This window comes from Micromonospora sp. PLK6-60 (genome assembly GCF_019890675.1).
In the GTDB taxonomy this organism is placed as follows: Bacteria; Actinomycetota; Actinomycetes; order Mycobacteriales; family Micromonosporaceae; genus Micromonospora.
Map to the genome: position 1 here is coordinate 1 of NZ_JAIOAA010000027.1, position 49,655 is coordinate 49,655.

General features: G+C 74.3%; 55 protein-coding genes and 2 pseudogenes. 27 read left to right on the forward strand and 30 right to left on the reverse strand.

The window, feature by feature from the left end; genetic code table 11:
• Together K7640_RS28440 and K7640_RS28445 are read right to left on the reverse strand one after the other, a co-directional pair.
• Positions 1 to 520 (reverse strand): annotated as a pseudogene (locus K7640_RS28440) (hypothetical protein); the annotation flags it as partial.
• A gap of 12 nt (positions 521 to 532) precedes the next feature.
• Positions 533 to 1,882 (reverse strand): MFS transporter, encoded by a 1,350-nt coding sequence (locus tag K7640_RS28445; RefSeq protein ID WP_222958019.1) that lies wholly within the window; start codon positions 1,880 to 1,882, stop codon positions 533 to 535.
• Positions 1,883 to 1,961: 79 nt separating this feature from the next.
• Between K7640_RS28445 and K7640_RS28450 the strand changes: the two genes are divergently transcribed.
• The 4 genes from K7640_RS28450 to K7640_RS28465 all read left to right on the forward strand — a co-directional run bounded on the left by K7640_RS28450 (position 1,962) and on the right by K7640_RS28465 (position 5,355).
• On the forward strand, positions 1,962 to 2,606 hold the full coding sequence (locus tag K7640_RS28450) for a TetR/AcrR family transcriptional regulator (protein ID WP_222958071.1): 645 nt from the start codon (positions 1,962 to 1,964) through the stop codon (positions 2,604 to 2,606).
• 62 nt (positions 2,607 to 2,668) lie between these two features.
• Positions 2,669 to 4,006 (forward strand): NAD(P)/FAD-dependent oxidoreductase, encoded by a 1,338-nt coding sequence (locus K7640_RS28455; protein WP_222958020.1) that lies wholly within the window; start codon positions 2,669 to 2,671, stop codon positions 4,004 to 4,006.
• A complete protein-coding gene (locus K7640_RS28460) occupies positions 4,003 to 4,836 on the forward strand; it encodes an SDR family oxidoreductase (RefSeq protein WP_222958022.1) in 834 nt (277 codons plus the stop codon). Before K7640_RS28455 ends, K7640_RS28460 begins: the two co-directional genes overlap by 4 nt.
• A gap of 9 nt (positions 4,837 to 4,845) precedes the next feature.
• A complete protein-coding gene (locus tag K7640_RS28465) occupies positions 4,846 to 5,355 on the forward strand; it encodes an NUDIX domain-containing protein (RefSeq protein WP_222958023.1) in 510 nt (169 codons plus the stop codon).
• Positions 5,356 to 5,428: 73 nt separating this feature from the next.
• On the opposite strand, the gene K7640_RS28470 is transcribed toward K7640_RS28465, so the two are convergent.
• Together K7640_RS28470 and K7640_RS28475 are read right to left on the reverse strand one after the other, a co-directional pair.
• On the reverse strand, positions 5,429 to 6,370 hold the full coding sequence (locus tag K7640_RS28470) for a hypothetical protein (protein WP_222958024.1): 942 nt from the start codon (positions 6,368 to 6,370) through the stop codon (positions 5,429 to 5,431).
• A gap of 148 nt (positions 6,371 to 6,518) precedes the next feature.
• Positions 6,519 to 7,169, reverse strand: coding sequence for a LysE family translocator (locus K7640_RS28475; protein WP_222958025.1), 651 nt, complete (start codon positions 7,167 to 7,169; stop codon positions 6,519 to 6,521).
• A 131-nt stretch (positions 7,170 to 7,300) separates the two neighbouring features.
• Here K7640_RS28475 and K7640_RS28480 point away from each other — a divergent pair, with 131 nt between their 5' ends.
• A complete protein-coding gene (locus K7640_RS28480; protein ID WP_222958026.1) occupies positions 7,301 to 7,849 on the forward strand; it encodes a GNAT family N-acetyltransferase in 549 nt (182 codons plus the stop codon).
• A 15-nt stretch (positions 7,850 to 7,864) separates the two neighbouring features.
• Here K7640_RS28480 and K7640_RS28485 read toward each other — a convergent pair whose 3' ends face one another.
• A complete protein-coding gene (locus K7640_RS28485) occupies positions 7,865 to 8,275 on the reverse strand; it encodes a DUF1232 domain-containing protein (protein WP_222958027.1) in 411 nt (136 codons plus the stop codon).
• A gap of 117 nt (positions 8,276 to 8,392) precedes the next feature.
• On the opposite strand from K7640_RS28485, the gene K7640_RS28490 reads away from it, so the two are divergent.
• Entirely contained in the window at positions 8,393 to 8,869 is a 477-nt protein-coding gene (locus K7640_RS28490) for a DUF1992 domain-containing protein (RefSeq protein WP_308042821.1), read from the forward strand.
• A 17-nt stretch (positions 8,870 to 8,886) separates the two neighbouring features.
• On the opposite strand, the gene K7640_RS28495 is transcribed toward K7640_RS28490, so the two are convergent.
• The 3 genes from K7640_RS28495 to K7640_RS28505 form a co-directional block, all read right to left on the reverse strand.
• Positions 8,887 to 9,549 carry a hypothetical protein gene (locus tag K7640_RS28495; RefSeq protein WP_222958030.1) on the reverse strand — a complete coding sequence of 221 codons (663 nt, stop codon included), beginning with the start codon at positions 9,547 to 9,549 and terminating at the stop codon, positions 8,887 to 8,889.
• A complete protein-coding gene (locus tag K7640_RS28500; RefSeq protein ID WP_222958031.1) occupies positions 9,524 to 9,922 on the reverse strand; it encodes a PadR family transcriptional regulator in 399 nt (132 codons plus the stop codon). Before K7640_RS28500 ends, K7640_RS28495 begins: the two co-directional genes overlap by 26 nt.
• 255 nt (positions 9,923 to 10,177) lie before the next feature.
• Positions 10,178 to 10,957: a class I SAM-dependent methyltransferase gene (locus tag K7640_RS28505; protein ID WP_222958032.1), complete on the reverse strand. Its 780-nt coding sequence runs from the start codon at positions 10,955 to 10,957 to the stop codon at positions 10,178 to 10,180.
• A gap of 361 nt (positions 10,958 to 11,318) precedes the next feature.
• Between K7640_RS28505 and K7640_RS28510 the strand changes: the two genes are divergently transcribed.
• The gene (locus K7640_RS28510) at positions 11,319 to 11,861 is read left to right on the forward strand and encodes a DUF1062 domain-containing protein (protein WP_308042822.1); all 543 of its coding nucleotides are present in this window, start codon (positions 11,319 to 11,321) and stop codon (positions 11,859 to 11,861) included.
• 77 nt (positions 11,862 to 11,938) lie between these two features.
• Positions 11,939 to 13,840, forward strand: coding sequence for a prolyl oligopeptidase family serine peptidase (locus K7640_RS28515; protein WP_222958035.1), 1,902 nt, complete (start codon positions 11,939 to 11,941; stop codon positions 13,838 to 13,840).
• Between the two features lie 38 nt (positions 13,841 to 13,878).
• Here the strand turns inward: K7640_RS28515 and K7640_RS28520 are convergent, their stop codons facing one another.
• Positions 13,879 to 14,850, reverse strand: a complete 972-nt coding sequence (locus tag K7640_RS28520; RefSeq protein ID WP_222958036.1) for a YafY family protein — start codon at positions 14,848 to 14,850, stop codon at positions 13,879 to 13,881.
• Positions 14,851 to 14,929: 79 nt separating this feature from the next.
• Between K7640_RS28520 and K7640_RS28525 the strand changes: the two genes are divergently transcribed.
• Positions 14,930 to 15,664, forward strand: coding sequence for an alpha/beta fold hydrolase (locus K7640_RS28525; protein WP_222958037.1), 735 nt, complete (start codon positions 14,930 to 14,932; stop codon positions 15,662 to 15,664).
• Between the two features lie 234 nt (positions 15,665 to 15,898).
• On the opposite strand, the gene K7640_RS28530 is transcribed toward K7640_RS28525, so the two are convergent.
• Positions 15,899 to 16,369 (reverse strand): HNH endonuclease, encoded by a 471-nt coding sequence (locus K7640_RS28530; RefSeq protein ID WP_222958038.1) that lies wholly within the window; start codon positions 16,367 to 16,369, stop codon positions 15,899 to 15,901.
• Positions 16,370 to 16,378: 9 nt separating this feature from the next.
• On the reverse strand, positions 16,379 to 17,371 hold the full coding sequence (locus tag K7640_RS28535) for a helix-turn-helix transcriptional regulator (RefSeq protein WP_222958039.1): 993 nt from the start codon (positions 17,369 to 17,371) through the stop codon (positions 16,379 to 16,381).
• 74 nt (positions 17,372 to 17,445) lie between these two features.
• Here K7640_RS28535 and K7640_RS28540 point away from each other — a divergent pair, with 74 nt between their 5' ends.
• Complete coding sequence (locus tag K7640_RS28540; RefSeq protein WP_222958040.1) at positions 17,446 to 18,213, forward strand: SDR family NAD(P)-dependent oxidoreductase; 768 nt, start codon at positions 17,446 to 17,448, stop codon at positions 18,211 to 18,213.
• A gap of 33 nt (positions 18,214 to 18,246) precedes the next feature.
• Positions 18,247 to 19,461 carry an MFS transporter gene (locus K7640_RS28545; RefSeq protein WP_222958041.1) on the forward strand — a complete coding sequence of 405 codons (1,215 nt, stop codon included), beginning with the start codon at positions 18,247 to 18,249 and terminating at the stop codon, positions 19,459 to 19,461.
• A 234-nt stretch (positions 19,462 to 19,695) separates the two neighbouring features.
• Here K7640_RS28545 and K7640_RS28550 read toward each other — a convergent pair.
• Positions 19,696 to 19,965: pseudogene (locus K7640_RS28550) on the reverse strand (hypothetical protein); the annotation flags it as partial.
• Positions 19,966 to 20,132: 167 nt separating this feature from the next.
• Positions 20,133 to 21,596, reverse strand: a complete 1,464-nt coding sequence (locus K7640_RS28555) for a hypothetical protein (RefSeq protein ID WP_308042825.1) — start codon at positions 21,594 to 21,596, stop codon at positions 20,133 to 20,135.
• A gap of 146 nt (positions 21,597 to 21,742) precedes the next feature.
• On the opposite strand from K7640_RS28555, the gene K7640_RS28560 reads away from it, so the two are divergent.
• Complete coding sequence (locus K7640_RS28560) at positions 21,743 to 22,771, forward strand: aldo/keto reductase (protein ID WP_255610127.1); 1,029 nt, start codon at positions 21,743 to 21,745, stop codon at positions 22,769 to 22,771.
• A 10-nt stretch (positions 22,772 to 22,781) separates the two neighbouring features.
• Here K7640_RS28560 and K7640_RS28565 read toward each other — a convergent pair whose 3' ends face one another.
• Together K7640_RS28565 and K7640_RS28570 are read right to left on the reverse strand one after the other, a co-directional pair.
• Positions 22,782 to 23,600, reverse strand: a complete 819-nt coding sequence (locus tag K7640_RS28565) for a TIGR04222 domain-containing membrane protein (protein WP_222958042.1) — start codon at positions 23,598 to 23,600, stop codon at positions 22,782 to 22,784.
• 36 nt (positions 23,601 to 23,636) lie between these two features.
• Positions 23,637 to 25,181, reverse strand: a complete 1,545-nt coding sequence (locus K7640_RS28570; protein WP_222958043.1) for a glycosyltransferase family 39 protein — start codon at positions 25,179 to 25,181, stop codon at positions 23,637 to 23,639.
• Positions 25,182 to 25,265: 84 nt separating this feature from the next.
• Here K7640_RS28570 and K7640_RS28575 point away from each other — a divergent pair, with 84 nt between their 5' ends.
• The gene (locus K7640_RS28575; protein WP_222958044.1) at positions 25,266 to 25,751 is read left to right on the forward strand and encodes a GNAT family N-acetyltransferase; all 486 of its coding nucleotides are present in this window, start codon (positions 25,266 to 25,268) and stop codon (positions 25,749 to 25,751) included.
• A gap of 21 nt (positions 25,752 to 25,772) precedes the next feature.
• Complete coding sequence (locus K7640_RS28580) at positions 25,773 to 26,168, forward strand: cupin domain-containing protein (RefSeq protein WP_222958045.1); 396 nt, start codon at positions 25,773 to 25,775, stop codon at positions 26,166 to 26,168.
• A gap of 1 nt (position 26,169) precedes the next feature.
• On the opposite strand, the gene K7640_RS28585 is transcribed toward K7640_RS28580, so the two are convergent.
• Positions 26,170 to 27,405 carry an MFS transporter gene (locus K7640_RS28585; protein ID WP_222958046.1) on the reverse strand — a complete coding sequence of 412 codons (1,236 nt, stop codon included), beginning with the start codon at positions 27,403 to 27,405 and terminating at the stop codon, positions 26,170 to 26,172.
• Positions 27,406 to 27,473: 68 nt separating this feature from the next.
• On the opposite strand from K7640_RS28585, the gene K7640_RS28590 reads away from it, so the two are divergent.
• The 5 genes from K7640_RS28590 (at position 27,474) to K7640_RS28610 (ending at position 31,379) form a co-directional block, all read left to right on the forward strand.
• A complete protein-coding gene (locus tag K7640_RS28590; protein WP_222958047.1) occupies positions 27,474 to 27,971 on the forward strand; it encodes a MarR family winged helix-turn-helix transcriptional regulator in 498 nt (165 codons plus the stop codon).
• A 147-nt stretch (positions 27,972 to 28,118) separates the two neighbouring features.
• Positions 28,119 to 28,547 (forward strand): Hsp20/alpha crystallin family protein, encoded by a 429-nt coding sequence (locus K7640_RS28595; protein WP_222958048.1) that lies wholly within the window; start codon positions 28,119 to 28,121, stop codon positions 28,545 to 28,547.
• Positions 28,548 to 28,662: 115 nt separating this feature from the next.
• On the forward strand, positions 28,663 to 29,409 hold the full coding sequence (locus K7640_RS28600) for a hypothetical protein (RefSeq protein ID WP_222958049.1): 747 nt from the start codon (positions 28,663 to 28,665) through the stop codon (positions 29,407 to 29,409).
• A 75-nt stretch (positions 29,410 to 29,484) separates the two neighbouring features.
• Positions 29,485 to 30,483, forward strand: a complete 999-nt coding sequence (locus K7640_RS28605) for a tyrosine-type recombinase/integrase (RefSeq protein ID WP_222958050.1) — start codon at positions 29,485 to 29,487, stop codon at positions 30,481 to 30,483.
• A gap of 50 nt (positions 30,484 to 30,533) precedes the next feature.
• Positions 30,534 to 31,379 (forward strand): LLM class flavin-dependent oxidoreductase, encoded by an 846-nt coding sequence (locus tag K7640_RS28610; RefSeq protein WP_222958051.1) that lies wholly within the window; start codon positions 30,534 to 30,536, stop codon positions 31,377 to 31,379.
• 229 nt (positions 31,380 to 31,608) lie between these two features.
• On the opposite strand, the gene K7640_RS28615 is transcribed toward K7640_RS28610, so the two are convergent.
• Together K7640_RS28615 and K7640_RS28620 are read right to left on the reverse strand one after the other, a co-directional pair.
• The gene (locus K7640_RS28615; protein WP_222958052.1) at positions 31,609 to 31,980 is read right to left on the reverse strand and encodes a VOC family protein; all 372 of its coding nucleotides are present in this window, start codon (positions 31,978 to 31,980) and stop codon (positions 31,609 to 31,611) included.
• A gap of 50 nt (positions 31,981 to 32,030) precedes the next feature.
• A complete protein-coding gene (locus K7640_RS28620; protein WP_222958053.1) occupies positions 32,031 to 33,737 on the reverse strand; it encodes an acyl-CoA dehydrogenase family protein in 1,707 nt (568 codons plus the stop codon).
• 112 nt (positions 33,738 to 33,849) lie between these two features.
• On the opposite strand from K7640_RS28620, the gene K7640_RS28625 reads away from it, so the two are divergent.
• The gene (locus tag K7640_RS28625; RefSeq protein ID WP_222958074.1) at positions 33,850 to 34,308 is read left to right on the forward strand and encodes a hypothetical protein; all 459 of its coding nucleotides are present in this window, start codon (positions 33,850 to 33,852) and stop codon (positions 34,306 to 34,308) included.
• 9 nt (positions 34,309 to 34,317) lie between these two features.
• On the opposite strand, the gene K7640_RS28630 is transcribed toward K7640_RS28625, so the two are convergent.
• The 3 genes from K7640_RS28630 to K7640_RS28640 are packed head-to-tail and all read right to left on the reverse strand — an operon-like array spanning position 34,318 to position 37,255.
• The gene (locus tag K7640_RS28630) at positions 34,318 to 35,034 is read right to left on the reverse strand and encodes a thymidine kinase (RefSeq protein ID WP_222958054.1); all 717 of its coding nucleotides are present in this window, start codon (positions 35,032 to 35,034) and stop codon (positions 34,318 to 34,320) included.
• Between the two features lie 45 nt (positions 35,035 to 35,079).
• Complete coding sequence (locus K7640_RS28635) at positions 35,080 to 36,471, reverse strand: MFS transporter (RefSeq protein ID WP_222958055.1); 1,392 nt, start codon at positions 36,469 to 36,471, stop codon at positions 35,080 to 35,082.
• 16 nt (positions 36,472 to 36,487) lie between these two features.
• Complete coding sequence (locus tag K7640_RS28640) at positions 36,488 to 37,255, reverse strand: glycerophosphodiester phosphodiesterase (RefSeq protein WP_222958056.1); 768 nt, start codon at positions 37,253 to 37,255, stop codon at positions 36,488 to 36,490.
• Positions 37,256 to 37,370: 115 nt separating this feature from the next.
• On the opposite strand from K7640_RS28640, the gene K7640_RS28645 reads away from it, so the two are divergent.
• Together K7640_RS28645 and K7640_RS28650 are read left to right on the forward strand one after the other, a co-directional pair.
• Positions 37,371 to 37,820, forward strand: a complete 450-nt coding sequence (locus tag K7640_RS28645) for a helix-turn-helix domain-containing protein (protein ID WP_222958057.1) — start codon at positions 37,371 to 37,373, stop codon at positions 37,818 to 37,820.
• Positions 37,813 to 38,187 (forward strand): DUF4180 domain-containing protein, encoded by a 375-nt coding sequence (locus K7640_RS28650; protein ID WP_222958058.1) that lies wholly within the window; start codon positions 37,813 to 37,815, stop codon positions 38,185 to 38,187. Before K7640_RS28645 ends, K7640_RS28650 begins: the two co-directional genes overlap by 8 nt.
• Before the next feature lie 9 nt (positions 38,188 to 38,196).
• Here K7640_RS28650 and K7640_RS28655 read toward each other — a convergent pair whose 3' ends face one another.
• A complete protein-coding gene (locus K7640_RS28655; RefSeq protein ID WP_222958059.1) occupies positions 38,197 to 38,967 on the reverse strand; it encodes a 1-acyl-sn-glycerol-3-phosphate acyltransferase in 771 nt (256 codons plus the stop codon).
• A gap of 177 nt (positions 38,968 to 39,144) precedes the next feature.
• Between K7640_RS28655 and K7640_RS28660 the strand changes: the two genes are divergently transcribed.
• Positions 39,145 to 40,560: a cytochrome ubiquinol oxidase subunit I gene (locus K7640_RS28660; protein WP_222958075.1), complete on the forward strand. Its 1,416-nt coding sequence runs from the start codon at positions 39,145 to 39,147 to the stop codon at positions 40,558 to 40,560.
• Positions 40,561 to 40,575: 15 nt separating this feature from the next.
• The gene (gene cydB / locus K7640_RS28665) at positions 40,576 to 41,574 is read left to right on the forward strand and encodes a cytochrome d ubiquinol oxidase subunit II (protein WP_222958060.1); all 999 of its coding nucleotides are present in this window, start codon (positions 40,576 to 40,578) and stop codon (positions 41,572 to 41,574) included.
• A gap of 42 nt (positions 41,575 to 41,616) precedes the next feature.
• Here the strand turns inward: cydB and K7640_RS28670 are convergent, their stop codons facing one another.
• Positions 41,617 to 42,048 carry a hypothetical protein gene (locus K7640_RS28670; protein ID WP_222958061.1) on the reverse strand — a complete coding sequence of 144 codons (432 nt, stop codon included), beginning with the start codon at positions 42,046 to 42,048 and terminating at the stop codon, positions 41,617 to 41,619.
• Positions 42,049 to 42,143: 95 nt separating this feature from the next.
• Here K7640_RS28670 and K7640_RS28675 point away from each other — a divergent pair, with 95 nt between their 5' ends.
• Positions 42,144 to 42,596: a MarR family winged helix-turn-helix transcriptional regulator gene (locus K7640_RS28675; protein ID WP_222958062.1), complete on the forward strand. Its 453-nt coding sequence runs from the start codon at positions 42,144 to 42,146 to the stop codon at positions 42,594 to 42,596.
• A 6-nt stretch (positions 42,597 to 42,602) separates the two neighbouring features.
• On the opposite strand, the gene K7640_RS28680 is transcribed toward K7640_RS28675, so the two are convergent.
• From K7640_RS28680 to K7640_RS28690, 3 genes are all read right to left on the reverse strand, one after another.
• Complete coding sequence (locus tag K7640_RS28680) at positions 42,603 to 43,292, reverse strand: hypothetical protein (RefSeq protein WP_222958063.1); 690 nt, start codon at positions 43,290 to 43,292, stop codon at positions 42,603 to 42,605.
• Positions 43,293 to 43,359: 67 nt separating this feature from the next.
• Positions 43,360 to 43,812, reverse strand: coding sequence for a peroxiredoxin (locus tag K7640_RS28685; RefSeq protein ID WP_222958064.1), 453 nt, complete (start codon positions 43,810 to 43,812; stop codon positions 43,360 to 43,362).
• Positions 43,813 to 44,031: 219 nt separating this feature from the next.
• Positions 44,032 to 44,868: a patatin-like phospholipase family protein gene (locus tag K7640_RS28690; protein ID WP_222958065.1), complete on the reverse strand. Its 837-nt coding sequence runs from the start codon at positions 44,866 to 44,868 to the stop codon at positions 44,032 to 44,034.
• A 78-nt stretch (positions 44,869 to 44,946) separates the two neighbouring features.
• Between K7640_RS28690 and K7640_RS28695 the strand changes: the two genes are divergently transcribed.
• Positions 44,947 to 45,675, forward strand: coding sequence for an SDR family oxidoreductase (locus K7640_RS28695; protein ID WP_222958066.1), 729 nt, complete (start codon positions 44,947 to 44,949; stop codon positions 45,673 to 45,675).
• A gap of 52 nt (positions 45,676 to 45,727) precedes the next feature.
• On the opposite strand, the gene K7640_RS30500 is transcribed toward K7640_RS28695, so the two are convergent.
• The 4 genes from K7640_RS30500 to K7640_RS28710 all read right to left on the reverse strand — a co-directional run bounded on the left by K7640_RS30500 (position 45,728) and on the right by K7640_RS28710 (position 48,727).
• Positions 45,728 to 45,856, reverse strand: coding sequence for a hypothetical protein (locus tag K7640_RS30500; RefSeq protein ID WP_255610129.1), 129 nt, complete (start codon positions 45,854 to 45,856; stop codon positions 45,728 to 45,730).
• On the reverse strand, positions 45,853 to 47,274 hold the full coding sequence (locus tag K7640_RS28700; protein ID WP_222958067.1) for an OFA family MFS transporter: 1,422 nt from the start codon (positions 47,272 to 47,274) through the stop codon (positions 45,853 to 45,855). The genes K7640_RS30500 and K7640_RS28700 overlap by 4 nt, the downstream gene beginning before the upstream one ends.
• 181 nt (positions 47,275 to 47,455) lie before the next feature.
• Positions 47,456 to 48,145, reverse strand: coding sequence for a hypothetical protein (locus tag K7640_RS28705; RefSeq protein WP_222958068.1), 690 nt, complete (start codon positions 48,143 to 48,145; stop codon positions 47,456 to 47,458).
• Between the two features lie 120 nt (positions 48,146 to 48,265).
• On the reverse strand, positions 48,266 to 48,727 hold the full coding sequence (locus K7640_RS28710; RefSeq protein WP_222958069.1) for a hypothetical protein: 462 nt from the start codon (positions 48,725 to 48,727) through the stop codon (positions 48,266 to 48,268).
• 127 nt (positions 48,728 to 48,854) lie between these two features.
• Here K7640_RS28710 and K7640_RS28715 point away from each other — a divergent pair.
• On the forward strand, positions 48,855 to 49,655 hold an 801-nt coding region (locus K7640_RS28715; RefSeq protein WP_222958070.1), incomplete at its 3' end, for a tyrosine-type recombinase/integrase.

The window sequence follows — 49,655 nt, forward strand, 5'->3', positions numbered from 1 at the left end:
GGGCCGCGTCCCGGTCGGCGACCGCCTGCTCGGCCTGCCGCCGCGCCTCGGCGGCCCCGGTCTCGGCCGCCGCGGCCCGGGCGAGCGCCGCGTCCCGCTGCGCCGCCGCGTCCCGGGCCTGCTGCCGGGCCTGGGCCGCCTGCGCGGTGGCCGTCTCGGCGTCGCCGCGGGCCTCGTCGCGGTCGGTGTGCGCCTGCGCCACCTGCGCGGCCGCCTCCGCGCGCAGCTGGGCGAGCTGCCGCTCCACCCCGACCGGGGACAGCTCGGCGTGCAGCGCCTCGGTCAGGCTCGCCACCACCTGGTCGAGCCGGTCCACCGCCTCCCAGGTGCGGGCCACCTGCCCGGGCAGGCCCGGCGCGTTGCGGTGGCGCATCCGGGTGTTGCGCGAGGCGCGCTGGCACGCCCCGTCGTTGTCCCGGCAGTAGCGGAACGGCCGGCCCGCGCCGGCCCGCTGCGGCACCGGCGCTCCACAGTGCGCGCAGGGGCGGGTCTCGGCGTCGGGGGCGGTGTCGGCGTCCATCGAGGCGAGAGTTTAGTGCCGGGCCGGGTCCCCGGCGGCGGCCGGGCGGGCCGTCGCGTCCAGCGTGTAGCGGCGTTGCAGCAGCGCCAGCAGCATCGCCGCCGCCGGCAGCAGCCCGAAACCCCATCGGATGGCGGCCAGCGCCGAGTCGGGCTGCGCGACGTCCTGGCCGGCGGTGGAGGCGACGAAGCCGCCGGCGGCGAGGCAGAGCGAGTACGCCCACGGGCCCAGTGCCGCCCCGGTGGCCTCGGTGGCCGTCCACACCCCGGTGTAGGTGCCGGCGGCGCCGGTGCCCGCGCGGATCACGTCCGGCACCATCGCGAACGGCAGCAGTTGCATGCCGGCGAACGCGACGCCGAGCACCGCCACGGCCGCCACCAGCACCGGCAGCCCGGCCGGGCGGCCCACCGCCAGCACCAGCGAGCCGGCCGCGAAGGCGCCCTGCGCGGTCAGCAGCGCCCGCTGCTTGCCGACCCGCCGGGCGACCGCCAGCCAGCCGGGGGTGACCAGCAGCGCCGGGGCGACGAAGGCGGCCACCAGCACCGTGGTCAGTGCCGGGCGGCCCAACTCGTAGCGGGCGTAGTAGGGCACCCCGGCCAGCACCAGGTGGGTGGTGGTGGACATGGCCAGGTAGGCGGCGACCAGCGGGCGGAACTGCCGGTCGCGCAGGGTCGCGGCGAGGGCCCGCCAGCCGCCGCCGTGCCCGGCCGCCGGTGCGGCCGCGGCCCGCCGCAGCCGGCCGATCCCGGCGACCCCGACCAGCATGGTGACCAGCATCCCGGCGGCGAGCAGGACGCCCATCCGCCGGTAGCCGTCCCGGTCGGCCGCGTCCCCGCCGGCCAGCAGCGGCGCCAGCAGCCCGGAGGCGAGGATGCCCAGGGTCAGCACCACCATCCGGAAGGCCATCAGCCGGGTCCGCTCGTGGTAGCCGATCCGCAGGTCGGCCGGGGTGGCCAGGTACGGCACCTGGTAGGCGGCGAAGAGCAGGTTGCCGGCGACGAAGGCCAGCGCCACCCAGCCGGCCGCGCCCGCGCCGGTGAGCCCGCCCGGCACGGCGAACAGCGTGACGAAGGCGACCGGCAGCGCGCAGCCGATCAGCAGCAGCCGCCGCCGGTCGCCCCGGCGGGTCTGCTCCACGTCGCAGCGGTGCCCGATCCACGGGTGCAGCAGCACGTCGGCGACCTTGGGCAGCAGCAGCGCCAGCCCGGCCAGCCAGGGGGTCACGGCCAGCACGTCGGTGAGGAAGTAGAGCAGCAGCAGGCCGGGCACGGTCACCCAGACGCCCATGCCGAGCGACCCGGTGGCGAAGCCGAGCAGCGGCCCCCGGGGCAGGGTATGCGGCCGTGCGTCGGACCCGGTCATCGCCGCCTCCTCTTTCCGGGCACGCCGCCCAGCAATCCAACGGTTGCTGGATTGTAGGGGCAGAATGGCGGCCATGACCATGCCCCGCCGGCGCCCCGGCCGGCCCCGCCGCGACGAGAGCCGACCCACCCGGGAGGTGGTGCTGGCCGCGGCGACCGCGCTGTTCGCCCGGCACGGCTTCGACGCCGTCTCGCTGCGCGAGGTCGCCGCCGCCGCCGGGGTGGACGTGGCCACGGTCTCGCACCACACGGGTACGAAGGCGCAGCTCTACGACGCCTGTTTCGCCCGGGTGTTCGCCGCCGAGCGGGCCGCCCTGGAGGCGGCGGCCGGTCGGGCCCGGGCCGCCCTCGAAGCTGGGCCGGCCGCCGCCCGCGCCGCCCTGCACGACCTGGTCGACGTGTTCGTGGACTTCCTGGAGGACCGGCCGGAGACCACCGCGTTGTGGCTGCGCCGCTGGCTGGAGCCGCAGCGGCACGCCGAGCTGGACCAGCGGTACGCCGCCCCGCTGTACCGGCTGGTCGCCGACCTGCTCGACGCCGCCGCGGCGGCCGGCGCGCTGGTCGAGCCGACGCCGTACGTGACGGTGCGCAGCCTGGTCTGGGCGGTGCACGGGCACGTGGTGGCCCTCGCCGCGGGAGTCGGGTCGCCGGCCCGCCAGCGCCGGGAGTTCCGGGCCTTCCTGCACCGCCTGCTCGACGGGCTGTACGGGCCGGCCGGCCCTTGACGCGGCGCCGGCCACCGGCAATTATCCGACGAGCGTTGGATTAACCCGGGGGAGTGGTGACGATGGCACGGCCGACGGCGGCGGTGATCGGGGCGGGCGCGGCCGGGCTGGCCACCTGCAAGGCCCTCGCCGACGCGGGCGTCGACGCGGTCTGCTTCGAGTCCGGCGACACCGTCGGTGGGCTGTGGGTCTACGGTTCGGCCGGGTCGCCGGCGTACCGGACGCTGCACCTGAACACCAGCAAGGGCCGCACCGAGTTCGCCGACCACCCGATGCCGGCGCACTGGCCCGACTACCCCGACCACGAACGGGTCGCCGGGTGGCTCGCCGACTACGCCGACCGGTTCGGGCTGCGCGCGGCGGTGCGACTGCGGCACACCGTCGAGCACGTCGCCCCGACCGGCGACGGCCGGTGGACGGTGCGCGCCACCGGGCCCGACGGGCCGGTCGAGGTCGCCACCGACGCGGTGGTGGTGGCCAACGGCCACAACCGGGTGCCGAAACCACCGGCCGACGTGCCCGGCCGGTGCGCCGCCGAGCAGCTGCACAGCCACGCCTACCGGGGGCCGGAGCAACTCGCCGGGCGCCGGGTGCTGGTCGTCGGCGGCGGCAACTCCGCGATGGACATCGCCGTCGACTCCTCGTACGCGGCCAGCCGGACCCTGCTGTCGCTGCGCCGCGGCGTCTGGATCGTGCCCAAGTACCTGCTCGGCCGGCCGTCGGACACCCTCAACGGGGCCCTCGCCCGCCGGCTGCCCTGGCGGCTGCGCCAGCGGATCAGCCAGCGGATGCTCACCGCCACCGTCGGCCCGCCCACCCGCTACGGGCTACCCGCCCCGGCGCACGGCTTCCTCCAGGACCACCCGACCCTCTCCGACGGGCTGCTGACCCGGCTCACCCACGGCGAGATCGAGGCCCGCCCCGCCGTCGCCGGCTTCGACGGTCACCGGGTCACCTTCACCGACGGGCGCGCCGACGACGTCGACCTGGTGATCTGGTGCACCGGATACCGGGTCGAGCTGCCGTTCCTCGACCCGGCGCTGCTCGGCGGCGACCCGGAGGCCCTGCCGCTGTACCGGCACGTCTTCCACCCCGACCTGCCCGGGCTGGCCCTGGTCGGGCTGATGCAGTCCACCGGCGCGGCGTTCCCGCTGCTGGAGGCGCAGGCCCGGCTGGTCGCCGCACACCTCGCCGGCCGGTACGCGCTGCCCGACCCGGCCGCCCAGCACGCCGACATCCGCGCCGAGCTGCGCGCCGCCACCGCCCGCTGGGGGCAGCGGCGCCCGGCCATGCGGGTCGACTTCGACGCGTACCTCGCCCAACTGGCCCGGGAGGTGACCGCCGGCGCCCGGCGGGCCGCCCGGGGGCGGGGCGTGACCTTCCCGGCGGTGCGGCCGTGACCGCGTCGCCGCGCCTGGCCGGCCGGCGGGTGCTGGTCACCGGCGCCCGGGGCACCTTCGGCCGGGAGCTGTGCGCCGCGCTGCGGGCCGCCGACGCGCGGGTCGTCGGGCTGGACCGGCACCCGGGCACCGCCGCCGGCGCGCCGGTGGTCGGCGCCGACCTGACCGACCCCGCCGCCGTCGGCCCCGCCATACGGGCGGCGGTGGACCGCCTCGGCGGGCTCGACCTGCTGGTGAACAACGCCGGCGTGGGCGGTCCCGCCCCGGCCGAGCTGCCGCCCGACGAGGTGGTCCGCCAACAGCTCGAGGTGAACCTGCTCGGCGCCTGGCGGGTCACCGCCGCGGCCCTGCCCGACCTGGTGCCCGCCCGTGGCCGGGTGGTCTTCGTGGCCAGCCGGATGGCCCTGCTGCCGCTGCCGCTGGCCGCCGCGTACGGGGTGAGCAAGCGGGCGCTGGTCGCCTACGCCGACGCGCTGCGCCACGAGGTCGGCAGCCACGTCGGGGTCAGCGTCGTCTACCCGAGCATGGTCGCCTCGCCCATCCACGACAGCACCGCCGACGCCGGGCTGTCCCTGCAGGGGGTGTCCCGGCTGGAGCCGGTGGCCGGCGTGGTGGCGGCCATCCTGCGCGCCGCCACCGCCCGGCGGGCACCCCGGGACGTGGCCACCACCCGGCGGGGACGGCTGGAGATGGCGCTGGCCCGACACGCCCCGGCGCTGGCCGACCGGCTCGTACGGCGTACCGTCGCCGCCCGGATCGCCGCCGGTGACCTCGACGCGGCCCCGCTGGCCGCGGGCATGGTGCGCCGGCACCGCGACATGATCGGATAGCATCCGTCGATGCCTGTCCCCCCGTACGTCGCCACGCTGCGCGCCCACGTCGGACACGACCTGATCCTGCTGCCCGGGGTCAGCGGGGTGGTCCGCGACGCGGCCGGGCGGGTGCTGCTGGTGCGCCGCGGTGACAACGGCCGCTGGTCGGTGCCGGCGGGCACGATCGAGCCGGGGGAGCAGCCGGCCGACGCCCTGCTGCGCGAGGTGTTCGAGGAGACCGGCGTCCGGGTGCAGATCGAGCGGCTCGGTGGGGTGGCCACCCACCCCGTCGTCTATCCCAACGGGGACGTCTGCGAATACCTCAACGTGTGGTTCCGCTGCCGCCCGGTCGGTGGCAGCCCGACCGCCGACGGCGACGAGTCACTGGAGGTCGGCTGGTTCGCCCCGGACGCGCTGCCCGAGCTGGACGACTGGTCGCGGCTGCGGCTGGACACCACCGCCGCCGAGGACGCCCGCGCCTGGCACGCCGCGCCCGGTGAGAAGCACCCGGCGCTGCGGCAGCCCGACGCGCTCTGACCGCGGACAGCGGCGGGCGGGGGGCGCGCGGTGGCGCGATCGCCGGGCCACCGCGCGCCCTCCGCTGCGCGCGTCAGGACGCGACGTAACCGTCGAACACGTGGACCCCGTCGGAGGTCCCGCTGGCGCTCTGCCGGTTGGTGTTGAAGTACAGCTTGCCGTCGCTGAGCCCCACGCCTTCGATCTCGAACTTGACGGGATACGCCGAGGACGTGATGCGGAAGGAGAGGTCGGTGGCGGCGGGCGCGGTCCCTGTCGTCGCCGGCGACACGTCCCGGTAGACGAGCACGATGCTGCGGTTGTCCTTGGTCAGCGGGTTGTAGAGGACCCGCCGGTTCTCGTCGTAGAAGAACCCCTGGTTGGTGAAGTCCGCCAGGTCCGGCACCACGGCGCCGTTGACGAGGGCGCCCTCGACCTGCAGGGTGAACGCCTTGGTCAGGTTGATGGTCCCGGAGTTGGCGCGCAGCGGCAGGCTGCCGTTGTAGATCGTCCTGCCCTTCTTGAACATGAACGTGATCGTGGTGCCGGTGACCGAGACCCGGTTGATGCCGGACACCGTCAACGGGGCCCCGTCGAGGTGCACCTGGTATGACCCGACGTAGTAGTAGGTGGTGCCCTCGTAGCGAAGCTTCACCAGCTGCGCGCCGGTCTCGTTCATCGTGACGATGAACATGTGGTGCTGTCCGTCGATGTCGACGATCGTGATGTCGTTGCCGTGGCCGAGCCAGGTGTTGGTCGACGTGTTGTTGGTGCCGTTGGTCATCTGCACCCGCGCGCCGGTGGTCTTGTGGACGCGATAGATGACGGAGAGGTCGTTGGCCGTCCGGGCCTTGACCGAGTAGAGGTAGGTGGCCCCGGCGGCGAAGCCCTGCACCCCGGTGGCACCGCTCGTGTCGGGCAGGGTGGCCAGAGTGGTGTACGTGTTGAAGTAGGCCGCCTGGGCCGGCTGTCCGGACAGGACCAGGACGCCGACGATGGCCGCACCCACCACGGACAGCCGCCTGCTGAATCCCATGTCGCCTCCTCGACGACCTGAGGCCGGATGCCGCAAAGATCGTCGAGCGCAGGCTATGGGGCGACCGCAGGGCGGTCAAGGCGCGAACGAACTCCCGGATTCGCCTACTGGGAAAGGGGATCCGCCCGCCGGCCTCCGCAGTGGACGGTCAGCCGGTCGCCACCGCCGCGCGGGAACGGTCGGCCGCGATGCGTACGGCCAGACCGGCGAGCACGCTGCCCATCACGTACCGCTGGACCCGGGCCCAGGCCGGCCGCCGGGTCAGGAACGCCGACACCGAACCGGCGGTCAGCACGATCAACGTGTTCAGGGTCAGCGCCACGCCGATCTGGGTCAACCCCAGCAGCAGGCTCTGCGTCGCCACGTGCCCGCGCGCCGGGTCGACGAACTGCGGCAGCAGCGACACGTACAGGATGGCGATCTTCGGGTTGAGCAGGTTGGTCACCAGGCCCATGGTGAACAGCCGCCGCGGCCGGTCCGGCGGCAACGGCGCCGGGGTGAACGCCGACTGCCCGCCCGGGCGCAGCGTGCGCCAGGCCAGCCACAGCAGATACGCCGCCCCGGCCAGCTTCACCGCCGTGTACAGCGGCGGGACCAGCACGAACACCGTGGCGATCCCGGCGGTCGCCGCGGCCAGGTAGACCAGGAAACCGGCGGCCACCCCGAGCAGTGACACCAGCCCGGCCCGCCGGCCCTGGGTGACCGACCGGGACACCAGGTACACCATGTTCGGGCCGGGCGTCAGCACCAGCCCCAACGCCACCAGTGCGATCCCCACCACCGCCGCGAGCGTGACCATCCGACCTCCCCGTGCCGTCCTGGACCGGACCCTACGCCCCGCCGCCCGCCACGGCGGTGACGGCGCTCACGTCGGTGTGCTTCGGCGGGGCGGGGTCGCCACGAGCGGCCCGCACGGGTGACACTGACGCCGTGCCGATCGTGTTGCGGGCCGCGCCGACCTCGACCGCGCCGGGGCTGCTGCTGCGACCCTGGCGCGACGGCGACCGGGACGCGCTGTTGGACGCCTACCGGGACCCGGTGCTGCGCAGCTGGACCCGGTACCCGGTGACCACACCCGCGCAGGCCCGGGCGTTCCTGCGGCGCAGCCGGCAGGGCTGGGCCGCCGGCCGCCGGTTCAGCTTCGCCGTGCTGGAGGCGACCGCCGACGGGGAGCGGCTGGTGGCGAACGTGGTCCTCAAGGACGTCCTGCCCGGCCGGCCGTACGCCGAGGTGGGTTACTGGACGGCCGCCGCCGCCCGGGGTCGGGCGGTGGCGCCGCGCGCGGTCGACGCGGTCAGCGCCTGGGCCTTCACCCGCTTCGCCGCCGGTGGCCTCGCCCGGTTGGAGCTGCTGCACCAGATCGACAACCCGGCGTCGTGCCGGGTGGCCGAGAAGAGCGGGTACGCCTTCGCGGAGGTGCTGCCCGCCCGGCCGCCGTTTCCCCGCGACGGGCACCGGCACGTCCGCCGCGGCGGCTGATCCCGGGCCGCCCGGCTATCGGGCGACCGGACCGCCGGGCGGCGCGCCCAGCAGGCGCAGCAGCAGCCGGGGCTCGCCGGGCCAGGCGGCGAGCAGCACCTCGCGGGGCACCTGCCGGCCCGCGTAGCGCAGCGCGAGGGCCACCACCACGATGTCGTCGAGCGGGCCGATCACCGGCAGGAACTCGGGGATCAGGTCGATCGGGCTGGCCAGCCAGAGCCCGGCGAACACGATCGCCACCTTCGCCCGGCGCGGCACCCGCGGGTCGCGGCGCAGCCGGCGGACGGTGGTCAGACAGTCGGGGATGAACGCGGCGAGATCGCGCAGCACGCCGGGCGGCAGCCGGCGGGCCAGCAGCACCAGCAGCGCCCAGCTCGCGAGCAGGCAGGCCACCGCCACCGCCAGGCCGATCAGCCAGTCGCGCACCGCTGCCTCCTCGCCGGGTCCTGCGGGCAATGTACGCCCCGGGGAATGCCGGCCGCCGGGCGGACGCTGCACCGTCGCGGGCCGGGGCGGATACGGTGGATCGCGGGAGGTGACGGGGTGACCAGCAGCTGGGAGGCCGCCGTCGAGGCGCAGATCCGCTCGGCGCAGGAGCGCGGCGAGTTCGACAACCTGCCCGGCATGGGCAAGCCGATCCCGGGCGGCAACGAGCCGTACGACGAGGCGTGGTGGATCAAGAGCTTCCTGGAGCGGGAGAAGCTCCCCACCGACCTGCTGCTGCCCACTCCGCTGCAACTGCGCCGCAAGATCGAGCAGCTCCCCGACGAGGTGCGGGACCTGCCCACCGAGGAGTCGGTACGGGCGTTCGTCGCGGACCTGAACCGGCAGATCGTCGACTGGCTGCGCACCCCGACGGGGCCTCGGGTGGTGGTCCGCCCGGTCAACGTCGAGGCGGTGGTGCGGCAGTGGCACGCGCGGCGGTCGGCGCCGGTGGCCCCGGCGACCGCCAGCGCCCCCAGCCCGCCGGCCCGGCCGCGCCGGCGGTGGCGGCTGCCGTGGCGGCGAGCCGACCGGTGACGCGGCCCGGCCGCTGTTCAGCCGGTCGGTGCCGTCACCGACCAGTGGCGGGCCAGCGCCACCGCGGCCAGGAACGCGGCGAGGACGATGGCGGCCTCGGCGCCGATCGCCAGCGGGGTGAACGGGTCGTCGAGCACCGCGTTGACCCCCACCGCGGCAGCCGTCCCGGCGACCAGCGCGGGCGGCACCAGCAGCGCCGCCCGGTTCGCGGTGTGCCGGACGCGGGGCAGACCGCGCAGGGCGACGCGCAGGGCGAGGACCACGCCGGCCACGATGAACGCCGCGACGCCGCCGTAGAAGACGCCGGCGGCGAGCAACACCGGCACGCGTACGCCCCGGGGCAGGTCGAACGCCGCCACGAACAGCTCGTGCAGGCCGTTGGCGACGACGAGGCCCACGATGAGGGCGACCAGCGCGCCTGCCGTGGCCACGCCGAGCACCTGACCGTAGCGGGCCGGGACCCGGTCGACGCCGGTCTCCTCGGCGATCCGCTTGGCGAACTGGGCGGGGTCGGCGTCGAGGAGTTCGGCCGGGTCGAGCCCGTCCGCGGCGGCGGCCTCGAGTTCGGCGCGCAGGTCGGCGGCGAGGCCCGCCCGGTCGCGGCGGTGGATGCCGAGCGCGCGCCATTCCCGGTCTGCGGCGGCGAGGAGGCCGTCAACGGCCGACGTCGACGTGCTCATGTTCGTCTCCTGGGTTCGGTGGGCGGGTGGCGAGGGTCGCGTTCACCACGTCGGCGAACTGGGTCCACTGGTCGCGCCAGGCGTGCAGCCGGGCCTGGCCGGCGTCGGTGAGGCGGTAGACCTTGCGGGGTGGGCCGCTGGGACTGGGGTGCAGCGCGTTGGCCACCAGCCCGGAGCGGTGCAGCCGGGTGATCAACGGATAGACCGTGCCGTAGCTGACCGTGCCGAAGCCGGCGCTGTCGAGCCGGCGTACGAGTTCGTAGCCGTGCGCCGGCTCGACAGCGAGCAGCGCCAACAGGCACATGTCCAGGCAGCCGCGCAGCAGTTGGGCCTGCCGCTCGCCCCCGTCGTCCGAACCGCCGGCCACTATCATGCGTCACATAATACGGCCGGTACTATGCGCCGTCTAGTAGCGGGACGCCGTCCGGGAATTCGCGGGATGCGGCACCCGGGACGGCCAGGAGCGTCCACCGTGGACGGCGCCGTGCCAGGGTCCGCCAACCATCGATCGGCTTCGGCGACATGGGGGTGGGCATGGCCGGCGTTCTACCGCCGCTGCCGAGCGCACTGCTCGCCGGTGCGCTCGGCAGCGGCCACGCCACGTCACGTGTGGCGTGACGCCCGTTGCTCAGCGTCGCCGGACGCGTAACACGCAGGTCGCCATCGGCAGGGTGAACTCGCCGTCCGTGGTCTCCGGCCGGCTGGCCAGGAAGGCGCGGATCCGGGCGAACGTGGCCTGGCGGTCCTGTTCCGGCATGACCAGCATCCCCGCCCTGGTGGCGAGCGTCGCCACCAGGGAGTCGGCGGTGCGGCGCTGCCCGTGCGGGAACTCGGCCTGCTCGGGCGAGCCGAACCGTGGCGCTGCGCCGGTCCTGGGCAGGTGCAGGTCGGCCGTCTCGGCGCGCCAGCTGGCCGGGGTGTCCCGTGGGCCGACGGCCGCGCTCCCGCTGATCCGGGCCAGCGCGGCGACCCAGTCGACCCGGTCGTCCAGGACGTTCCACAGGCCGGCCAGGATGCCACCGGGCGCGAGGACCCGGGCGATCTCCGGGCCGGCGACGGCCATGTCGAACCAGTGCATGGCGTTGCCGGCCAGCACGGCGTCGACGGACCCGTCCGGCAGCGGGATGCGCTCGGCGCTGCCCGGCAGGGCACGGACGTCCGGCAGGGCACGGCGCAGCTCGGCCAGCATCGCCGGGTCCGGCTCGACCGCGGTGACGTCCGCGCCCGCCGCGACCAGCGTGGCGGTGAGTTTGCCGGTGCCCGCGCCGAGATCGAGCACGCGCGGGCCGGGCGCGGGCGTCAGCGCCCAGCGCACCGCGGTCCGCGCGTAGTCGGGGCGGTGTTCGGCGTACGCGGTCGCGGCCGGGCCGAACGACGAGGAGTGCCGGAGTCGTTCGTCCTCTCCCATCTGGTCACCCTATCGACGGCGAGCGAATCCTGGTGTCTCCCGCCAGCCGCCTCGGTCGGGCGCGTCCGGCCGGGGCCGGCAGCACTGACGTGCCGGTCGGAAAGCGGTTGAACCGGCCTTCCGCGTTCCCGTAGGTTGCCGGCAGCCCGTCGCCGTGAGGACAGAGGACTGACCACGTGACCCCGCCTGCTCTCTAGACCTGACACCTTCTTCCGCGCATCGGTAACCGACGCTGCCGTCGGTTCTGCCGGGCTGCCCTGGGGCGCCCGGTCATGCGGCGTCCGAGGTCGCGCGTAATCGGCCTCGTGTCAGGTCTAGAGAGATCAGGTCTCGAGAACTCATGTCTTCATCACCTCATATCGTGCTGCCCTGGGTCGTTCGTCGGACGAGGTTGCCGCTGCTGTCGTTGCGGTGCGCGGACTGCGGGGCGGCGTCGGCCACCACCGGCGACGGCAGATTCCGCGTCAACGCCAACGGCAAGCTGCTGGACGTGTGGCTGTTGGTCCGCTGCGTGTCCTGCGATCGGACGATCAAGCTCACCGTGCACGAGCGGATGCCGGTCGGCTCCTTCGACCCGGCCGCGCTGCACGGCTATCACACCAACGACCCGGACCTGGTGGCGTCCCGGTTGATGGATCCACTGCTCGCCCGCCGCAACCGTTTCGCGTTGGACTGGACGGGGGCGTGGCGGCTGGACGCCCCGCCGCCGCCACCGCTCGACGAGGCCTGGCCGCTGCAGGTGGAGGTCGCCTTCGAGGAGCCGGTGCCGGTGCGCCCGGGACGACTCATCGCGCACGGGCTCGGCCTGAGCAGGAGCGAGGTACTGCGCCGGATCAAGTGCGACATCTCGTTGCGCCGTCCGACGATCGCCGGATTCACCTTCACGGTGACGGCCGGGAACTAGCGCCGGGGTGGCCGGGTGTCCCGAACGGGCCGCCCGGCCACCCCGGCGACGGGCCGGGGCTGTTGCAGACTGATCGCATGACAGTTCTGACCGCCGAGTCCGTGGTCGATGGTCGTGACCCGCGGACCCCGGTGCTCGCCCGCAACGGGCGTCTGCTCTGCTACGTGCTCGCCCCCAGCAGCCGGATCGGTGACCACCTCGACACCGAGATCTGGCTCGCCGACATCGAGGCCGCCGGCGCGTCGCGCCGGGCGACCGGCGACACCGCGACGGAGTCCCGGCCGCGCTGGTCGGCGGACTCGGCGACGCTGTTCTTCCTGTCCGACCGCGCCCACCGCGGCACCCCGCAGGTGCACAGGCTCACCGTCGCCGACGCCACGGTGACCGCGTTGACCAGCTGGCGCGCCGGCATCATCGACCACCTGCCACTGGCCGACCCGCATCTGGTCGCGCTGCTCGCCGAGGATGAACCCACCGAGCGGGACACCCGCCGGACCCGGGACCGCGACGACGCCATCGTCGTCGGCGAGCGCGAGCCGCGTGCCCGGGTGCGCCTGCTCGACCTGCGCACCGGCCGGATCACCACGCCGGCGGTGTTCGGCGACCGGCACGTGGTGGAACTGCGGCAGCGGCCCGACGGCGGCCCGCTCGCCGTGCTCACCCAGGCCAGCGCCGACAGCGACTACGGCCCCCGCACCAGCCGGCTGCACCTGTTCGACGCCGCGACCGGCATCGCCGAGGACCTCGGGCCGGTCGAGGTCGACGCCCGCGCGCTGACCTGGTGGCCGGCCGAGGACGGTTGGCATCTCGGCTATCTCGCGCTCACCCCGCCGCTGCTGCAGGCCGGCACCGCCGTGTTCGACCTGGCCCTGGGCAGCCGCGTCCGGCGCAACCGCACCGCTGGTCTCCCGATGTGCCCCACCGAGCTGTGCCAGACCGACGCCGCCCCCCTTGTCGTCTTCGCCGACGGCCTGCACACGGCGGTGGCCCGGCTCGATCCCGCCGGCCCCACGATTCTGTCGCGGCGTCCAGGACGCCTCGACGACCTCACCACGACCTCGACCGGCGCGGTCGTCGCGGCCCTGACCGGCACCCGGTACCAACCCACGAACGTGTACGTCGGTCCGCCGACCGGGCCGCTGCGAAGGCTCACCGACACCCGCCCGGAACTGCACGGCATCGCCCTCGGCACGCAACAACCGTTGGCCTACTCCGCCGCCGACGGCCTCGACCTGGCCGGCCTGTTCGTGCTGCCGGTCGGACGAACCGCGTCCGAGGGCCCGTTCCCCCTGGTCACCATCGTGCACGGCGGTCCGTACGAGCGCCACGCCGACCGCTGCCAGCTGTTCTGGTTTCCCAGCGCGCAGTGGCTGGCCGCCGCCGGCTACGCGGTGTTCCTGCCCAACCCGCGCGGTGGTCAGGGCCACGGCCACGAGTTCGCCGCCAGCGTCGCCGGCCGGGTCGGTCAGGAGGAGTGGACCGACATCCAGACCGGCATCGACCTGCTCATCGCCCAGGGCATCGCCGATCCCCACCGGCTGGGCATCGCCGGCTGGAGCCACGGCGGCTTCATGTCCGCCTGGGCCATCGGTCAGACCGGCCGGTTCCGCGCCGCGCTGGTCGGCGCCGGCGTCACCGACTGGGGCATGCTCGCCGCGGTCGGGGAGAACGGCCAGTTTGAGGCCGCGCTCGGCGGCAGCACCGGCTGGTCCGGCGTCGGCCCGCACCCACATGACGCGGTCAGCCCGATCTCCTTCGCCTGCCGCATCCGCACTCCGGTGCTCATCCTGCACGGCGCCGAGGACAGCAACGTCCCCGTCGGACAGGCCGTGTACCTGCACCGGGCGCTGCGCCACTTCGACGTCGAGCACGAGTTCGTGATCTACCCGAGGGAGGGCCACTCGATCCGGGAACGCGCCCACCAACTCGACGTCATGCACCGGACCCGCGCGTGGTTCGATCGCTGGCTCCGGCCCTGACCGGGGCGCGTCCGTGGTTTCCAGACCAGGAACAACGCCTACGACGGTTGTCCCGGTGCTCGCGCTGCGGCTGCGGTGAGCTGCTCTGCCAGGTTCTTCAGGGCTTGCCGTAGTTCGTCGGGTCGGTGGATGGTGAAGGGCCATTCCAGGGAGGCGAGCAGGTGGGCCATTCCGTCCAGGCGCTCAGCCCTTGCGCGCATCAGGACACCGGCGGTGTCTGCGGTGAGTGTCACGGCGGAGCGGGGCAGTCGGCGGGCGATGTCGTCCAGCGGGCCCTGGATGAGAACCTCGACGTCCCACTGGTAGGGCACATGGGCCAGTGCCGAGGTCAGGTGGGTGACCGGGTCGAAGTCGTCGGGGGCGGTGAAGGTCTGCGTGCGGGTCGTGACTGATGCGATGCGGTCGATGCGGAAGGTCCGTAGGCCGTCGTGCCGGTGGTCGCGGCCGACGGCGTACCAGCGGCCACGATGGAAGACGACGCCGTAGGGATCGAGGTCACGTTCGGTCTGGTCCTGGTGCCAGGACAGGTAGCTGATGCCGACGGTGGTGCGGGCACGCGACGCCTGGGCCAGGGCCAGCAGCACACCCGTCTCGGGTGCCTGGGCGGTCACCGCGTTCGTCGTGAAGGACAAGGTCTCTCGCATGGCGGCCAGCGGCTCCCGCAGGCTGTCCGGTAGGACGCGTTCGATCTTGGCCAGTGCGCCCGAATTCGCGGGGGTGGCCATGCTCATGCCCAGCCGCTCAGCGGCAAGCAGGCCCACGACGACGGCGAGGGCCTCGTCGTTGGTGAGCACCAAGGGTGGCATCCGGTAGCCGCGGGCCAGCCGGTAGCCGCCGTGGCGTCCTCGTTCGGCCTCTACCGGGATGCCAAGTTCGCGCAGCTGCGCGGCGTACCGGCGCACGGTGCGGACGTCGGTGCCGAGCCGATCGGCCAGCTCGGAGCCGGGAAGCCGCCGGTGCGACTGGAGGAGTTCCAGCAGGGTCAGGACACGGGTGAGGGGATGCGACATGGATCACTCGACATTTCAGGGCGGAAGTTGTCCTGTATTGATCCTACGCTTGCCCGGCACCTCACTTCAGGGAGATCACATGGCTACCTTCGTACTTGTTCCCGGCGCCTGGCTCGGCGCGTGGGCCTGGGAAGACACCGCGCAGGCGCTGCGTGAGCGCGGGCATACGGCGCTGCCGCTGACGCTGACCGGTCTCGCCGAGTACGCCGACCGGGGCACCCCGGAGACGGACCTGGAAACCCATATCGCGGACATCACCGACTTCGTCGAGCGACACGGTCTGCGCCAGGTCACTCTGGTTGCGCACAGCTACGCGGCTGCTCCCGTCACCGGTGCCGCCGGGCGCCTTGGCGAACGGCTGGAGCGGGTGATCTACGTGGACAGCGCCCCGTTCGCCGCGGGCATGTGCATGCTCGACCTCATGCCGGCCGAGGCTGTCGACCAGCTGCGCCGGCAGGTGGCAGAGTTCGGCGACGGGTGGCGGCTGCCGATGCCGCCCCTTGCTGTCCTGGGCTTGTCCAGCAGCCTCGACGGACTCGACGAGAACAAGCGGGAGCTGCTGCGCGCAGGTGCCACCTGCCAGCCGTTCGGCACCTTCGCGCAGCGGCTCGCCGTCGCGGCCGAACCCGGCCCGGACGTCGACCGCGTCCTGGTCGCTTGCCACGACTTCGCGAACCTGCTGGACGCCGGGGTGCCGATGTTGGCGTTCCTCAACCAGCCGCCGTGGCGGCGTTTCGACCTGTCGACGGGGCATTGGCCGATGTTGTCGGCCCCAGCCGAACTCGCCCACATTCTCGCCTCGACCGCCTCCTGACGGTGCAGCCGCTGCTGCATCCGCGCGACACCACCTTCCGACTCCGGCGTCCGCGTGTAGGCACATTAACGAATTATCGACAATGCCAATACAGAAAATCTGAGGGACAAAGGGGGCAAAGCTCCGCTACATCATAATGACCGTTATTGCGCGTAAGCCCTTAGGCTGGTGTAACTCCTGCTTCTGTGGATGGTGTCGGGTCAGGCGCGCACCACACCGGGCGACCGTGAGCGCTCAGCCGGAAACCGTGCGGCCGTAGCCGGCACGGGCCTGGGCGACCTGCGCCGCCTGGCGTTCCCGCCAGCGCTGCTGCGCCTGCCGGCCGCACTCCCGGCACACCTTGCGGTACCGGCCGCTGTCCGGGTCGATCTCCCGCTCGTGCCCGTTGCGGCACCGGGGCCGCTGGGTCCGGCCGCGGCAGTTCTCCGCCCGGCTGACCTGCCGCAGGTGGGTCGGCTCGATGCAGTCCGCCGCGCCGCACACGTGGTCGACGTCCAGGTCGGGGTCGTAGCCGCCGACGAGGACGACGTACGCGGCGATGTGCGCCCATGCCCGACCGGCGACCTTCTGGTGGACGCCGCGGCGGCTGCCGTACCCGCGCACGAGGAGGCAGCCGTCGTCCTGCCGCGTCGAGCGGTCGAGCAGGTAGCCGCGGAGGGTCTCCTCGGTGAAGTGGCGGGACAGGCCCTGGATCTGCGACAGCACGCTGTGAGCCTACGGACGCGACACGGCGGTACCGGCCAGCTGGTCGCCGAGCGGGCTGCGGCGGTACAGCACGTGCCGTCCGTCCCGGGTGCGGGTGACCAGACCCGTCGCGTGCAGCACCCGCAGGTGTTGGGAAACGGCGCTGGGCGTCACGGTGAGCCGGCGGGCGATCTCCACGGTCGGCAGCGGCTCGGCGAGGAGGCCGAGCAGGCGCGCTCGGGGCGGGCCGAGCAGCGCCGTGAGGGCGGTGGGGTCGGGGGTCGGCGCCGGAGCCCACAGTGTCGCCACGCCACGGCACGGGTAGGCCAGCACCGGTGGTTCGACCCGGCTGACCGGTGGGGCGGGTTTGTGCGCGAACACGGACGGCACCAGCAGCAGCCCCCGGCCCGACGCCAGGATGTGGTGCTGGCCGATCATCTTGTCGATGTGCAGCACGCCGTCGTGCCAGCGCAGGTTGGGGTGCATGTCGGCGAAGAGCAGGCGCGCGCCGCCCACGGCCAGTTGCCGGGCGCGGTAGGTCATGTCGGCTTCCAGCACGAGGCGAATCTGTGGCCAGGTCGGCCTGATGGCCGCGTCCCAGTAGCGGTGCAGGTGTTCGCAGACGGCGTCGCGGAGGGCGACGACCGGTTCGTCGTCGGCCGCGGTGAGCACCCGCAGGACGTCCGGCAGCCGGCCCCGGGCGTACACCGCCAGGATGTCACGGCGTACGACGTCGGCCGGTACCGCGCGCGCGAGGGCGAGTTCCTCGGTCAGCGTGGGGGCGAAGCTGGTCGGGCGGCCGGTGAGGAAGTCCGGCACGGCCCGGTCGGGCCCGACCAGCGAGAGCAGCAGGTCGGTGTCGACCCCGTCGAGTCTGCCGAGCACGGCTCTGCGCCACGGCAGGTGCAGCGCGTGGAGGCCGGCTTCGCGCAGCACCCGCAGGCTGAGGACGGTCTCGTGGATCGGGGAGACCGCGAACCGGGTGTCCGCGAGGTCCTCGACGCCGAGCTCGAAGCTGATCATTAAGCCGTAGGCTACCTCGTTTGGTCGGCGTGGCCTCCTGCCGTGGACTTCCTGACATGACACAGGAGATCGGCATGACGGGCCGGACCGACGGGCGACGCACGGCGATCGTCACGGGTGGGGCCGGCGGTATCGGTGCGGCGGTGGCCCGGCGGCTGGCCCGCGACGGCCTCGCGGTCGCGGTGCTCGACCTGTCCGAGGAGGACTGCGCGGGCACGCTCGACAGCATCGCCGCCGACGGCGGCTCGGCGATGGCCGTCGGCGCCGATGTCGCCGACGAGGCAGCGGTGACCGCCGCGGTGGCACGCGTCGTGGCCGAGCTGGGCCCACCCACCGTACTGGTCAACAACGCCGGGATCGGTCCGAGTACCCCGCTGGTCGAGATGAGCACGGCGCAGTGGGACCGGGTCATCGGGGTCGACCTGCGGGGGCCGTTCCTCGTCACCCGCGCCGTCTGCCCGTACCTGATCGACGCGGGTTGGGGACGCGTCGTCAACATGTCCAGCATCTCCGCGGTCGGCGACGCCGATCGGGTCGACTACGGCAGCGCGAAGGCCGGCCTGATCGGCTTCACCAAGTCCCTCGCCCGGCAACTCGGGCCGCACGGCGTGACGGCCAACGCCATCGCGCCCGGCTTCGTCGTCAGCGACATGACCAGGGCCTCCGCCCGGCGGCTCGGCCTCGACTTCGCCGAGTTCCAGCGCCGCGCGGTGCGGTCCATCCCGGTCGGCCGGGTGGGCCGGCCGGAGGACGTCGCCCACACCGCGTCGTACCTGGTGAGCCCCGAAGCGGGCTTCGTCTCCGGTCAGGTCGTGTACGTGGCCGGCGGGCCGGTGGACTGACGTGCCCGACGGCGCCACCGCGACGGTAGGCCCGTGAGCCGCCGGCTGCTGCTACTGCTCACCGTCACCTGCGGGGTCGCCGTGGGGAACATCTACTTCCCGCAGACGATCGGTCCATTGATCGCCGCCGGTCTGCGGGTGAGCCCGGATTCGGCCGCCTCGGTGGTGACGGCGGTGCAGTTCGGCTACGCCGCGGGGATCTTCTTCCTGGTGCCGCTCGGTGACCGGCTTCCGCACCGTCCGCTGATCGTCGCCCTGCTCGTCGTCACCGGGTCGGGGCTGCTCGCGGCGAGCGTCGCGCCCGCGCTGCCGCTGCTCGTCGCCGCGAACGCCCTCGTCGGGGTCGCCACCGTGGTCGCCCCGCTGATCGGTCCGATGGCGGCCGGCCTGGTGGCCGAGGAGCGGCGGGGAGTGGTCAGCGGCACCCTGCTGGGCGGCTCGATCGGCGGCATGCTGCTGTCGCGCACCGCCGCCGGCACCATCGGCGACCACTGGGGCTGGCGGGCCCCCTACCTGACGGCCGCGGCAGCCGTACTGCTCGTCGCGGTGGTGCTGGCCGTCGCGCTGCCCGCGACCCGGCCGCCGTCCGGGCAGCGCTATCCGGCGCTGCTGGCGGCGCCGTTTCGGCTGCTGCGTACCGAGCCGGAGCTGCGCCGCTCCTGCTTCTACCAGGCGACGGTCTTCGCCGGGTTCTCGGCGGTCTGGGCGACCGTCGCGCTGCTGCTGACCGGCCCGGCGTACGGCCTGGGCGCACCGGCGGTCGGCATGCTCGCCCTGGTCAACGCGGCGACCATGCTCTGCACCCCGGCCGCTGGGCGGCAGGTGGACCGGCGGGGCAGTGACGTGGTGAACCTGGTCTGTGTCCTCGCGACCGTCGCGTCGGCCACCGTGCTGACGGTCGCCGGGCTGGGCGGGACGGTGGGGCTCGCCGCGCTGGTGCTGGGCACCTTGCTGCTCGACGTCGCCATGCAGTCCGGGATGGTCGCCAACCAGGTACGCAACTACCGGCTGCGCCCCGACGCCCGGAGCCGGGTCAACACCGCGTACATGAGCTGCGCCTACCTCGGTGGCGGTGTGGGCTCCTGGCTGGGCGCCCGCGGGTACGCCCAGTTCGGCTGGCTGGGGGTGTGCGGGGTGCTGGCGGCGTGCGCCGGGCTGGCGCTGGCCCGGCACCTGACAGCGAGCCCCCGACGGCCGGTCACGGCCGGTCGGGCGGCAGCCGGCCGGTCGACGCCGTCGGTTCGCTAGCGGGTCGGGGCGGGCGAGCCGCCGCCCCGGACGGCGTACGTCCGGGGCGGCGCTCGGGTGCGGTCAGCGTTCGGTGCGGTCGTCGATCTCGGTGTCGGACTCGCCGGGTCGGGCGCCGATCGCCTCCTCGGCGGCCCGGCCGCCGGTGCTCTCGTCGCCCAGCGTCAGGCTGCTGCGGGGCAGTCCGGCCAGCCCGGCGGGGTCGCGGATCTCGCCCTGCACGCCGCGGGCGTCCTGGGTCCGGTCGTCGATCTCGGTGCCGGATTCGCCCGGTCGGGCGCCAATGGCCTCCTGGGCGGCCCGGCCGCCGGTGCTCTCGTCGCCCAGCGTCAGGCTGCTGCGGGGCAGTCCGGCCAGCCCGGCCGGGTCCTCGGTCGGCTGGTCGGGCGAGCCGGTCTCGGCGCCCGCCCCACCGGCGGACTCGCGGCGTCCGACCCCGGCGGCGTGGTACCTACCGGAGGCGTCGCCGCTGGTGTCGACGGGCCGGCCGTCCGGTTCGGCCAGCCCGGCGCGGCGCAACATGTCCACGAGGGCGTCGTGCGGCATGCGCTCGGTGTCCGGTATGCCGGCACCACGCGCGATGGACCGCAGGGTGGTCAGGTCCTGGTCTGCGAAGGTCTCGGCCATGCGGGTGCCTTCCCGGCGGCCGAGACAAGGAAACCTGACCCGGCTCAGGTCCGGGCGCCACCCAGGCCGAGCAGCACGGCCAGGCCCAGCGCGCTGCGCGGGGCGTACGGGACGCGCCACAGGCCGCCGTGCGCCGCGGCGTACGCCTCGTCCCGCCACGGGTGCGGCTGGGCGGGACCGCCGCCGGTGCGCAGGTCGTGCACGAGCAGGGCGGCCATCAGGGTGTTGCTGGTGGCCGGCTCGAACACCTCGATGCCGAAGCGGTGCGCCCCGGCGTACGCGGCGGCCAGGGCCCGGTTGCGCAGCACCGAGCGGGTACGCGTCGGCGGGGCCACGGTGAACGACACGGTGCTGCCGGCGTCGCGGGCCACCGCGGCGCGCCAGCGTTGCAGCCGCTTGGCGAGGGCGTAGTTCGGGCCCTGCTGGGGGACGAGACTGTCGTTGATCCCGGGGTCGGCCTGCGGCGGGTAGTTGCGGTGCAGCAGCCGACCGCCGGAGAGCAGCCGCAGCGACCGCCGGGCCAGCCCCCGGTCGGCGTAGCCGCGTTCGGCGTGGGCGACGGCCTCGCCGGGCACCGCGTACACGTCGGTGGGGGTGGCGAGGAAGGCCAGCGCGACGTCCGGGCGGTGCCCGGCCAGGTGGACGGTGAGCGCGTCGACGGCGGTGGCCACCCGGACGTTGGTGGCGCCGTCGGCGTAGACGTAGTTGCCGAGCACCAGCCGTCCGTCCAGGTCGCGCAGCCAGGCGGCGGCCTGGGGGAGGCGGTGCAGCAGGTCGGCGCCGGCCCCGGCGGCCAGCGCCGCGTCGTCGTCGGTGGGGGTGCCGGGCCGCACCGGCAGGTGCAGGCGGCCGCCGTAGCGGTGGGCGGTGCGCAGCAGGCGGCGCCAGATCTCCGGTCGGGGCAGGTCGACGGCGACGACCTCGCCGCCCCAGCGCAGCACCGACGGCAGCGGTCCCATCTCGGCGCCCGCGCCGAGCACCACGATTCGCTGGTCGCGCAGGTCCAGCCAGTCCGGGTTGGCCTGCACGGCGCGCACCGCCTGGGCGCAGCTGGGTTCGATGACACCGGCGTCCACCCAGGCGTCGAGGCGGCGGCGCAGGTCGTCGCCGCGCAGCCGCTGCCCCCGGTACGGCAGGGCCAGTTCGCGGCGCACCTCGCCGGCGCCGGTGACGGTGGCGGTGGCCAGCGGCTCCTCGTCGGGCAGCTCGCACGCCTGGTCCAGGGCCACCTCGGGGCCGTCGGCGGGCAGGTACCGCATCCGGGTGTGCAGGGAGTCGAGCCCGTCGCGGGCGATGGTCAGCGCCGCGTCGCGGGACAGCAGGCCGGCCTCGACGAGCCGGCGGAAGTGGCCGAGGTAGCCGTGCCGCCAGTTGGTCTCGTGTTCGGCGGCGCGGGCACCCACCGGGTCCACGGCGCGCAGGGCGTCGGCCACCACGGCCCGGCCCAGCGCGGTCGTGCTGCGCGTGCCACCGGTGTCAGGAAACACCACCCCGGTCGGGCCGTCCACGCCTCACCGTCCTCCCGGTCGTGCGGTCTGCGGGACACCCACTCTGCCGCATCCGCCGGCGGGCCGCAGTGGCGCGGGTGCCGCTGCGCGGTCCGCGGTGAGGTGGCAGGATCGGCCATTCGCCCTCGACGACCTGGGAGGATCGCATGCGTTACCGCACCCTCGGCAGCACCGGCACGGTGGTGTCGACCCTGTGTCTGGGCACGATGACCTTCGGCGCGGAGACCGACGAGGCGGGCACCTTCGCCCAGCTCGACCGGTTCGTGGCGGCCGGCGGCACGTTCGTCGACACCGCCGACGTGTATTCGGCCGGCGTCTCGGAGGAGATCGTCGGCCGGTGGCTGCGCAAGCGGCCCGAGCTGCGCGACACCCTGGTGATCGCCACCAAGGGCCGGTTCCCGATGGGGCCGGGCCACAACGGCGCCGGGCTGTCCCGGGTGCACCTGACCCGGGCGCTGGACGCCAGCCTGCGCCGGCTCGGGGTGGAGGCGGTCGACCTGTACCAGGCGCACGCGTGGGACCCGCTTACCCCGCTGCCGGAGACGTTGCGCTTCTTCGACGACGCGGTCCGCGCCGGCAAGATCCGCTACGCCGGGGTCAGCAACTTCACCGGCTGGCAGTTGCAGAAGGCCGCCCTGCTCACCCAGCATCTCGGGCTGACCCCGGTGGTGACGTTGCAGCCGCAGTACAACCTGCTGGTGCGGGAGATCGAGTTCGAGATCGTGCCGGTGTGCGAGAACGAGGGGATCGGGATCCTGCCCTGGTCGCCGCTGGGCGGCGGCTGGTTGACCGGCAAGTACCGGCGGGACACCCCGCCCACCGGCGCCACCCGGTTGGGCGAGGACCCGGAGCGTGGCGTCGAGGCGTACGCGGGGCGCAACGCCCAGGAGCGGACGTGGCGGGTGATCGACGCGGTGCGTGCGGTGGCCGACCGTCGTGGGGTGTCGATGTCGGCGGTGGCGCTGGCCTGGCTGGCGGACCGGCCGGCGGTCACCTCGGTGATCCTGGGCGCCCGCACCACCGACCAGCTCGACGACAACCTGAGCGCCGCCGACCTGCGGCTGGACGCCGAGGACACCCGGCTGCTGGACGAGGCGAGCGCCCCGCCGGTCGCCGACTACCCGTACGGCGGGGCCGGGGTGCGCCAGCGGGGCCGGGAGCTGCCGGCGGGCTGACCCGGCCCGGTCAGCGGCGGGCGAGCGTCGGCGGGGTGCTGGGGCGGGTGCGTTCCGGGTCGACGCCCACCTGCACGGCGAAGCGGGGGTCGACGGCCAGCAGCGGGCGTGGCCCGAACACCGCCATGGCGGCCAGCAGCTCCCCGGTGTCCCGCTCGCCGTAGGCCGGCCGCCGCTCCGGGGACAGCTCGGCGTGTGCCCGCCGCTGCCGGCGCAGCAGCCGGCGGGCCGCCGCGCCGGTCTCCGGCACCTCGCACAGCCACCACCCGCCCACGGCGGTGGCCAGGCAGCACAGCAGCAGGCCCGCCACGGAGGCGGGTCCGCCGGCGTCGCGTCCCTCCACGGCGCTGTCCACCAGCCGGGTCAGCCCGACGGCGGCGACCAGGAACAGCGGCACGGTGCCGGCGGCGATGCGTCGCCGCTGGGCCGGGGTGAGCAGCCAGCCGTCGCGGACCAGCCGGCCGACCAGCCGGCGCAGGGCCCGGCCGACGCCGGGGTCGGCGAGCACGGCCGCCCAGGTCTGCGGCCGGCGCAGCGCGGTGTGCAGGGCGCGCACCAGCGGGGCCGACCCGGCCGGCGGTGGCCCGTCCACCAGCAGGGTGGCCAGCTCGCCGCGGCGTACCACGCCCGCGCGGCGCAGCGTCGCCACGGCGACCTGACAGGCCAGCACCGCCCGGTCGTTGAGGTATGCCAGCTCGACGACGTCCGGCGCCGGGCCCGAGGGGCGGCGGCCGGTCAGCGCCCGTACGGCGAGGGTGACGGTGAGGGCCACGGCGACCGCGACCACGTAGTCGAGCAGGAACAGCGGTCCGCTGACACCCCAGAGCATGGCCCAAGTATGGCCCCCGTCCCGTGCCGGGCTTGATCAGGAGGCGTGGCGGACCTCGGACTGCCAGATCTGCGACCAGGGCCGGGGCAGGCCCCGGCAGACGAAGATCGGCATCCCGTTCTCGTCGTTGTCGACGTCGACCCGCAGGTCCACCCGGCCGGCCTCGGTCACCTCGGCGAACCAGGCCCGCAGCCGGTCCGGGCGTTCCCAGCCGACGGCGACGACGACGTCGGCGTCGTCGGGCGGTCGGCCGAACGCGGCCATGCTGTTGTGCCCCGAGTACGCCCGCGGCAGCCCCCGGGCCGGCCCGTACCGGGCCAGCGCGCCCGCCTCGCCGTAGTTGCCGGTGAGCACCACCGCCCGGGCCCGCTCGGCGGCCGGCAGGGCGCGGTGCACCTCGGCCACCGAGTCGGCGAACGCCGGCCAGCCGATGGTCTCCCCGGCGTCGTAGTTGGCGGCGACCACGAACCCGGGCAGCCGGTCCGCCGGCAGGGTGGGCAGCAGCAGCACCGCGCTGGACACCGCCATGACCGCGCCGCCGGCGGCCAGCAGCGCCCGCCGGGCGTACGGGGCGCGCCGGGCGGCCCACTCGACGGTCACCACCGCGCCGGCGGCGGTGAGCACCAGCAGCAGCGGCGCGTCGTAGTAGCCCTTTCCGCCGCCGGCCACGACCAGCGCGAACACCACCAGCCAGGCCCAGCCGAGCGCCCGGTACGCCCGCCAGCCGGGCCGGCGCAGCAGCGCCACCAGCCCGGCGATCCAGATCGGCACCGCGAGCGGGCTGATGATGACCAGGTGCAGGAGGAGGCCCTCCAGCCGTCCGCTGTACGAGCTGTCCCCGTCGGCGATGGTGGCGGCCACCCCGAGTTGCGGGAAGCCGTGGGCGGCCTGCCACACCAGGTAGGGCGCGGCGAGCAGGGCGGCGACGGCCGTCCCGGCGTACACCCAGGGGTCGCGCAGCAGCCGGCGCGGCCCGGCGATCGCCACCCCGGCGAGCAGGCCCACGCCGAGCAGGGCGGGCAGCGGCTTGTTGAGCATGCCGACACCGAGCGCCAGCCCGACGGCCAGCGCCCACCGGCCGTCGCCGGTGCGCAGCATCCGCACCGCGCACCATGCGGCGACCAGCCACACCAGCAGGTCCACCGTGGTGGTGCTGAGCAGGTGCCCCGGGTTCAGCACGATGCCCGCGCCGGCGGCGAGGAACCCGGCGAACAGTTGCCCGCCCCGGCCGGCGCCGAACTGGCGGGCGATGGCCGCGACCAGCACCACCGCCGCGCCGGCGATCAGCGCCGACGGGGTGCGCAGCACCACCAGGTTGCCCGGCGCGACGGTGTCCGCCAGCCGGGCGAGGGCGGGCACGAGCGGGCCCTGGTCGACGTAGCCCCAGTCGAGGTGCCGCCCGGCGAGCAGGAAGTACAGCTCGTCGCGGTGGTAGCCGTACCGGCCGGCGAGCAGCAGCAGCAGCACGCTGAGGGCGCCGCCGAGCAGCCACGGCCCGGCGCTGCGCGGGCCGGGCGGTGGCGGATCAGGCGGCGCGGGCGTCGGGTCGGGGCGCTGGACGTCCACGGCGGTCCCGCTCATCGGTCCATCATCGCGGGTGCTCGCCGGCTGCGGGAGCCCGAAATCGGCTCGCCGGGGGTGGTCCGCCCGGCTACCGTCCGCGGGATGCGGATCCGTGAGTGCACCGAGGACGACTGGGCGCAGGTCCGGCCGATCGTCGCGGAGGTGGTCGCCGCCGGGGACACCTTCCCGTACGACCCGGCGTGGCCGGCGGAGGTGCTGCGCGAGGTGTGGGTGGAGCGGCCGCCCGGGCTGACCGTGGTGGCCGAGGAGGACGGGCGGATCCTCGGCACCGCGAAGATGGGCACCAACCGGCCGGGCCCGGGCGCGCACGTGGCCACCGCCAGCTTCATGGTGGCCGCGCCCGCGCGGGGTCGCGGCGTGGGCCGGGCGCTGTGCGAGTACGCCCTGGACTGGGCGCGGGGCCGGGGGTACGCCGCGATGCAGTTCAACGCGGTGGTGGCGAGCAACACCGCGGCGGTGCAGCTGTACCGGCGGCTCGGCTTCGCGGTGGTCGGCACGGTGCCGGAGGCGTTCGCCCACCCGAGTCTGGGCCGGGTCGGGCTGCACGTGATGCACCGTCGACTGTGACCGGTGGGCGAGGATGGGTGGATGAACGCTGAGCCGATCGAGCTGGCCGCCGCCCTGGCGCGCTTCGACCAGCTGTGGAGTCCCCGCATCGTCACCACCGTCAACGACTACGACGTGCGCATCGCCAAGGTGGCCGGTGAGCACGTCTGGCACAGCCACGACCACACCGACGAGTTCTTCCTGGTGCTCGACGGGGAGCTGCGCATCGCGTTGCGCGACGGCGCGGACGGCGCGCAGCGGGAGGTGGTGCTGCCCCGCGGTGCGGTGTTCGTGGTGCCGCGCGGGGTCGAGCACCGGCCGTTCGCGCCGGACGGCGCGGCGATCCTGATGTTCGAGCCGTCCGGCACGTCCAGCGTGGGCGACCGGCACGACGAGGTGCCCGGGCACGTGGACGCCACCACCGGGCACGCCCTGTAGGTCAGCGGGTCGTCCCGGCCGGTTCCGCCCGTGCGGGCGCCGGCCGGGCGGCCCAGGTGAGCCGCCGTACGCCGGGGACGGCGGCGGTGCCGGCGCAGGCGACCGCGACGAGCGCGGCGGCCACCAGCAGCGGCGCCGGGGTGCCCCAGGCGTCCGCGGCCAGCGGGGCCACGGCGTAGCCGAGCGGCACCGCGCCCATCGACGCCAGCCAGTCGTAGGAGCTGACCCTGGCCAGCGCGTGCGGGGGAACGCGTTCCTGCACCACGGTCTCCCAGACCGGGTTGAGGAAGCCCAGTGCGGTCAGCGCCAGGCCGTACGCGACGATCGTCAGCGGTGCGGGGGCGGCGAGGCCGAGCAGTAGCAGCGGCGCGGCGTAGCCGGCGAGGGCGAGGTTGCCGACCAGTACCGGCCGGGCCGGGCGGGCCCGGGTGGCCAGCAGTGAACCGGCCAGCAGCCCCACCCCGCCGGCCTGTTGCAGCAGCACCCAGGCCCCTTCGCCGCCGAGGCGCCGCACGGCGATCACCGGGCCCAAGGTGAGCAGCACGGCGGCGGCGAAGTTCCACACCCCGTGGGCGATCAGCGTGGTCCAGTACCAGTCGCGGCTGCGTACCTCCCGCCAGCCCAGCGCGAGGTCGGCGCGCAGCGACCGGCTCGGCGCGGGGACCTGGCGGACCGGGGTGATCGACAGCAGCGCGGCGCTGAGCGCGAACGAGGCGGCGTCGAGGACGAACGCCCAGCCGGGGCCGACGGTCCAGATGAGCAGGCCGGCCAGGGCGGGTCCGCCGAGGCGGCTGGCGTTGACGGTGGCGCCGAGCAGGGCGTTGGCCCGTTGCCGGCCGTCGGGTTCGACGGTGCCGGCGACCAGCGGCGAGGCGGTCGGGACGGCGAACGCCGACGCGGCGCCGGTGACGGCGGAGGCGACCGCGAGGTGGGTCAGGGCGGGGGCGCCGCCGAGCAGTTCCACGCCGACGACGAGCTGGGCGGCGCCGCGCAGCAGGTCGGCGGCGATGGCGACGCGGCGGGCGTCGAACCGGTCGGCGGCGACCCCGCCGAGGGGCAGCAGCAGCAGTTTGGGCACCATCGCGCAGCTGAGCACCAGGGCCAGGGCGGCGGTGGAGCCGGTGGCGCGCAGCACGGCGAGGGCGAGGGCGATGGGCACGACCGCGTCGCCGACCGCCGACACGGTACGGCCGACGAAGAGCAGACGGAACGCGGGCTGGCGCAGCGGGTGGGTCACCGGCGCAATCTATTTCGACGTCGAACCTTTCGTCAACGAATATTTCGATGTCGACGTACGCTGTCGGGGTGACCGATCGCGACCGCGCCGACGCGCACGTGCAGCGCTGGCTGCCCGTCCTGCCCGACCTGGACCTGGACGTGGAGGGGGCGGTGGTGCGCATGATCCACCTGACCCGACACCTGCGCGCGGTCAAGGAGCGGGCCCTGGCCGACCATGACCTGCCGGCCCACGAGTACGACACCCTGCACGTGCTGGCGGGCCGGGCGGGCCGGGCGGCCCCGTCGGAGATCGCCGACGACCTGCGGATGGCGCCGGCCTCGGTGACCGCCCGGGTCGACGCGCTGGTGCGGCGGGGCTTCGTGCGCCGCATCCCCTCCACGGTGGACCGACGCCGGGTCGACGTGGAGCTCACCGACGCCGGGCGCGCGGCGTGGCGGGCGGCGCTGGACGTGCAGGGCGCGGAGGAGCACCGGCTGCTCGGCGCGCTGGACCCCGACGAGCGGCGCCTGCTGTCGGACCTGCTGCGCCGGGTGATGCTGCTGGCCGAGAAGTCGCCCCGCTGACGGCAGCACTGCTTCGAGAAGGTGTGGGAGGCCTCGGCTTGACGAGCCCCGCGCGGCGCGCTAAAACGGAATCGGGAAGTTGAGTCACCCCGACTCAACACAGGATCCCGCTAAGACCTTCGGACCAGGAGAACCGAGGAGGCAACGATGTTGATGCGTACCGACCCGTTCCGCGAGATCGACCGCCTCGCCGAGCAGTTCTTCGGCACCACCAGCCGCCCCGCCGTGATGCACATGGACGCCTACCGCGACGGCGAGTGGTTCTACGCCGCCTTCGACCTGCCCGGCGTCGACCCGGACAGCATCGACTGCACCGTCGAGCGCAACGTGCTGACCGTGCGCGCCGAGCGCCGGCGGCCCGCGGGCGACAAGGTCGAACTGGTGGCCGCCGAGCGACCGATGGGCACCTTCAGTCGCCAGCTCTTCCTCGGCGACACCCTGGACACCGACAAGCTGGAGGCGGGCTACGACAACGGGGTGCTGACGCTGCGCATTCCGATCGCCGAGCGCGCCAAGCCCCGCCGGATCAGCGTCACCGCCAGCGGCAACGGCCACCGCAAGCAGATCAACGCCTGAGCCGTCCGGTCGCCGCGTTCCCGCCGACGCCGCGCCGGGTGCCTCGCGCAGGCACCCGGCGCGGGCGGCTGTCCAATACAGTGGACGGTCGATGCCGACGCCGAGGAGTCATCAGGTGGCAGCCCCGCGTGACCGTGCCGGCGACCCGTCCGCCGAGCGGCGGACCCTGCGCGGACGGCTCAGCCGCCACTACCACCAGCAGCTCGACGGCAGCGGCCGAGGGGCCGTGCTGGGCGCCCTCATCGGCCTGGTCGCCGCTCTGATCGCGGCGGGGGCGACGGTCTACGGCGTGGTCGGGCAGCACGACGACAGCGGGCCGCCGGCCAGCCCGCCCGCCGCAGGTCCGGTCGAGACGTCGCCGGCGATCTCCCCGGCCACCCCCACGACCTCGCCGTCGACCGATCCGCCATCGGCCGATCCGCCATCGGCCGATCCGTCGTCGACCGGCGCGGCGTCGGCCGACCCGACCGGCACCCCGGCGGTCGACGACGTCCAGTGGAACGCCGAGGTGCGGTTCGACGACGACGGCATCGACCTCGACCGGGTGCCGCCGACGGTGCAGATGAACTGGCCCGTCTTCGACTCCGACCTGGAGCGGATCTCGGCCGCCGAGGACGGCAAGCTGCACGCCGAGAACGGGTACCTCGCCCTGTGGCCGGGGCCGGGCCTGCCCAGCCGGCAGCAGTGCCTCGAACGCCTCGCCACGCACGGCGACGAATGGATGCGCATCCCACGCGGGCAGACCGGGTGCCTGCGGACCAGCAAGGAACGCATCGCCAGGATCACGATCGTGCGCTACCCGGACGACTCCTTCCAGGTGACCGCGAAGGCCACGGTGTGGAGCGCCCAGGAGGAATCCTGAACCGGCGGGCGCCGGGCGACCGCGCCCCGGCGCGTACGACACACGACGCCCGCCCGGTCTGAGAAGCTTCCTCGCATGTCGCGAAGCGAAGCCCCGGTGCTGCTCCGAACGTCGGCCGGGCCGGCCCTGCCCGGCAGCCCCACCGACTTCACCGAGGCGTGGCTGCGCAACCGGCGGCTGTCCGAGCACACCCGCGAGGCATACCGGCGGGACATCGCGACCTGGCTGACCTGGTGCGCCGGCCGGGACCTGGACCCGCTGCGGGCGAGCTTCCTCGACGTCAACTCCTACGCCCGCGAGCTGGAGTCCACCGTGGCCGTGCGCAGCGGCCGGCCGCTCACCCCGGCCACCGTGGCCCGCCGGCTGTCCGCCCTGTCCAGCTGGTACGACTTCCTGGTCAAGCTGCGCGCGCTGGACGGCAACCCGGTCGTCGCCGCCGACCGGCCCCGCGTCGACCGGGACCATTCGGCCACCGTGGGGCTCGCCCCCGAGGAGGTCGACGCGCTGCTCGCCGCGGCCGAGGCGGACACCGGGCCGACCGCCGACCGCAACCGGGCCGCCGTCGCGCTGCTCGCCGACCTCGGGCTGCGGGTCGGGGAGCTGATCTCGCTGAACCTCGACGACCTGGGCGCCGAGCGGGGGCACCGCAGCGTGCGATTCGTCGGCAAGGGCGGGCGGCCCCGGCGGCGGGCGCTCACCCCGTCCACCGCGTACGCCGTGGACGCCTACCTGGCCGCCCGGGCCGCCGCGCAGGGCGTGCCCGTGGCGCAGTTGTCCGGGCCGCTGCTGGTCACCGCCAGCGGCGCCCGGCTGGACCGGCACTCGGTGTTCCGGCTGGTGCGCCGGTTGGCCCGGGTCGCCGGGATCCCGGCCTGGGCGAAGCTGTCCCCGCACTCGCTGCGGCACGCCTTCGCCACCTCCGCCCGGGCGGAGGGGGTGCCGTTGGAGGACGTGCAGGACGCCATGGGCCACGCCGACCCGCGCACCACCCGCCGCTACGACCGGGACCGGCACAACCTGGACCGGGACCCGGCGTACGTGCTGTGGGCCGCGCGGGCGCGCCGGCGCGGCTGACCGAGGTCGGGAAGCCGGCGGATGTCGCACCGGCGCTCTACCGTGCCCGGATGAGACACGGACTGCAGATCTGCTGCGGTGGCCCCGGCGTCACCGCCGGGCTCCTCGTCGAGCTGGGCGTGGCGGCCGAGCGGGCCGGTTGGGACGGGGTGTTCTTCGAGGACTATCTGGTCTATCACCGGGGGCAGGACCCGCCGACGTTCGACCCGTGGCTGCTGCTGGCCACGATCGCCGCCCGGACCAGCCGGGTCCGGCTGGGCACCACGGTCACCGGGCTGCCCCGGCGGCGTCCGGCGAAGCTGGCCCGCGAGCTGCTCACCCTGGATCATCTGTGCGCCGGCCGGGCCACCGTCGCGGTCGGGGTGGGCGACCCGGGCGACCCGGGGTGGGCGGCGTTCGGCGAGGCCACCGACCTGCGGACCCGGGCGGCGATGCTCGACGAGGGGCTGGACGTGCTGCTCGGCCTGCTCGCCGGGGAGCGGATGCGGCACCACGGCGAGCACTACCGCGCCGACGGGGTCGCGCTGCGGCCGGCCGCCGTGCAGGCGCACCGGGTGCCGGTCTGGGTGGGCGGCAGCACCCAGGCCAAAGCGGTGCTGCGCCGCGCCGCCCGGGCCGACGGGATCGTCCCCTACAAGCTCACCGACACCGCCGGCTGGGCCGACTTCACCCCGGACGAGGTGCACGCCCTGGCGGCGGCGTTGCCGGCGAGCCGGGCGGACGGGGCGCCGTTCGACGTGGCGATCGGTGGGCGGCGGCGCCGCGACGACGAGCGCGCCGAGCGGGCCTACCTGCACCAGGTCGCGCAGGCGGGGGCGACGTGGTGGTTGGAGTTCGTCGCGGCCGGCGAACCGGACGAGATGCGGGCCGCCGTCGCCCGGGGCCCGCTGCGCTGAGCGGGCCCGACCCGGCGTGACCGGCGCCCGGCGGCGGCCGGGATCAGGTGACCTACGCCCCGCGGCGTCGGCCGGGATCAGGTCACGCGCCCGGCGGCACCCGGGGCCAGGTGACGCGCAACCGGCGGCGGCCGGGGCCGGGTGTGATGTGCGCCCGGCGTAGCCGGGGCCCTGCCGCTGGTCGGCGGACCGGCGGCGGAGTCCGGCCACGCCGGGCCGTCGAGCGCGGTCAGCCCTGCGGGCGTGGGGAGATGCAGAACGGCTGGCCGATCGGGTCGATCAGCACCGTCCACCGCTCGCCGCCGGGCTGGAAGTCCGGCTTGGCGGCGCCGGCCGCGACGAACTCCTTCTCGGCCACGGCCAGGTCGTCGACGTGCAGGTCGAGGTGGTAGCGCTTGCCGGCGGACTCGTCCGGCCAGGCCGGCGGGGTGAAGCCGGGCACCAGCCCGAACCCGACCGAGAAGCCGTCCCTGCTGATCATCGCGTACTCGGACTCGGCGTGGGTCACCTCCCAGCCGAGCACGTCGGCGTAGAACCGGGCGTGGGCGGCCGGGTCGGAACTGTCGAGGTTGACCATGATGAGGTCGGCGTGCGCTGTCATGCCGGCATTCTGGCCGCCGGGTCCGACACTTCCCGGCGGCCGGCACCCGCTCAGCAGAGCAGGTCGAGGTGGTGGTGCGCGTCGGCGGCGACGTCCTCGCGGCGCAGCCACCGGCGGGCCCACAGCCGGGCGGCCACCGCCGCCTGCTCGTCGCCCCACGCGGCGTGCTCCACCAGCAGGGCGGTGGTCAGCGCGTACGCCAGCCGCAGCGCCAGGTCGCGGGCGCCCGCGACCACCGCGACGGCCTGCGGGTCGGCGGTGACCTGGGTGAGGGTGCCGCGCAGCTCGTCGGTGACCGCGGCCAGGGTGTCGGCCAGCGCGGGGGACAGCGGCCGGGCCAGCTCGGCGGCGGCGGCGACCCGGGCCAGCAGCGGGGCGCCGGCGTCCTCCCGGGCGACGGCGCGCAGCACGTCCAGGGCGAGCACGTTTGTGGTGCCTTCCCAGATCGGCAGCACCTGCGCGTCGCGCAGCAGCCGGGGCACGCCGGTGTCCTCCACGTAGCCGGCCCCGCCGAACGCCTCGACGTACTCGCTGGCCGAGGCCACCGCCAGCCGGCCGGTGGCCAGCTTGGCCAGCGGGGCGACGATGCGCAGCTCGGTGGCGGCGTCCGGGTCGGCGCCGACCTCCACCCGGCCGAGCAGCGCGAACGCGTGCCCGGCCAGCACGAACGCGCCGGCCGCGTCGACGGCGAGGGTGCCGAGGGTGGCCCGGTGCAGCGGGTTGTCGGCGAGCGGGCCACCGGCGACCTGCCGGGCCTGCGCGTACGCCCGGGCGTAGGCCAGGCCGCGGCGCATCCCGGACGCGGCGGCCGAGGCGTTGTGCACCCGGGTCACCACCACCAGGGTCATCGCCCGCACCAGCCCCGGCACGGCCGGGTCGCCCAGCGGCAGCGCGTACGCGTCGCGCAGCCCGATCTCGGCGGTGGGCAGGGCGCGGGTGCCCAGCTTGTCCTTGAGCCGGTGCACGGTCACCCCGGGGGCGGGCGCGTCGGCGGGCAGGGTCGCCCCGGCCAGGGGTGAGTCGGCGGCGTACCGGGGCACCAGGAACGGCGCGAGGACCCGGCTGCCCCGGCCGGCGCCCTCCGGGCGGGCCAGGGCCACCGCCACCGGCGCATCGGCGGCCGAGCAGAACCACTTCTCGCCGGTGAGCCGCCAGGAACCGTCGGCGGCGGGCCGGGCGACCGTGCCGGAGCGGGACAGGTCCGAACCGCCGGTCGACTCGGTCATCCACTGGCCGCTGACCGCCGCCGTGTCGGGGTCGGTGGCGACCAGCCGGGGCAGCCACGCGTCGCGCACCCCGGGGTCGACGTCGGGGAGGCTGAGCAGCGCGGCGGCGCCGTCGGCCATGGCCACCGGGCAGGAGAAGGTGGCCGACTCGGGGGCGTACAGGTGCAGCAGCGCGTGTTGCACGACCCGGGCGGCGGCTCCCCAGGTGCCGCGCGCGGACTCCAGGTAGGGCAGGGCGACCACGGCGTGCCGGGCGGCGGCGGCCCGCTGGGCCCGCCAGCCGGCGGCGGTGTCGATCCGGTCGACGCGGGCGCCCCACGGGTCGTAGCGGTGCAGGGTGGGCGGGTGCGCCTCGGCGTCGGCGTGCGCGGCCCGCAGCGGCCCGGTCACGTCGGCGGCCAGGTCGGCGAGCCGGTCCTTGGCGGCGGCGTGGCCGGCCGGGCCGAGCTGCCGCTCCAGCCAGGACCGCAGCAGCGGGTCACCGGCGTACGGGTCGTCGGGGGCGGGTACCGGCTGCACGTAGCGGGTCATCGGCGGCTCCTCGCGGGGTGGATGCGCCGACCGTAGACGATCCGCTCCCGGCGGCGACAGGGGGCGCAACTTCCTGCGCGCCGGTCCACCGGTTCTCTACCGTCGGAAGGTGATGGGCGGTGAGCGGGGGTGGGCGCGGCCGTACCGGCGGCGGCGCCCGGTGCGCGCCGGCCTGGTCCTGGCGGGCTGGTCGCTCGGGCTGTGCCTGGTCGGGGTGGCCGGCCTGGCGGCGTGGAACGCGCAGGTGGTGCTCGGCGCCAACGGGCCGGTCCGGGAGGCCGCCGACGAGTTCTTCCGGGGCGTCGCGGGCGGCGACACCGACCGGGCGTACGAGCGGCTGTGCAAAGCGGCGCGCAGCCGGTGGAGCCCGGTCGGCTTCGACAGTTGGGTGCGTACCCCGCCGCGGGTCAGCGCCTACGAGATCACCGGCGTGTCGGTGACGACCCGGTCGGGCCGGCCGCGCGGTGAGGTGGCGGTGCGGCTGACCCGCGAGGGTGGCACCGCCGAGGAGCGGAAGCTGCCGGTGGTGCCGGAGGACGGCACCTGGCGGGTCTGCGGCGACCCGTTCTGAGCCCGCCGCTCAGGCGCGCGGGCCGAGGTCGCCGGAGCGGTAGTGCCGCCGGCACAGCACCTGGTAGCGCACGTCGGCGGTGTCGACGGTGTCGCCGATGACCACCTGCGCGCCCTCGCGGACCACCCGCCCGTCGACCACCCGGGCGTTGAGCAGCCCCTCCCGGCCGCACCAGCAGAGCACCTCGACCTGGATGCGGGCCACCTCGTCGGCGAGCTCGAACAGCCGCTGGGCGGCGGGGAACAGGCAGGAGCGGAAGTCGGTGGCCAGGCCGAAGGCGTACACGTCGACGTCGAAGTTGTCGACCAGCTCGGCCATCTGCTCGACGTGCGCCAGGTCGTAGAAGGACGCCTCGTCGCAGATCAGATAGTCGACGCGGACCCCCTCGGCCCACGCGTCGCGGACCAGGTCGCGCAGGTCGAGGGCGTCGGTGACCTCGATGGCGGAGTGGGCCAGCCCGATGCGGGTGGTGACCTGCGGGCCGAGTGACCGGTCGATGCGGGTGGTGACCAGGCCACGGCGGCCCTGCCGGGCGTGGTTGTAGTTCATCTGCAGGGCCATGGTGGACTTGCCGCAGTCCATCGGCCCCCAGAAGAACTTCAGCGCCGCGGCGTGCAGCGGCCGGCCGTCGACGCCGCGGGCGGCCGCGCAGCCGCCGGTGGGGTCGTCGCCGGGGCCCGGGAGGGGCCGGGCCAGGCAGGTCAGGGCGGCAGCGTCGTCGGTCACGTCGGGGCAGCCTAGCCCATCGGCGTTGCCCGATCGGGCCGGTGCTTACAGCACCCGGGGTGGGGTGTTGCCGGCGGCGAGGATGGCCCGGCGCATCGGCACGGCGGCCAGCAGCGCGAACCCGACCACGAAGAAGATCAGCAGTGAGACCAGGCCCACCCGGTACGACGAGGTGAGCTGGAACACCAACCCGAAGGCGAGTGGCCCGAGCCAGCTGGTGCCCTTGTCGCTGATCTCGTAGAAGCCGTAGTACTCGCCCTCCTTGCCGGCGGGGATGAGCTGGCTGAACAGCGAGCGGCTCAGCGCCTGGCTGCCGCCGAGGACCAGGCCGATGCAGCCGCCCAGGATCATGAACGGCAGCGGCGCCTCGGCGGGCAGCCGGAACGCGCCGACGATCACCCCGGTCCACAGCACCAGCGACAGCAGCACCGTCTTCCACGCCCCGATGCGCCGGGCCAGGGCGCCGAGGGCGAGCGCGCCGCCGAAGGCGAGGAACTGCACCAGCAGGATCGTCACGATCAGGGTGCTCTGCTCCAGCCGCAGCTCCTCGGTGCCGTACTGGCTGGCCAGGGTGATCACGGTCTGGATGCCGTCGTTGTAGACCAGGAACGCCAGCAGGAAGAACAGCGTCAGCGGGTACGCCTTGATCTCCCGCAGGGTGCGGCCGAGTTGCCGGAACCCGTCGGTGAGCACGTTGCCGCCGCCGCGCAGCGCCTCGACGCTCGGGCGCTCCCGCAGCCAGCGCAGCGGCACCAGGGTGAACGCCGCCCACCACAGCCCGGCGGACACGATGGACCAGCGGGCCAGGTCCAGGGTGCGCTGCGGGTTGCCCTCCTCGCCGAGCGACTGCACCGCGACCAGGTTCAGGGCGAGCAGCAGACCACCGCCGAGGTAGCCGATGGCCCAGCCGCGGCTGGAGATGGCGTCGCGGTCGTCGGGGCCGCCGAGTTGCGGCAGGAACGAGTTGTAGACGACGATCGCGGCGCCGAAGGCGATGTTGGCGATCATGAACAGCGCCCCGCCGAGCAGGTACCGGTCGCCGGTGACGAACACGAAGGCGGTGGTGGCGCCGGCGCCGGTGAACGCGGCCAGGGCCAGCAGCCGCTTCTTGTGCGCCGACCGGTCGGCGATCGCCCCGACCACCGGCAGCACGAACACGGTGAGCAGCACCGACAGCGAGATCAGGTACGGGTAGAACGAGCCGGCGGCGACCCGGATGCCCAGCGGGTGCACGTATCCCGAGCAGCCGTCGGCGCCCAGCTCGCAGCCGGCGGCCAGCTTCGTGACGGTGGTCAGGAACGGCCCGAGGAACACCGTGATCACGGTGGTCTGGAACGCCGAGTTCGCCCAGTCGTAGAAATACCAGCCGGTGCGCTCGCGGCGGGTGCTGCCCGGCGGGGCGGGCTCGGCGACGGCGGGGGTGACCGTATCGGCCATCGGGGTCCTCGGAGGTTCAGGCGGCCCAGTGGCCGCGGCTGCGGTAGACGTCGCGCAGCACGCCGACGTGATCGGTCATGATGCCATCCACACCGAGATCAAGTAAGTGGTGCATCTGGGTGGGCTCGTCGATGGTCCACACGTGCACGTGCAGGCCGAGCCGGTGGGCGTGGTCGAGGAACCGGCGGTCCACCACCGGCACCCGCCCGTAGCGGACGGGCACCTGCGCGGCGACCACCGACGGGGGCAGGCGCAGCGGCCGGCCGTGCAGCGAGGCCAGCCGCAGTCGGGCCACCCCGCGCATGCCGAGACCGGTGGCGATCCGCCCCCCGGTCAGCGCCCGCAGCCGGGCCAGCCGGGCGTCGCTGAACGAGGCGAGCAGGACCCGCTGGGCGGCGCCGGTGCGCCGGACGGTCTCGACGGTGGGTTCGATCCCGCCGTCGGCCTTGACGTCGATGTTGAACCGGACCCGCGGCCAGGCGTCCAGCACGTCGGCGAGGCGGGGCACCACGGCGGCGCCGCCGACGCGTACCGAGGCCAGGTCGGCCCAGCGCAGGTCGGCGATGCGGCCCGGTTCGCCGGTGACCCGGCGCAGGGTGGCGTCGTGGAACACCACGGCCACCCCGTCGGCGGTGCCGTGCACGTCGGTCTCGACGTACCGGTAGCCCAGGGCGACGGCCCGGGCGAACGCCTCGGCGGTGTTCTCGTCGCCGTCGGCGGCGCCGCCGCGGTGGGCGAACGCCAGGGGCCCCGGGGAGTCGAGGTAGCCGCTGCCGGTCAGCACGCAGCGCAGTATGCCCCGCGCGGATGGCCGGCGGGTGGCCGGCCGGCGATCATCCGACACCGCCGCACACCCCAACCTTCCCTAACACTCCATAACATGACTAGGATGAGCGCTGATGAGTGATGATGTGTACTCGGTGGAGCGGGCGGCGGCCCTGCTCGACCTGCATCCGCGCACCGTGCGCGGCTACATCCGGTCCGGGCGGCTGCGGGCGACCCGGATCGGCAAGCAGTACCGCATCACCCGCGCCGACCTGGACGCGCTGACCGGCCGGCCACCGGCGCCGCCGGCCGCTCCGGCGGTGGAGGTCTCCAGCATCGTGCAGGTCGACGGCGTCGACCGGGCCACCGCCGACCGGCTGGGCACGCTGGTGCTGGCCGCCGCGAACAGCGCCCGCGATCCGCGGCGCCCGCTGCGGGTGCAGACCGTCCACGAACCGGAGCGGGGCCGGCTGCGCATCGTCGTGCTCGGCGACGCGGCCGACACCGCCGAACTGCTGCACCTGCTCGACGCCCTGCTCACCGGCGGGGGCGCGCTGCTGACGGGGGAGAAGACGGATGGCTGACGAGCTGCAGGACCGCGCCGGCGTGCCGGTGCTGATGTGTGATCCGCAGGGCCCACCGCTGGCCACCGAGGCCGACGCGCTGGACCTGATCGGCGCGGCGTTCCTCGGCGCCGAGGTGGTGGCGGTGCCGGCGAGCCGGCTCGACCCCGCGTTCTTCACCCTCGGCAGCCGGTTCGCCGGCGAGATCATGCAGAAGTTCGTCAACTACCGGCTGCGCCTGGTCGTCGTCGGCGACATCACTGCGCAGCTGGCGGGCAGCGCCGCGCTGCGGGCGCTGGTGCACGAGTCCAACCGGGGTGGGCACGTCTGGTTCGTCCCGGACCTCGCCGCCCTCGACGACCGGCTGCGCGCCGCTCCCCGGCGCTGACCCGGCGGTTCAGCCAAGGGGACGGCGGCGGTGCGCCCGGCTGGTGTCGGTGGGGCGGCCCGGGTCGACGTGCCGGGGCCGGTCCGGCTCGTCGGGGCGCAGCGGGACCAGATCCTCGGTGAGCGCGTCGATGATCCGGTCGGTGGCTCGCCGGGCCGCCCCGGGGGTGGTGCGGTGCAGGTCGCGCAGCAGGACCGGGGTGCCGAAGTGCACCCGGATCACCGGTCGGCGCGCCACCGCCCGGGCCAGGCCGCGCAGCATGCCCCTGGGTGCCCGGTAGGGCAGCACCTCGTGCGAGCCCCACTGGCTCACCGGCACCACGGCGGCCCCGCTGGCGAACGCGAGCCGGGCGGCGCCGGTCTTGCCGCGTTCGGGCCACATGCCGGGGTCCAGGCCGATGCGCCCCTCGGGATAGACCAGCACGACGGATCCGGCGGCGACGGCCGTGGCGGCCTGCTCGAGGGCCTGGTGCACGGCGGCGGTGCCGCGGTCGACGCGCAGGTGCCCGGCGTGGCGCATCAACCCCCCGATCACCGGGGCGCGGAACAGCCCGCCGGTGGCCATGATCCGCGGGGCGACGCCGCGGGTCTGGCAGGCCGCGGCGAGGACCACGGGGTCGAAGGGGCTGATGTGGTTGGCGGCCAGGATCAGCGGGCCGCGGCGCAGCTCGGCCGGCACGTCGCCGGTGACCTCGAGGCGGCCGAGCGCGCCGACGACGCCCCGGGCGAGCAGTTGCGCGGCGCGCCACAGCAGGGGAGGGCGCCATCCGGTGGTCTCCATCAGGGGTGGATGGTCGCACGACGGTGGGGGAGCGGGTGACCCGATCCCGGGTCGGGTGGCGGAGGTGATCAGGGTCATTGGTCCCGGGCAGGTTCGGGCCGGTCGCCCCTGCCGAATCCTCTACGACGCGCAGTAGTATTTACTACGTCTCGTAGTATGCAGAGCTGGGGGTTCCAGGTGGACGCGTTGGACGTCGCCCGCTGGCAGTTCGGTGTCACCACCGTCTACCACTTCCTTTTCGTGCCGCTGACCATCGGCCTGTCCGTGCTGGTGGCGATCCTGCAGACGCTGTGGCACCGCACCGGCAACGAGCGCTACCTCAAGCTGACCAAGTTCTACGGCAAGCTCTTCCTGATCAACTTCGCGATGGGCGTGGTCACCGGCATCGTGCAGGAGTTCCAGTTCGGCATGAACTGGAGCGACTACTCCCGCTTCGTCGGCGACATCTTCGGCGCCCCCCTTGCCATCGAGGCCCTGGTCGCGTTCTTCCTCGAGTCGACCTTCATCGGCTTGTGGATCTTCGGCTGGGACCGGCTGCCCCGGCGCCTGCACCTGGCCAGCATCTGGGCCGCCGCGATCGGCACCAACCTGTCCGCGTACTTCATCCTCGCCGCGAACTCGTTCATGCAGAACCCGGTCGGCTTCCGGATCAACCCGGACAGCGGCCGGGCCGAACTGACCGACTTCGTCGCCGTGCTCACCAACAAGGTCGCCCTGATCACCTTCCCGCACACCCTGGCCGGCTCGTTCCTGGTCGCCGGCTCGCTGGTGCTCACCGTCGGCCTGTGGCACGTGATGCGCAACCGCGACAGCGCCGACACCGGCGCGTACCGCTTCGCCACGAAGTTCGGCGCCTGGGTGGTCATGGTCTCCACCGCCGCCGTACTGATCACCGGCGACATCCAGGGCAAGATCATGACCCAGGTGCAGCCGATGAAGATGGCCGCCGCCGAGGGTCTCTACACCACCGAGAGCCCCGCCTCGTTCTCCGTGCTCACCATCGGCAGCCTCGACGGCAGCCGGGAGCTGTTCGCCATCAAGATCCCGCACCTGCTGTCCTACCTGGGCACCGGCGACCCCAACGGCACCGTGCACGGCATCAACGACCTACAGGCCCAGTACGCCAGCCAGTACGGTCCCGGCAGCTACACCCCGATCATCCCGGTCACCTACTGGAGCTTCCGGATGATGATCGGCTTCGGGCTGGCCGCCGCCGCCATCGCCCTGCTGGTGCTCTGGAGCCAGCGCAAGGGCCGCACCCCGACCAGCCGCTGGCTGCTGCGCGCCGGCCTGGTGCTGCCCGTGCTGCCGCTGCTGGCGAACTCCTTCGGCTGGATCTTCACCGAGATGGGCCGCCAGCCGTGGATCGTCTTCGGCGAGATGCTCACCCGCAACGGCGTCTCGCGCAGCGTGTCGCTGGCCGAGGTGCTCACCTCGTTCACCGCGTTCACCCTGATCTACGCCACCCTCGCCGTGATCGAGTTCAAGCTGCTGGTCCGCTACGCCCGCGCCGGCGTGCCCGAGCTCGACCCGAGCCCCGCCCACGACGACGACACCGACGACGCCGAGCGCCCGCTCGCCTTCGCCTACTGAGCCCCGGAGCCCATCGTGGACCTGACCACCATCTGGTTTCTCCTCGTCGCCGTGCTGTTCACCGGCTATTTCATCCTCGAAGGCTTCGACTTCGGCGTCGGCATGCTGCTGCCCGTGCTCGGCCGCGACGACCGGCAACGCCGCGTCCTGATCAACACCATCGGCCCGGTCTGGGACGGCAACGAGGTCTGGCTGATCACCGCCGGCGGCGCCATGTTCGCCGCCTTCCCCGAGTGGTACGCCACCCTCTTCTCCGGCTTCTACCTGCCGCTGCTGCTGATCCTGCTCGCCCTGATCGCCCGTGGGGTGGCCTTCGAATACCGGCACAAGCGCCCCGAGGCGTCCTGGAAGCGCCGCTGGGACGCCGCCATCTTCGTCGGCTCCCTGGTCCCGGCGATCCTGTGGGGCGTCGCCTTCGCCAACATCCTGCGCGGCGTGCCGCTGGACGCCGACCACGAGTACGTCGGCGGCCTGCTCGACCTGCTCCACCCGTACGCCCTGCTCGGCGGCCTGACCACCACGGCGCTGTTCCTCACCCACGGCGCGGTGTTCCTCGCCCTCAAGACCACCGGCGACATCCGCGAGCGCGCCGGCGCCCTGGCCGTGCGCCTCGGCGCCGGCACCGCCGTGGTCGCGGTGGCCTTCCTGGCCTGGACGCTGACCATCCGCGCAAGCGCCGCCGCCGTCGTGCTCGCCGCCGGCGCCGCGCTCGCGCTGCTCGCCGGCCTGGCCGCCGCCCGGGTACGCCGGGAGGGCTGGGCGTTCACCGGCACCGCGGTGGCCATCGCCCTGGCCGTGGCCACCCTGTTCGCCGCGCTGTTCCCCACCGTGCTGCCCTCCACCCTGGACCCGGCCGGCACGCTGACCGCCACCAACGCCGCCTCCACCCCGTACACCTTGAAGATCATGACCTGGGTGGCGGTGGTGTTCACCCCGATCGTGCTGGCCTACCAGGGCTGGACCTACTGGGTGTTCCGCAAGCGGATCGGGGTGGCGAACATCCCGCAGCACTGAGCGCCGGGCGGGGCCGGTGACATCATCGGCCCCGCCCGGCGTTCAGCCGGCCAGCTCGGCGTCGGCCCGCTGCCGGATGAGGGTGAGCACCCGCCCGGCCACCGCCAGGTCGTCGGGGTCGATGTCGCCGTACAGGCGGGCGGTGAGCGCGGCGACGACGCCGGCCAGGTGCTGCTGCCGGGCCCGGCCGGCGTCGGTGAGGGCCAGACCGGCGCCGCCGGCGGGCAGCGCACGCAGCAGGCCGGCGGCGACCGTGTCGTCGAGCGCGGCCAGGGCCGCCGCCTCGGGGACCTTCAACGCCGCGGTGATCCGCCGGGCGAGCTCGGCCCGGGGTGCGGCTCCGCCCTCGGCGGCGAGGAGGTTGAGCGCGACCGACTGGTGGAAGGTGATCCCGAGGCCGGTCAGCTCGCGTTCGAGGACCGCTCGGGTGGCGTGGTGGGCCTGGCCGATGACCTGGCCGTTGAGTACGGACACCGTCGACTCCCGTTCTGTTGGCAACACCAACGTTGGTGACGCCAACGTAGCAGGGTTCGTGGGTGCTGCCAACGGTTTCTGGTAGCGTCCGCCCCATGGACCCCGGCACCCAGCCCCCGGCACGACTGCGCACCACCCCCAGCTGGCTGCTCACCCAGACCGCCGCCCACGCCGGCCGCCTCGTCGCCGACGGCCTCGGCGCCGTCGCCGCCCGCGGCTACCACTACCGCCTGCTCGCCGCCCTACACGAAGGCGGCCCCGCCAGCCAGGCCGACCTCGGCCGACGCTGCGGCATCGACCGCAGCGACGTGGTGGCCGCCCTCAACGAACTCGCCACCCGGGACCTCATCCGCCGCGACCCCGACCCCGACGACCGACGCCGCAACGTCATCACCCTCACCCCGGCCGGCCGCCGCGAACTGCACCGCATGGAACAGGCCCTCGACCACGTCCAGACCACCCTGCTGGCACCCCTGTCCGGCCCCGAACGCGCCGAGCTGACCCGGCTGCTCACCGCCCTGCTCGACCACCACCAGCAGCCCCGATAACCCCCGCTAGCCCGCCTCGCGCAGCTCCGCCAACCGGGCCTCGATCTCCGCCAACTCGGCGCGCAACTTCTCCGCCTGCTGCTCCGCCTCCGCCCGCTCGGCCGCCAGGATCTGCTCCACCGCCTCCCGCACCCCGGCCACGTCGACCAACGCCACCATCCGCAACGCCTCCGCCGGCTTCACCACATACGGCTTCGCCAACGCCTTGCTGCCCTGCTGCGCCGCCACCGTCCACTCACCGTCGGCATACGCCAGGGTCACCGTCAGCCCCGCCGGGCCCTTCGGCCGGGCCGCCTTCGCCACCCGCCGCGGCGCCGGCTTATCCACCTGCTGCTGCGGCACCGCCGGCTCCTCCCGACGCGGCGCCGGCACCCGCGGCCGGTCCAACACGAACTCCGGCTCCGCAGCCGCCGCCGGCGACTCCGGCTCGGGCGCCGGCTTCGGCTCCGCCACCCGACGCCCCGCCCCCTTCGGCGCGACCGCCACATCGGCGGGGGAGAACGGCAACTCGTCACGCCCGAACCGCACCACCACGAACTCGTCGGAAACCGCCGGGTCCGTCAGCTCCACCACCTGACCCACCTGGCCGGCGACCTGCCCCGCCGACGCGGTGAACACCACCTTCGGCTTACGGCCGGCAGCCAACGCCTCCCGGAAGCTCCGCACATCCTCATCGGACAAACCCTGGCCCGCCATCACAGCCCTCTTCCATACCCGTGTCTGATGCCTGCCTTGATACCAGCCCGCACCGACACCCGGAAGATCAACCCCCGAGCGCCCGCAACGCCCGATCAGCGTGCGCGTTCATGCCGACCTCACTGTGGATCACCTCGATCACCCGCCGGTCCGCACCGATCACGAACGTCATCCGCCGCGTGTCCAATGCACCCAACGGCAACCGCCGCCGCACCCCGAACGCCGCCGCGACCACCCCGTCGACGTCCGACAACAGCGGAAAGTCGAAGCCGTGCCGGCGGCGGAACTCCGCCTGCCGCGCCACCGGATCCCGGCTGATCCCCACCCGCTGCGCCCCCACCGCCGCGAACTCCGCCGCCAGATCCCGGAAATGACAACTCTCCGCCGTGCACCCCCGCGTCAACGCCGCCGGATAGAAGAACACCACCACCGGCCCGGCGGCACAGAACTCCGACAACCGCCGCGGCGCACCCGTCTCGTCCGGCAGCACGAAATCCGCCACCACATCACCCACGCTCACACCCACCGCGCACCTCCACCCGAGCCACCGACGCGCCGAGCGTAGGCCAGCGGCCTAGGCCCTGTCCTGCCGATCATTGCCGGGCTGCGGCGGGCCCAGACGGCGACCGGCGGCGTTGTCGGTTCGTGCGGATACAACACCGGTATCCGGACGAACCGCCGCCTTGCCGGACCGCCGCCTGGACCGCGCCTCGCACCGACATGATCGACAGGACAGGGCCTAACCCCACACCGCCGCCACCGCCGCACACACCGCATCCGCCTGCGCGAACCCCGCCCGCGCCGCACCGGCCCGCCGCCCCTGATCCAGCACGTTACGGCCGATAGCCACCCGCGCCGCCCGGTCCGGACACACCACCACCACCCGCGCACCCGCCGCCCGCAACCCGGCCACCTGCGCCGACAACCTCGGCATCGGCCCGAACGCCCGCGTCACCGGCGCCACCACGACCACCCGCCGCGCACCCGCCGCCAGATCCGCGTTCACCAACGACCGCACCCCACCGTCGACGTACCGGCGCCCACCGATCGTCACCGGCGGCCACACCCCCGGCACCGCGCAACTGGCCCCCACCGCATCCACCAGCGACACCCCGCTGCCCGCGTCGAACACCACGAACTCACCCGAGGACGCCTCCACCGCCGTCACCCGCAACCGCCCCGCCGGCCACTCCGCACCCGGCAACCGCGCCGCGATCACCGCCCGCCGCGCCGCCTCCGGCTCCGTACGCGCCGCCAACGCCAACGCCCCGATCCGCGCCCGCGCCCGCCGCCCGTCCCGCGTCCGCCCACCCGCCCACACCAGCCGCGCCACCTGCCCCCACCCGAACCGCGCCGACGCCTCCGGCGCGCCACCACCGGCCATCTCCGCCTCGTACCACCGCGACACCGGCTCACCCGAGCGCAACTGCGCCCCCACCACCGACCCCGCCGACGTGCCCACCACCAGATCCGCGCCCGCCAGCGCCACACCCCGCTCCGCCAGCCCCGCGATCAGCCCCCACTCCCAGGCCACCCCGGTCACCCCACCGCCACCCAGCACCAACGCCCGCTCCATGTGACGCTCCTCTCCGTCGACCGCCGCGCCCGGCAAACGGTAGCGTCGCCAGCAGAAACGCACCGGGGGAGCAGTCCATTGAGCCCTGTCACCGTCATCACCGGCGCCGGCCGCGGCATCGGCGCGGCCACCGCCCGCCGCCTCGCCGCCGCCGGCCACGACCTCGTCCTCGGCTACCGCAGCGACCACGACGCCGCCGCCACCGTCGCGGCCGACGTGCGGGCCACCGGCCGGCGCGCCGTCGCCGTCGCCGCCGACACCTGCGAACCCGACCAGGTCCAGCGGCTCTTCGCCGCCGCCGACGACCTCGGCCCCCTCACCGGCCTGGTCAACAACGCCGGCGTCACCAGCCCCATCGGACCGTTCACCGACCTCACCGTCACCGACCTGCGCCGCGTCGTCGACGTCAACCTCATCGGCTACGTCCTCTGCGCCCAGCAGGCCGTCCGCCGGATGCGCCACGGCGCCGCCATCGTCAACGTCTCCTCCGCCGCCGCCACCCTCGGCAGCCCGGGGGAGTACATCCACTACGCCGCCGCCAAGGCCGCCACCGACACCCTCACCGTCGGCCTCGCCAAGGAGCTCGCCCCGCACGGCATCCGGGTCAACGCCGTCGCCCCCGGCATCATCCGCACCGACATCCACGCCGTCTCCGGCGTACCCGACCGGCCCGACACCGCCGCCGGCCGCATCCCGCTCGGCCGCGCCGGCGAACCCGACGAGGTCGCCGCCGCCATCGCCTGGCTGCTCAGCCCGGAGGCCACCTACACCACCGGCGCCGTCCTGCGCATCGCCGGCGGCCTGTAGCCGACGAAAAAGGGGCGCCGGCCACCGCCGACGCCCCTTCCCACCACCCACCTCAGTGGGTGAACAACTTCGCCGCCGTGATCAACGTCTGCACCACCCCGTAACCGAGCAGCACCGACACCACCAACCACGACACGACCAGGCGTGCCTGCTGCCCACCGCGCGGGGCCTCACCACTCATCGCGAACCGCTCCTCTCCGAAACCTGCTCCCCACCGGCCACGTCGTCACCCTCACCGGCCGGCTCGTGGAACCGCTCCGGCACCGGCCGCACCAGCAGGTTCGCCAGGAAACCCACCGCCAACACACCGACCATCGTGAACAGCGCCGGCCGGTACGCCGCCGCCGTCAACGTCCCCGGCTTGCCCTGCGCGTCCAGGAACGCGTTGACGATCAGCGGCCCGGCCACGCCGGCCGCCGACCACGCCGTCAGCAACCGCCCGTGGATCGCACCCACCTGGTACGTGCCGAACAGATCCCGCAGGTACGCCGGGATGGTGGCGAACCCACCGCCGTAGAACGACAGGATCACGCACGCCAGCAGCACGAACAGCGCCGTCGCGGTCTGCCCGAACAGCGCCAGCAGCGCGTACAGGACCATCCCGACGCCCAGGTACACCAGGTAGATCGGCTTGCGGCCGATCACGTCCGACGTCGACGACCACACGAACCGGCCCGCCATGTTGAACAGCGACAGCAGGCCCACGAACCCACCGGCCGCCGCCACCGTCACCGCCGAGGTGCCGCCGGTGGACCGGAAGAAGTCCTGGATCATCGGGCTGGCCTGCTCCAGGATGCCGATGCCCGCCGTCACGTTGCAGAACAGCACCACCCACAGCAACCAGAACGCCCGGGTCCGCAACGCGTTCGCCGCCGACACGTTCGCCGTGGTCACCAGGGGCTTCGCCGCCACCCGCGCCGGGTCGAAGCCGGCCGGACGCCAGTCGTCCGCCGGCACCCGCACGTTGAACACCCCGAACATCATGATCAGGAAGTAGCCGATGCCCAGCGTCACGAACAGCCACACCAGCGCGTTTCCCGACGCCACCGACCCCGCGTTCGACGGGTCGTAGCCGGAGTCGTAGAACGACAGCAGCTGCCGGGACAGGGGAGAGGCCACCATCGCCCCACCACCGAACCCCATGATCGCCAAACCGGTCGCCAGACCCGGCCGGTCCGGGAACCACTTGATCAACGTGGAGACGGGGGAGATGTACCCGATGCCCAGCCCGATCCCGCCGAGCAGCCCGTAACCCAGGTAGAGCAGCCACAGCTGCTTCGTCGCGATGCCCAGCGAACCCACCAGGAAGCCGGCCGCCCAGAAGCAGGCCGAGACGAACATCGCCTTACGCGGACCGTTGGCCTCCACCCACGTGCCGGCCACCGCGGCGGACAGCCCCAGCATCACGATCGCGATGCTGAAGATGACCCCGATCGCCGTCTGGCTGGCGTCGAAGTGCGCGATCAGCGAGTTCTTGTACACGCTTGTCGCGTAGACCTGCCCGATGCAGAGGTGGATCGCCAGGGCCGCCGGCGGGATCAGCCAGCGACTGTAACCAGGCGGCGCGACGGTGTGCCGCCGATCAAGCGCGGAAAGCATGAGGCTGCTTCCTCTCCGGAGATGCCGAGAAACGTTTCCGTTCCTTGCCCCCTTCGAAGGGAGGCGCTAAACCTCATCCGCGCCCGGTGGCCGGAAAAATGAGCCGAACGGTAATCCCATCAACCCGTTTGTGCACCTAACGTGAGAGGAAAGTCACTCCGCGCGTACGGTCGGCGACTCGTCAGGAAGGCCAGGGGACTTCGTGGTAGGTGATCCCCGAGGAGATGGTGACGAGCTGCTGGTGCCGCCGCCGCAGGTCGCGCCGCACCGCGTCGACGTCGACAGAGTGGGCGGCCACGAAGACGATCGGCCAGGCGAGGTCCGGCACCGGCGGGTTGTCCAGCGGGGCGGCGTCCGGCCACCCGATCCGCACCGTGAAGCCGCGTCCCGGCACGAGGTAGCCCAGGCTGGGCAGGGGCAGCCGCAGCCCGTCGTCGGTCTTGCCGTTCGCCGCGTAGTACCGCTCGACGTCCTCGATGGTCGAGGTGGTGTCCGGCATCAACCCGGCGGCCTTGGCGCGCCGATCCACCGCGCGCAGGACCGACAGCAGGTCGCCGTCGGCCCCGAAATACCTGATCTCGCTGAAACCGCAACTGAGGCGGTAGTCGTCGTGCGGCCACATGCCCTTGGCGGCGCCGGCGTGACAGATGTCGCTTGTCGACGTGGCGACCAGCCGCAGCGGCGCGGCCCTGGTCGCGGCCGAGAGCGTGCCGCCGATCTCCGCGGCGCTCGCGGCGCTCGCGGCACGGGCGGCGGCCGAGTTCGCCGCCCGGGTCGCCTCCTCGGGCGTGGGCGCGTCCGACTGGCAGGCCGTCAGCATGAGCAGCAGGAGTGCCACCGTGGCGCACGCGCCCGGACGAGGAGCAGCCATGACCACGAGCATGCTGGTCGGATGCGCCACGACGGATGAGTCGCCGTACTCAATCCGGAGATTCGATAATGCACATTATGTCAAGTAGACGTTATCCGGATCTCCCTTCGGGAGGGGTGTCTACTCGGTGGCCAGCGCTCGGGTCAGCCGCTCCAGGCCGCCCTTGATCAGCCGCCCGTACTCGTCGTCGCCGAGCGCGCCGATGGTCTCCCGGGCGCGCTGGAGATGCGCGCGGGCGCGGCCGGGATCGTCGAGCTTGCGGTAGCACTCGGCCAGGTTGAGGTGCAGCGACGGATACAGGCCGGCGACCGGCAGGGCCACCCCGGCTGCCGCCACCCGGTCCTCGGTGAGCAGGTCGGCCGCCGCGAGCGCGCGCTGGTCCCAGAGCAGTTCCTGGTGCACGTCGTCCTGCACGTCGGCCATCGCGTGCGCGAGGACGCAGATGTGCAGGGGGTCCCCCCGCTCGCCGCCGATCTCGTGCCAGATCTGGGTGAACAACTCCCGAGCGGCGTCCGGCTGGCCGCGATGGTGATGCAGCGCCACTCCCTGGCCGATGCGGACGAGGGTGGCATCGGTGATCATCGGCTCTCCCGCCCGGCTCGGCTCGCGACGTTGGACGCAGCGTACGGGTCGGGTCCGACGTCGTGGGGCCATCTCTCCCCCGACTTCCCACCTGTCCGGAACGCGAAAGTCATGCATAATATCCCTTATGCATGACAAACGGGACGAACGGGTCGAAGCGCTCATCGGAGAGTTCCTGACCGCCCGGGCCACCAGCAAGCCCTCCCCGCACACCCTCGCGGCCTACCGGCGGGACCTGCGGGCGGTGGCCGAGCTGCTGGCGCGCGACCACACCCCTCCCCTCCCCCTGGCCGCCCTGCCCGTGGGCGCCCTCTCCCCCCGGGCGCTGCGGGCGGCGTTCGCCCGCTTCGCCGCCACCCGGGCGGCCGCGTCGGTGCACCGGGCCTGGTCGAGCTGGAACGCGTTCTTCATGTTCCTGGTGGCCGAGCAGGTGGTGGCGGGCAACCCGATGCCCGCGGTGGGTCGGCCCCGGGCGCCACTGCCCTCCCCCAAGCCGCTGCGCGGCGAGGACACGCCGGAGCAACTGTTGGCCGCAGTCGCCCGGGCCGACGGTCGGCAGCGGGACCCGTGGCCGGAGCGGGACGTGGCGGTGCTGGCGCTGGCGTTGTGCGCCGGGTTGCGCCTGTCGGAGCTGCTGGCGCTGCGGGTCGGCTCGTTCGGGGGCCGGACCGGTGAGCGGCGGGTGGATGTGGCGGGCAAGGGTGGTCGGCCGCGGGTGGTGCCGGTGGAGCCGGAGTTGGACGGGGTGCTGCGGGCGTATCTGGACAGCCGCGCGCGGCGGTTCGGGGGGCGTAGCGTGCGGCCGGACTCCCCGCTGCTGGTGGACCGGCGGGGTGAGCCGTTGCGGCGGGGTGGTCTGCAGTATCTGGTGGATTCCTGCTACCGGCGGGCGGGGATCGGCGACCGGGTGCCGGCGGGGGCCCGGTTG

Bases quoted from the DNA above. Each gene is read 5' to 3' on its own strand.
- K7640_RS28445 (WP_222958019.1), bottom strand. From the start codon at position 1,882: ATGACCGGGTCCGACGCACGGCCGCATACCCTGCCCCGGGGGCCGCTG.
- K7640_RS28450 (WP_222958071.1), top strand. From the start codon at position 1,962: ATGCCCCGCCGGCGCCCCGGCCGGCCCCGCCGCGACGAGAGCCGACCC.
- K7640_RS28455 (WP_222958020.1), top strand. From the start codon at position 2,669: ATGGCACGGCCGACGGCGGCGGTGATCGGGGCGGGCGCGGCCGGGCTG.
- K7640_RS28465 (WP_222958023.1), top strand. From the start codon at position 4,846: ATGCCTGTCCCCCCGTACGTCGCCACGCTGCGCGCCCACGTCGGACAC.
- K7640_RS28470 (WP_222958024.1), bottom strand. From the start codon at position 6,370: ATGGGATTCAGCAGGCGGCTGTCCGTGGTGGGTGCGGCCATCGTCGGC.
- K7640_RS28475 (WP_222958025.1), bottom strand. From the start codon at position 7,169: ATGGTCACGCTCGCGGCGGTGGTGGGGATCGCACTGGTGGCGTTGGGG.
- K7640_RS28495 (WP_222958030.1), bottom strand. From the start codon at position 9,549: ATGAGCACGTCGACGTCGGCCGTTGACGGCCTCCTCGCCGCCGCAGAC.
- K7640_RS28500 (WP_222958031.1), bottom strand. From the start codon at position 9,922: ATGATAGTGGCCGGCGGTTCGGACGACGGGGGCGAGCGGCAGGCCCAA.
- K7640_RS28505 (WP_222958032.1), bottom strand. From the start codon at position 10,957: ATGGGAGAGGACGAACGACTCCGGCACTCCTCGTCGTTCGGCCCGGCC.
- K7640_RS28515 (WP_222958035.1), top strand. From the start codon at position 11,939: ATGACAGTTCTGACCGCCGAGTCCGTGGTCGATGGTCGTGACCCGCGG.
- K7640_RS28520 (WP_222958036.1), bottom strand. From the start codon at position 14,850: ATGTCGCATCCCCTCACCCGTGTCCTGACCCTGCTGGAACTCCTCCAG.
- K7640_RS28525 (WP_222958037.1), top strand. From the start codon at position 14,930: ATGGCTACCTTCGTACTTGTTCCCGGCGCCTGGCTCGGCGCGTGGGCC.
- K7640_RS28535 (WP_222958039.1), bottom strand. From the start codon at position 17,371: ATGATCAGCTTCGAGCTCGGCGTCGAGGACCTCGCGGACACCCGGTTC.
- K7640_RS28540 (WP_222958040.1), top strand. From the start codon at position 17,446: ATGACGGGCCGGACCGACGGGCGACGCACGGCGATCGTCACGGGTGGG.
- K7640_RS28560 (WP_255610127.1), top strand. From the start codon at position 21,743: ATGCGTTACCGCACCCTCGGCAGCACCGGCACGGTGGTGTCGACCCTG.
- K7640_RS28565 (WP_222958042.1), bottom strand. From the start codon at position 23,600: ATGCTCTGGGGTGTCAGCGGACCGCTGTTCCTGCTCGACTACGTGGTC.
- K7640_RS28570 (WP_222958043.1), bottom strand. From the start codon at position 25,181: ATGAGCGGGACCGCCGTGGACGTCCAGCGCCCCGACCCGACGCCCGCG.
- K7640_RS28575 (WP_222958044.1), top strand. From the start codon at position 25,266: ATGCGGATCCGTGAGTGCACCGAGGACGACTGGGCGCAGGTCCGGCCG.
- K7640_RS28580 (WP_222958045.1), top strand. From the start codon at position 25,773: ATGAACGCTGAGCCGATCGAGCTGGCCGCCGCCCTGGCGCGCTTCGAC.
- K7640_RS28595 (WP_222958048.1), top strand. From the start codon at position 28,119: ATGTTGATGCGTACCGACCCGTTCCGCGAGATCGACCGCCTCGCCGAG.
- K7640_RS28605 (WP_222958050.1), top strand. From the start codon at position 29,485: ATGTCGCGAAGCGAAGCCCCGGTGCTGCTCCGAACGTCGGCCGGGCCG.
- K7640_RS28610 (WP_222958051.1), top strand. From the start codon at position 30,534: ATGAGACACGGACTGCAGATCTGCTGCGGTGGCCCCGGCGTCACCGCC.
- K7640_RS28615 (WP_222958052.1), bottom strand. From the start codon at position 31,980: ATGACAGCGCACGCCGACCTCATCATGGTCAACCTCGACAGTTCCGAC.
- K7640_RS28620 (WP_222958053.1), bottom strand. From the start codon at position 33,737: ATGACCCGCTACGTGCAGCCGGTACCCGCCCCCGACGACCCGTACGCC.
- K7640_RS28625 (WP_222958074.1), top strand. From the start codon at position 33,850: ATGGGCGGTGAGCGGGGGTGGGCGCGGCCGTACCGGCGGCGGCGCCCG.
- K7640_RS28635 (WP_222958055.1), bottom strand. From the start codon at position 36,471: ATGGCCGATACGGTCACCCCCGCCGTCGCCGAGCCCGCCCCGCCGGGC.
- K7640_RS28645 (WP_222958057.1), top strand. From the start codon at position 37,371: ATGAGTGATGATGTGTACTCGGTGGAGCGGGCGGCGGCCCTGCTCGAC.
- K7640_RS28650 (WP_222958058.1), top strand. From the start codon at position 37,813: ATGGCTGACGAGCTGCAGGACCGCGCCGGCGTGCCGGTGCTGATGTGT.
- K7640_RS28655 (WP_222958059.1), bottom strand. From the start codon at position 38,967: ATGGAGACCACCGGATGGCGCCCTCCCCTGCTGTGGCGCGCCGCGCAA.
- K7640_RS28675 (WP_222958062.1), top strand. From the start codon at position 42,144: ATGGACCCCGGCACCCAGCCCCCGGCACGACTGCGCACCACCCCCAGC.
- K7640_RS28680 (WP_222958063.1), bottom strand. From the start codon at position 43,292: ATGGCGGGCCAGGGTTTGTCCGATGAGGATGTGCGGAGCTTCCGGGAG.
- K7640_RS28690 (WP_222958065.1), bottom strand. From the start codon at position 44,868: ATGGAGCGGGCGTTGGTGCTGGGTGGCGGTGGGGTGACCGGGGTGGCC.
- K7640_RS30500 (WP_255610129.1), bottom strand. From the start codon at position 45,856: ATGAGTGGTGAGGCCCCGCGCGGTGGGCAGCAGGCACGCCTGGTCGTG.
- K7640_RS28700 (WP_222958067.1), bottom strand. From the start codon at position 47,274: ATGCTTTCCGCGCTTGATCGGCGGCACACCGTCGCGCCGCCTGGTTAC.
- K7640_RS28705 (WP_222958068.1), bottom strand. From the start codon at position 48,145: ATGGCTGCTCCTCGTCCGGGCGCGTGCGCCACGGTGGCACTCCTGCTG.
- K7640_RS28710 (WP_222958069.1), bottom strand. From the start codon at position 48,727: ATGATCACCGATGCCACCCTCGTCCGCATCGGCCAGGGAGTGGCGCTG.